The organism is Caulobacter sp. D5, from assembly GCF_003185805.1.
Lineage (GTDB): Bacteria > Pseudomonadota > Alphaproteobacteria > Caulobacterales > Caulobacteraceae > Caulobacter.
In genome coordinates this window covers 1-55594 of record NZ_QHJY01000026.1, presented here as the reverse complement: position 1 = coordinate 55594, position 55594 = coordinate 1, and the positions used below count along the sequence as shown (strand labels likewise).

The following is a 55594-nucleotide window of genomic DNA, read 5'->3' as shown; positions in this document are numbered from 1 at the left end:
GGTGAAGCTGTCGGCGCCGTAGTAGTCGCTGGTCGGCGTATAGGTCGCCGTCGTGCCGCTTATCGACACCGTTCCGTGAGCCGGGGCCGAGGCCGAAAGGCTGGCATAGACCCCGCTCGGGGCCAGGGTGATGGCCTTGGGCGTGTTGTAGGCCGTCGAGGCCGACATCGCCGCGACAGTCGGCGCGGCAGGCGCGGGCACCGTCAGGCTGACCGTCGCCGCCGCGCTCGTCCCGCCGGGACCCGTGGCCGTGTAGGTGAAGGCGTCAGCCCCGTAGTAGCCGTTGGTCGGAGTGTAGTTCGCGGTCGTCCCGGCCAGCGTGACCGAGCCGTGCGAGGGCTGGGCTCCGATCGCCAGGGTCGTGTAGAGACCCGACGGCGAAAGCGTTATGGCTTTCAACGTGTTGTAGCTGGTCGTCGCAGAAACGGCGGCGACCGTCGGCGGCGTCGGCGCTGCGATGGTAATGTCAACGCGACGGTTGGCCGACGTGCCGCCCACATTGGTGAGATTGTAGGCGAAGGCGTCCGCGCCGCTCACGCCTGTGTTGGCGGTGTAGAGACTGTTCCAGCCGCCGTTCGCCCAGGTCCAGGCCGCCAGCTTGCCCAGCGACGGCTGGCTTACGTAGAGCGACGTCCCGGCGTCGGCGGGAATGAAGATGTTGACCGTGCTGTTGTAGGCTAGCGCAAAGTTCAGGTCCGACGGCGTGGGCGCGGGGGGCGTGCTGATCGTCACGCTGACGACGGCCGGCCGGCTCTCCCCGCCCGGCCCGACGGCCTTGTAAGTGAAGCTGTCCGCGCCATAGCTGCCCGACGAGGGCGAATAGGTCGCCGTCACGCCGCTGATCGAGGCGGCGCCCTTCGTGGGGGCGGCGACCACCTGGAGCTGGCTGTAGGCGCCCGTGGGATAGAGCGTGATCTGCTTGGGCGTGTTGTAGGCGACTGACGCGGTTACGGCGCGGGCGCCGGGCGCCGACGGTGTAGCCACGGTGACGCTGACGACCGCGGGCGCGCTCTGACCGCCAGGGCCGATGGCCCGGTAGCTGAAGCTGTCGACGCCGATGTAGCCGGCGTTGGGGGTATAGGTGGCGACCTCGCCGCCAAGGGAAACCACGCCCTTGGTGGGCGCGGAGACGATGGCGAGGCTGGTGTAGTTTCCCGCCGGAGCCAAAGCAATCGGCGTCGGCGTGTTGAAGACCGCGCTCGCCGAAATCGGCAACGCGTTGGGCGCAGTCGAGGCGGGCGAGGCGCTAAGCTGGGTACGATTGCCAGCCTTGTCATAAGCATAGGCGACAGCTGCACCGTTCGGATAGAGCACGGCGACCACACGGCCGGCGGCGTCGTAGCGATAGAGGACGCCCGTAGAGGTCTGCGCGACTGCGCCGGCAGCAAAGCTCGACACCATCAAACCGGCCAAGCCCAGGCCGCCAACGCCACGCATCGTAGACGCCAAAGCGGCCGCGCCGAACGCGCGCCCCAAACTGCAATACATAGCCGCCCCCAGCGCGTACGAGCGCCACACACAACTGGGGATAATCAATTAGTCCAGAAAGCGTCAATATGGCAAAGCTTGTCGGCGATCGATATGTTTTGAAATGCACCGCCACTTGGTCATCTCGGTGATCGGCGAGCCACCTGAATCTCGCCCACAGCCTGCGCAATTGCCGCGCAAAGCCTACCGGGAGCGCAGACGCTTTACGAACCGTGCTGTAACGCAAGGCCGCGTCAGCAAGTCGGTCACACCCGACAACAGACCTGCCATCACGAGCCTGATCGTCCCGCCCAGCAGGGCGATCAGCACGGCCCGCGCCATACGGCCGATCGCTTCGATACGGCGCATGGCCGCCTCCTCTTCAAGGCGCCCGCTGCGCAGCCAAACGAGAATCCTTTAGAGACGCGGGCCTCGCCGACACCGGACGCGACCACGCCTAGCGGTCGCCGCGGCCGGACGTCTCGTCCTCGCGACTGTGGCGGTGTCGGCGAGATGGCGCAGCAGTGCCTGGGCGGCGGCCAAGAGCAGGGTCACGCACATGAAAAGCATTACCCGCGCCACCAGCGCGTCGACTGAGGCGAACCGCTCGACGGTGCGCGAGGGTCGCGACGAAAAACGCCGATGATGATCTTACGGACCAGCGCGCGTTGCTCCCACACACAAGAACTTCCGAACAGGTCCTCAATCATATAAGCCCGGCGCGCAACCAGTGGTTACTCGCCTTGAGCTTCACTCCAAACGCTCGCGCCCCTCGAAAACTTAATAGGCGCGACGCCCTGGCGTTAATGACGTCCGTCGCATTGCACGCGGTTCTGCTGCTGGCGATATTCGGCCGGCCGGGAGGCGAACTGGCCGCCGCCGGCGGCGGCGAGGCCGAAGGGCCGGTCGAACCCTACGTGGCGGTGGAACTTTCCGGCCGCGCGGGCGCCGAGCAGCCTGATCCGGCCCAGACCCACGCGGCCCAGGTGGCGCAGTTGCTGGCCAGGCTCCGCCAGGCCGATCCCGCAATCGCTATCCCTCTCTCTCAAGACCAGTCGCGCGTCAGCGCGCGCAGCTTGCTCGATGCAGTGGAAGCGGCCCGCGCCGAACGCAGCCACGGCGACGCCGAAGGTGTCGGCGAGGGAAAGGTAGAGCGCGACGACGGAGGGCAAGGCGCGGGACGGAACCGCGACGGCCAAGTCGCCCAGCCCTCAGCCGGCCCGCGGTCATCAGCGCCGACCAGCGGCAAGGGCGCCGGTGCGGGCGGCCTATTCGGCTTCGTTGAGCCGTGCTGGAAGAAGCTGCCCGGACGCTCGGGTGTCGCGGTGAGGCTGGAGGTCATTTTGGACGCAGGAGGCCAGATCGCCAGCCCACCAAAAATCTTGCGGCCCGACAACGCCCGCCCCAGCGACGCGCGGCTGATCGCTGAAGCTCGCGCCATCGCGGCGCTTACCAACTGCCTGCCCTACACCGGCGCAGGCCGTCTCTCCGGACGGCCGCAGATCGTCGATTTTCCCACGCTGTGATTGCAAAGCCGACATTGCCAGCAGACCGCCTAGTCTCATAGCGCTAGTCTGGTTACGCAAGACCGTTTGGACTTGGATGCTGCAGCGCGCTTAGCGCATACGGCAAGTGCCTGACGGTTCTGGGCAACGATCCGCCCACCTATTCGACTGTCGCGCCATCTCCCAGCGTCGGCGGTCTGTAGCAACCGCTCGCCCGCCGACCACAGATCCCGCCGCAGGACATGCGCCGCCCTCTTCTCCGGCCACGCCCACCGCTCGGGCGCCGCCCGCGCCACGACATTAGGCAGCAAGACGCCGAGAACGGCCCCGACCAGCAACCCAGCCACCGCTGCCTGCACCAACCGCCAGTTCTGAACGCTCGCCAGCCGCGCCCGATCGACCCACGCGTCGAGATCACCCGTCGCCCGCCGCAGACCCTCCTGCGCTTGGTTGAGCGTCGCCCGGTCCTGCCGCCGCGCCTCCTCGCCCGCCGCCGCGATCTGTCGCGCCACCTCCGCAGGGCTGAGCGCCAAGGCCGGACTGGCCATCACTTTCCCCAGCCGCGCCCCCACCACCGACAAGCCTTTATAAATCTCACCCAACGTCTCGCTGTAATCGGGCGCCGCCGCCCGCTCGGCCGCCAGCCCCGCCACCGCGACGTTCAGCAACGCCACCTCCCGCCGCAGCGCCTCGAACGCCGCCGCGGCCGGATCGCCCTGCGCCTCTGATCCGATCTCGTGCTCCATCATCGCCTCCTAGATGCCAAGCCCGCGCCCTCGGCCGATGCCGAGGCATTCGATCAGCCCTTGCCTGACGCTGCGCCCCATCTCCGGCGGCAGGCCAAGCTCGGCCCGCCGGCCGCGAAGCAGCGACTCCACCTGCGGATCGCGCTGCAGGCTCTTGGCCATGTCGCCCAGGCGCGCCTTGACCTGGCCCGCGCCGCTCATGTCGCCAACGCGATGTAGCGCCGTGCGCTGCCGCTCCAGGCCCTGCCAACGCTCCACGAACCGATCGGCCCGCAAACGCGGATCGGCCCGCACCTCGGCCTCCAGCTGCAGAACCCGGATGGCCCGCTGCGTGCGCCCTGCGGCGGTCTCGCCGGCCATGGCCGGATCGCGGACATAGGCCCGCTCCAGATCCTTGGCGGCGTGCGGACTGATCTTCCCCAGCGCCTGTCGCGCCTCCTCCAGCGCCCTCCGCTGGTGGGCCAGGACCGGCAGACCGCGCTCGTCCATCCGCATGACGTCGACCGCGGCGCGCGCATGGCGCTCGATCGCGCGATGCTGGTCGAACTGGCCAACGCCCCGCGCCGCCGCCGCCGGCTCCCGCACCGGGCTAGCCGGCTTGAAGCCGGCGAACATCCCGCGCTCGCGCTGCGGCGGCGCCTTCGGTCGCACCGACGCCGGCACGTGGATGTCGCGGCGCTCCGCGAAATCGCTGGCCATGTCCTTGGCCCGCTCGCGCGAGAGGACTCGGGTCAGCTTGCCCAGATCCTCGAACTCGTCGCGGCCGTAGTGGATCTGCACGCTGTCGCGGTGACGCGAGAGAGCGACATAGGCGCCGTGGCGATCCAAACCGGGCGTCGCCAGCACATGGGCGCGGTCAACCGTGACGCCCTGGCTCTTATGGATGGTGGCCGCATAGCCGTGATCGACTTGGGCGTAGTCCTTCAGGTCAAAGACGACCGATCGCCCGACGTCGAGCCGCACGCTCATCTGCGTCGGCGAGACCTGTTCGATCTCCCCAAGCATGCCGTTCTTCACGCCCAGCCCGCGATCGTTCTTCAGGAACATCAGCCGGTCGCCGGTGGCGAACGCCCGCTCGCCCCGCTCGGCCTTGACCGTCACGTCCTCGCCTAAGGCGCCGGCCTGACGCAGGCGCTCGCGGGCCGTCAGATTGAGATCGCGCACCTCATCGTTGGTGTGGGTGAGGATAATCCGGCTCTTGTCCGGCTCGGCGACCCGATGGCGATCCCAGCGCTCGACCAGGTCCTCGCGCGCCTGGTCGCGGGTCTGCGCGGCGTGGACCATGCCCCGCGCCTCGTAGGCCGCGAGCGCCTCGCCCGTCCGACCGGTGGCCAGATGCCGCGTGGCGTCGCGCTGCCAGTCCTCATGCTGGCGACGGACCTGAGTAATCTCGACGTGGCTATGACGCTCGGCAATCGAGCGGAACGCCGCGCCGGCCTCGATGGCCTGGAGCTGCTCGGGATCGCCGACCAGCACCACTTTGGCCCCGGCCTTCTCGGCGGTCGACAGCAAGCGCTCCATCTGCCGCGAGCCGATCATGCCGGCCTCGTCGATCACCAGCACGTCGCGCGCGTCGAGCAACTCGCGATCCTGCTTCCATTGATGCTCAAGGCTGGCGATGGTGCGCGAGACGATGCCCGATCCCCCTTCCAGGTTCTCGGCGGCGATGCCCGACAGCGCCAGGCCCTGGACGCGGTAGCCGGCGTCCTCCCAGGCCTCCCGCGCCACGCCCAAGAGCGCCGACTTGCCCGTGCCGGCATAGCCGACGATGACCCCCAGATCCCGACCTTCGGTGACGTGCTCGAACGCCGCCCTCTGCTCGCCGGAAAGGACAAGCCCCCGCTCGCCTGCCTGCGCCAAGGCGCGCCGCTGTTGCAGCTGACTGACTTCGTGCGCCCCGCGCTGGGCCATCAACTCACTGGCGCGATGCAGCCGATCCTCGACGGCGAGCATCTCGCGGCTGGTGAAGCGATCCTGGCCGTGGCCGTCCTGGCCCAGCGCCACCATCTCGGGCGAGGCCTGCACCGCGCTCATGGCGCGATCGAACTGCTCCTTGCCGTCCGAGTGGCGGTGAATGAACTTGGCCAGATCCTGGCGGGTGAACGTCGCTTGCTGGTGGGTGATTGCGTCCAGCGCGATGCGCGGATCGGCGATGATCTTGTCGCCATTCTCCCGCGCGATCCGCCGATGATCTTCGAGCCGTTCGGCCTCCAGGCCCTCGCCGGCCATACGCCCGGCCGCGGGGCCGATCTTGTTCTGCGGCTCAAGCTCGATGCCCTGGTCTTCCAGGCTGCGGTGATCGATCCGCGCGTCGATGTCGAGCGAGGCGAGCCGCTCATTGACGTGGTCGGCCCAGGCTTCTCGCCAGTGCTCGACCAGTTCGGTGCGGTTCCAGTCGCGGACCTTGGCGCCGAAGCCCTCCTCGCCAACTTCGCGCATCGACAACATGACGTGGGCGTGCGGTTTCGCCAGGCCATCAGGGCCGATGTCCCAATGCACATTGAGATCGGCGACCATGCCGCGATCGACCATCTCGCGCTGGACGAAGTCGCGGGCCAAGGCGATGCCTTGGACCTGGTCCATCTCGCGGGGGATGGCAAACTCGACCTCGCGCGAGAGCTGGGCGTCCTTGCGCTTTTCGCCGGCCTCGACGGTGTTCCACAGCGTGGCTTGGTCGGAAAGCTGCTCGGGCGCTCCGTCCGGCAGCATCACTTCGGAATGGACGACGCCGCTCTTGCCGGTGAAGTCATGGTCGCGATCGAGCCGCTCGTCGTGCAGCCGGCTGGCGGAGCGATAGGCGGCCGAGGCCACGGCGCTGGCCCCGCTGGCGCGGCTGATGACTTTGACGCTGAAGTGGTAGATCGCCATGGCGACAGACCACTTACCCCCTCAAGCGCACGTCGGCACGACGTATAAGCGCGCCCTCCAAGATTAAAATCTCGGGAGGGACCGGGCCGTCCCAGTCTGCTCCGGCGACCTTACAGCATTCCAGGGCCCGCTGTTTTATCCTGAGCGCATTCCGCAATCGAAGGAGACTGCGATGCGCAAACCCCGTGACTTCGATGCAGAGCTCAAGAGCCTCGAAGACAAGGCCAAGACGCTGAAGGATCGCAAGGTCAGGCAGCTTGGCGAGCTGGTGATCGCCACCGGCGCCGACGCCTTCGACGTCGAGACCCTGGCCGGCGGGCTGCTGGGTCTCACCGACGCTGGAGACGACGCGCGCAAGCAAGCCTGGAGGAAGCGCGGCGCGGAGTTCTTTCGCGGCGGCAAGGGCGAGCCCGCACGTTCGGACGCTGCGCCAGGCGCTGGCGGCGACCAATGAGGCAGAGCGGCGCACAACAGCCGCGCGCCATCGCCTGGAAGCCCGGCGCGCCCGGCTCGACACGCGGGCCTGGGTGGTGAAGCGGCGTGAGCGGATCCGTCACCTGATCGAACTGGGCGGCCTCGTGCAAAAGGCCGGCCTCGTTGATCTCACCCGCGACGATCGCGCCGCGCTCTACGGCGCCTTCCTGACCTTAGCGGCGATGCTCAAGGGCGCTGATGCCGAGCACACCCTGGCGCTCTGGCGGCGCGGCGGGAAGCGGGCGTTTGAGGCGGAGGCCGAGGCCAAGAACGGCCAGGGCTGAGGCCGATCCCCATCACGGGCGCCGACCGCCCTCCCCTCGGAGACCATACGCCCTGGATCGCATGGTGGAACAAGGGCCGGACGGGCTGGCGCGCGTCAAGGGTGCGCGCCCTTGGGCGCGCATCGCGGAGCGACGGCGAAGCCGCCCTTGACCCGCACCATCCCGCCCGGCAGACGCTCTCCAAGCGCTCCAGGGCGAGCACCGACCGTTCCGGTCCTGGCTCCCGCCACGGGAGAGGAAGCCGGCGGCGCGGAGGGTAGTCGACACACCGGGGGGGAAGACCTAGCCGCCGCAGGTCGGCGTCCCACAGTTGGGACAACGGGTGATGCGCAGGTCTACCATCGCCGACTTGAAGAGGTCATAGCCGTCGCCCTGCTGGTGGATCATCACCTGCAGCGCCACCTCCAGCTTGGCGACCGCGCCCTTCAATTCGGAGGACCGCAACACGGCCAGCCCGTCGAGCCAGTCGCGCTGACGATCGAACAACGGCTTTAGCTCCTCGTCGATGGCGTCCATCTCCTCGGTGGGAGACAGCGCCACCCGCTCCTCGGGCGTCATGCGCTCCCAGCGCTTCTGCTCGACGAGAATGGTTTCCAGATCCGACCATCGAGAAAGCAGACGGCCGATCTCGGCGTCGAGCGCCAGCCATTCGGCGCAGCGCGTAACGACCGGGCTCACCGCAGCCGCACCGACATTGGCGCCGGCCATCACGGGCGCGGCGCTGGCGGCGCCGATGACGACGCGGCGAGAGATCGGCAAAGGCCCCTTGTCCTTAGGCATCGAAAAGCTCCGAACTGGGCGGTGAGCGTGGGGCGGGCCGGCTGCGCTCGATCAGGTCGACCGTGCGAGAAACCTCGACCAACGCGCGCGCCAAATGCGCCTGGACCTCGCCGACCGACAGGCCCATGTGGCGGGCGATGAAGCCGTAATCGAGCGCCTTGACGGCATTGAGCAGGAAGACGTCGCGCGTCCGCGTCGGCAGCCGCATCACCGCATAGGACATCACCTGTCCGGCATTGTGCGGGTCGAAGGTTCGGCCGCGCCACAGACTTGGATGCCGCCAGCGCCACCACTGGCTCGAGCTCAGGGGCCACAAAAATCGAAGGGGAGTCATCGGCGATCTCCCCCGCCATCGGCCTCACCCCAGGTCGCGGCAGCTTCGACGGCGTCGATCAGCGTCCGCACGATCTGGCAGGCCTGCGCCCAGTTCGCCGCCGCGATGCTCTCCGCCGGCATGCGCGCGATGGTGTGGGTTTGGTAGAATGGACTTAACAGCGCGGCGAGATCCGCAAGCCCGGCGGGCTCAATCCGGAAGCCCGCCCGCCTGGCCGACCTCAGCGCTTTCACGAGGTCGTGGCGGATTTGGATCCGGTTCCAGTCGTCGGTGATGCCACGGTCGAGCAGATAGGCCTTGAGCGCCAGTTCGATAGCGATGGCAAGGTGATAGCGCGTTCCTTCGGGATGGCGCTCCAGCGCGTGCTCGGCTGACAGATGGAAGCTCGCGGCGTTGCGCCGGAATGTCGCCGCGAGCGGGCGGTCAGCGCCGTCGCGCCTACGGGGCCCGCTGCAAGTCATTTGCCACAGAAGGCGGCCAGATCGCGCGCGGCCCGCGTGATCAGCCCGTGCGCTTCTGGCTCGTCTTCCTCAAAAATTAGGCGGGACGCCACCATCAGGTTGGCGATCACTGCCTCGATGCTGGCGGCCGGCGTCGGACGCATGGCCTTCAGCAACGCGAGCCTCTCGACCTGAAGCACGTCGAGGCGAGCGTCGATCTCGCTAAGTCTCACGCCCTTGGGGATCGCCGCCTGCTCTTCCGGCGAAAGTCGATACCAATTCATCTTCCGCATCAGCCAGCCTTCGAGCCGGCTCCACTCACTGAGGAGGCGCCGCTGCTCGGTGTCGGCTGCAAGCCAGCGCTGACAGAGCGCCACGGCTGGATCGGCCTGTGCCGCAGGAACCGGCAAGCCTGCCGTCAGTGGCGTAATCGCGCCACCTGCCATCACGGCCCGCCTGGAGAGTTGATCCAGACGCGCGGGCGTAGGCCCCGCCTTTCGACGTGACTCCATGACCTCTGCTCGCTAATCATAAGTGAGAATTTTATCATCACTCACAGCGCCATTCAGGTCAATTATAAAATGCGCATCCATGATAATAAAATTATCGCCCCATGATAGCGGCTGCACAGATCAAAGCTGCTCGCGCCCTCGTTGGTTGGAGCCAGCCGCAGTTAGTCGCAGCCTCTGGAGTGTCGCTGCCGACGATTGTGCGCATGGAGAGCGCATCTGGACCGGGTCGGAGTTCCGCGGCCAATGTGGACGCGGTTAAGCGCGCCTTGGAGCAAGCGGGGGTCTCTTTCCTAGACGCCGATGAAACCGGCGGGCCTGGCGTCCGCCTTCGGAAGTAGGCGCAGCCAGCTGCAACGAACCGCACCCAGGTGCGAAGAGATACGCTCAGGCTGCAGCCAGTACTCCCGACATACTTTTTTACCGCCGGGAGGTTCTTTTTGCTTCCCACAGTACGATCTGGCTGTTCGGGGGTCTTGCGGCTTCCAAAACTCGATCCAATTCTGGCTCGTCGAATGCCTTCAGATCTCATTCTGTGGAGTCTAAGCTATGGCCGAGTCAGACCGTATCCTGCGTATTCGTACCGTGCTGGCCCGAACGGGCCTTAGCCGATCGACCCTTTATCGGAAGATCAATGAGGGCTCTTTCCCCAAGCAGGTGGCCATCAGCGTCCATGGCGCCGGCTGGCGGGAGTCGGCGATCAATAGCTGGATCGCCGATCCGGCCGGCTATCATCAGGCAGCCCCGAAGGCGCATACGTGACTCATCTCTGACCTTGGGAGGGTCCGCTTTCTGACAGGGGCCAAGGCACCGGCCACGCGGCCCCACCACCGTCGCGCTCCGGCGGCTCCTTCGGTTTTTCCAACGTCCTTAGAACAGCATCGCGAAGCACCTCGCCCCGCCGAAGCCCTATGGCGGCGTCGCCCACTTTCCCGGCGGTATGGCAGAGTAGACGCCGAAGGAATCGCATGCCCGAAACATCGCAAACCGATCTGACGCCCGAAGCGCTAGACGCCATGGCGCGCCAACTCGAAGCCACCGGCCGCTACCGGCTGCTGCGCCAGTTCGAGACCTGCACCCTGCACGCCGACTATGACCCCGCCACCCTCAAAAGGGGGGTCTATCTAGATACCGAGACCACGGGCACCGATCCCCGCCGCGACGAGATTATCGAGCTGGCGATGATCCCGTTCGACTACGACCCCGAGGGTCGCCTATGCGCGGTGGGCGCGCCCTTCGTCGCCCTGCGCGAACCCTCCAAGCCGATCCCGGCGGAGATCACCCGGATCACCGGCATCACCGACGCCATGGTCGCGGGCCAGATTCTCGACCCCGATCAGGTGGCGGCCTTCATCGCCCCGGCGGTGATCGTCCTGGCCCACAACGCCGCCTTCGACCGCCCGTTCGCCGAACGCTTGACGGAGGCCTTCAAGCTCAAGGGTTGGGCCTGCTCGATGAGCCAGGTGGACTGGAAAGGGGAGGGGTACGAGGGGACCAAGCTCTCCTACCTGGCCAGCCAGTGCGGGTTCTTCTTCGACGGCCACCGCGCCGAGAACGACTGCCTGGCCGGGCTGGAGATCCTGACCCGACCGTTCTCCAGCGGCCGCACCGCCCTGGCCCACCTGCTGGAGGCGGCCCGCGCCCCGACCTGGCGCATCGTTGCCGACCGCTCGCCGTTCGAGATGAAGGATCGGCTCAAGGAGCGCGGCTACCGCTGGAACGGCGACGAGGCCACCGGCCCCAAGGCCTGGTATCGCGACGTCGCCGAGGCCGACCGCGACGCCGAACTGGCCTACCTGGCCCAGGACATCTACGGCTACGACCCCGGCCTCTCCCGCCGCCGCATCACCGCCTTCGAGCGGTTCTCCGACCGGGCCTGAACCCGCACCCAGCGCTCAGCGCCGACGCGGCCCAAAGCTCATCGGCGTGTCATAGCCGCCAGCGTCCTGCGCGTCGGCGGCCAGAACATCTAGGGCCTCGCGGCGCGCCTGGTCGCGGCGGTGACGATAGGCAGCAAGGTCCTCGGCGCGCACCCGGCGGTGAGCGCCGACCTTGTGGGAGGGCAGGTCGCCACGATCGATCAGGCGCACGAGGTACTGCCGTGAGACGTTGAGCGTGTCGGCCGCCTCTTGGGTCGTCAGCTCGGTGTGGCTGGGCAGCACGGTGACACTGGCGCCGCCCGTGACCATTTCCGCGACCGTCTCAAGAACCTTCACCAGGGCCGGAGACAGAGCGATCGCATAGCCATCGCCTCGCGCCAGGCACAGCCGGCCAGGACCGCCAGCCCCGCCCAACAACAGGTCCGACAGCTGGGCGGCCATCTGGCGATCGTCGAACGACAGCAACGCCGGCACGGCGGGGCGAGCCGTCTTGTCGATCTTTCTGGAGGCGGTCGTGCGGGTCATCATCATCAGGTGCGGTATAAACGCTACAAACGCAACCAGCGCTCCCCCCTTGGCCGATCCCCCAGCCAGCACCGGGAGCACATGGTCAGCACAGCCCAGCACCCGATCACCGCCAGCACATAGGGTTTGTCGAATCCTCGAGCCAGATCAGCAGGTTACATGACCCGAACGGCATAAACAAGCCAAGCCACTATTCGAGTCGCCTCTTGCGTGACAAACTCATATTCTCCGATGCCATAAAATCGCCGAGCTAACTAGTCTGGGTGCACACCTATGACACTGACTTCATTGACGTTTTGTTTTATAAGCCTACCCCACAGCGGAATTTCCACCGCCTTATAGGAGCCCTCCCATGCCGAGCGTGAAAGGCAAGGCCATCCGCGATCGCGACGTCGAGCTGCGCGACAGCCTGTTCCCTGACGCCGAGGCGCGGATGTGGGATCGCAACCGTTTCCATGGCTTCACCACCATGCCCAAGACCATGCCCTATATCTGCCGGATCCTAGACGAGCTGTCCAAGGGCCAGCCGTTGTCGGACACCTATGTCGCCCTGTGGTGCGCGACGTGGGACAACGCCTTCGTGCGCCTGGGCCGCATGCCAGACCTGGCCTTCGCGGCCGGGTTCGCCGGACAGCGCGGGCCCAGAACCTTCCAGGATCGCCTGCGCCGCCTGGTCGATCTCGGCTTCGTTGAGGTCGCGCCCAGCGGGGCCCAGGCCATGGGCCTGGCGTTCCTGCCCAATCCGCACGCGGTGATCGTCTCGCTCTACCAGGCCAAGATCGATCCAAGCGGCGACCCGGCCCTGAAGCTGAAGGCCGCGGGTCTGCAGGCGGCGACCTACAACGCCTTCGTGGAACGCGCACAGGAGCTTGGCGCCACCGACGTGGCCGCCACCCTGCGGGCCTTGCGCGAGCCCAAGGCGGCCAAACCCGCGCCTAAGTCCACGCTCGCCCAGATGCTCGCTAACCAACAGAAGGCCAAGACCAAGCCCAAGCCCGCCGCGACCGTCGAAGACCTCCTGGCCAAGCCGGCCGACGCGGCCCCGAAGCCTGGCCGTCGGCTGCGGATCCGAAAGGCCAAGCCCCAGTGATCGTCGCTGTCCTCGACGCCGATGTCCTCTATCCGCTGCCTCTGCGCGACACCCTGCTGTCGGCGGCGGCGGCCGGCTGCTTTCAGCCACGCTGGAGCGCGTTCATCGTCGAGGAAGCCACCCGTAACCTGGTGGCGGACGGCCGCCTGACCGCACCTAAGGCCGAACGCCTTCGCGCGACCCTTGATCTTCAGTTCGAGGACGCCTTGGTCGAAGGATACGAGCCCCTGATCCCCGCCATGCCCAACCACGTCAAGGACCGTCACGTGGCCGCGTGCGCGGTCCAGGCCGAGGCCGGCTTGATTGTCACCAGCAACCTGAAGGACTTCGCCAAGCTGCCGCCTGGCGTGGCTGCCATCAGTCCCGACGACTTTCTCTGCCTGCTGCTGGAAAAGACGCCTCAGGCCCTGACCGCCGCGCTCACCGTCCAGGTCGCCCGGTTGAAGAACCCGCCGATGACCCTGGACGATCTTCTGGACCGCCTGGCCGCGGGGACGCCCAAATTCGTGGCCGCCTGCAAGGCGTTGCTCGCGACCTAGACGTTCAACGTCCTTGGGGCGAATATCCGACGCTCACGCGAACCCCGGCGCGATGACCGATTTCGGCGACAGGATCGTTAACCGGTGGGTCGCCCGCGTCAGGGCGACGTACCAGTCCTTGTTGTTCATATTGGCCGAGTGGATGACCACGACATTGGCGAACTCCAGACCCTTCACCAAGAGGGTGCTGCCGACGCTGTAGTAGGGGATCTGCCGACCCGCGTGACGGATCTTGGTCTGCACCTGCCATAGGGCGTCCGACAGATCGGCGGCGTCGCCCGCCACCTTCATCCTCAAGGCCGAGCGCATGGAAAACAGCATTTCACGGCGGAAAACGAACGTCTTCGCTTGGGCGGCGAAGCCCTCGATCAAGGCCAAGCAGACCTCGTCGCCCGCACCTTGATCGATCGTCAATCCAAGCTCGACAAGATCCCCGAACTTGGCGCGACCCAGCTTGCCGCCCGCCTTGCGCGACGCCACGGCCTTGAGGAACTCGCCCTGCGCGACGCCGGACATGCATTGCTCGAGGAAGGTCAAAAGCGCGACCAGGCGCTTTGACCCCGAGGTCGCCGCCAGCTTCTTGGCCGCGGCGTACACGGTCTTGCACTCGATGGGCTCGATGTTGGAGAAGCCCTGCCGGCCGAGCTTTTTGGCGATCAGCGCTCGCCCGTTGAGGTTGGCCGGGTCGGCGATCACCGCCAGGTTTCCGTCGCCCTTCATCGCCTTGAGACAGGTGGAGATGATCTTGGATTGGCGAGGACCGTCCTGGTCCGGCAGCCATTCCCAGGTCACACAGGCTGGCCGGCCGGCGAGATCCAGCGCTTGGCCGGCCTCTAGGACGGGGCGCACCGTCTCCAGCCAGTTGGCCATATCGGCGTTTCCGTGCCGATGCCATCGCCAGGGTTTGGTCAGGGTCGAAAGTTTCGGAAACTGAGAAAACACTTCGCTGCGCCAATCGACGGGCGTCTGCCCAAAATCGAAGATCGCCTGCAAGGGATCACCGAACACGCAGACGGGCAGCACCTCCGACAAGGCCGCGATGACTTGGTGCTGAGCGCCCCCACAGTCCTGGTATTCGTCGACGAACACACCGCAGTAGGAAGCCTCCAGAACCTGGGTGACGGCGCCGCTCTCCAGCAACGCGATCGCCCCGGCGTAGACCGCCGTCCAGTCTTGATCCCCCTTGGGCGTGGCCACCTTCAGGCCGGATCGGAGCGGATAGGCGGCCGCGTAACGCAGGCACCAGCCGGCGATGGTGTCGATGGCGTACTGGCTGGTCGACACCCCTTTCTCGCGCATGCGCTTGCGCAGGGCGTCGACCCCGGCGTGGGTATGGGTGAGGATGAGCCGACGACCCTGACTCTGGACGGTGGCGTTGACGATCTGCTCGGTCTTGCCGCAACCCGCCGCCGCCACGATCGACCCGGCCTGTACCGCGCAGATCCTGGCGGCCAGGTCGTCAACGGGCGGATCAGCCATCGACCCACGCGCGGAGACGGGACAGATGCTTGGCCAGGGGCGTGGCCGAGATATCCTCCAGGCACGGGTACACCAGCACCGCGAGCCGTTCGCCTCGCGGAATGGTCTTGAACCATGACTTTTCGCGCGCGGTGAACCCCAAGGCGGCGCGATGCTGGGGGGTGTCGAAGCTGGCCGGAAGGGGCAGATCGGCCGGCTCGGCGATCTTCCTGGCCTTGCAGGTCGCCCGCAGGGTCGTTCGAACGCTGTCTTCGGTGTTGCACTGGATCGCCAGGCCCACCAGGGCGTCCACCGTCGCCCAAGGGACGTCACGGAAGATCCTCTCCTCGGTCGAGCAATCATCTCCCCACTCCAAGACGACCCCGCCAATGGCCTCGACCTTGGCCACGGAGTCTCGTGACGGCGGCTTGTCGGAGTCGAGCAGCGCCAGGCACTCATAGCCAAGATCGAGAAGAGACTGGGTCAGGGTCACGGCGTTGGGAACGCCGCCGCCATCGATCGCCGCCACGCCGCGGAGTGCGAACGAGTCCTTGCCCTCGGCGATCCAGCAAGCGTCCAGGCCGCGCAGGAGCCCACATTCCGTCCGGCCTTCACCGATCACGATGCGCTGCGCCAGGAAGGCCTCGGGCGACGCGCGCAGCTGGCGCTGGGCGACCTCGGGCGTCTCGGCCGTCTGCTCCACCGACCGCACTTGGGTTCGGCCCTCATGGGAGCGGACGGCGTGGATGTCCCGTGCGTCGAGTTCGCGGATCACAACGTTGGAATGGGTGGTCAGGAAGGTCTGCGGCGCGGCGGCACCGGGCGTAGCGGCGTCACCCTCCAGCGCCGGCGGGTTGCGGAGATATTTCAGCAGCCGGGCGATCCGGTGCGGCTCCAGGCCATGCTCGATCTCATCGACCAGGGCGATATGAGAGCCCCCGGCATTGTGCTGCAGGGCCGAGACGATCAACCGTGAAGAGCCGGTGCCGAGCGTGCGCAAAGGCAGGTCGCCGTCATGGAGAACGACGCCGCCGGACGTGATCGCCGAGCCCTGGACGTCGAGTTCGGCGGTGAAAGCCTCGCGAACCCGGACCGAGAAGTGCTTGCCCAGCTTCTCGGCGCGGGCCGTGGGGATGGCGAACACGTCCTTGTTGCTGGTCTTGAACGCCGCGCGGGCGGCGCGGCTGGCGCTGGCCAATTGCTCGCTCATCCGCCCGCCTTCGCCGATGCGATTGAGGATCGACTGACGTCCCCAGCCCAGATGCCGTTCGGCGTAAGGGCCCAGCCGCGTCGTCGCCAGCTGCAGCGCATCCTTGTAGCGCAGCGACGGCGGATCGACGTCCCCGGCCAGGCGATCGTTATAGATCGCCCACCGGCCTTCAAGGGTCGATGGATCGATCTCGACCCGCACCGACAGGGCCTCCAGCAGCCCATCGCCCGGCTCGTCCACGAGCCTCGCGGCCGTCTCGTCCCAGCCGCGAAGATACAACCCGTAGCGTGTGTCGACGCAGAACTCGGCCGGAATACCGACCAGCGTCACCGTCACCCTGACGGGCAGATCGAAGTTGAGATTATGGAAGTCGGTGTCGTCCCCCAGATAGTTTGACCTGGGATTGAGGGCCAGCTCGATCGCGTCGAGGATCGTGGTTTTGGTGGAATCGCCGGGCCCGATCAGGCAGTTCATGCCTGGAGAGGGATGCCAGTCGAGCGTCCCAATGCCCCGGAAGTTCTGGATTTCGACCCTGACGATCCGCACGGCGATCCTTCTGATGGCGAGGTCGGCGGCCGGCGCGATCCAGCCGCGTCCCCGAGCGGGCCCACACGGCCGCGTAGCATCCCGCACAACGCTAAAGCTGAGCGGGAAGCGGTGCAAGGCGGCTATCGAAACCTGGTCTAGGCGCCGGTGATCGGGACGCCAGGGCCGACAGACCGACACGCCGACGGATCGCCATAGACGTGGAGGGCACAACGCGCGCTGACCAGCCCCGGATCGCTTCGTTGGCCCGAGGCCAGTCCCGTCAGGTTATCCCTCGCGGTCAAACTAGAGCTCGGACATTGACGTCCTGGTCATCGTTGCGGCGCGCTCGTCCTCGGATAGGATCTTGGCGACCACCTCGCGCCCAACCGTGATCTGGGGCTCGCCGTCGACAAGGTCGATCCCAAAGCCATCGGGCCAAGGATTGCGGGCCCAGAAGAACTTCATCATGCCGCCATTGTTGACGACGTGGATTTGGAACATCGCCTGCTCGAACCCGGCCAGGGCCGCGGCGGCGTCGATCGACGGCATGTTCCAGGCCGGCACGATCATCAGCTTGTGGCGCTCACCCAGGCCATGGCCGCCGGTGGCCCCGAGGATGCAGAGATGTTGGTCGAGGTACCAACTGGTGAAGACCGGACCGCTGATGATCTTGCCGTCGTCGATCGTCCAGAACTTGACCAGATAGGACGCCTTGCCGAACCCGCCCCACGGCAAGGGCAGGATCACCTCGTGCCAGCCCCCATAGGCGTGCTCCAGCGGGTCCTTGAAGAAGAACTCCTCTGCCAGCACCAGGGCCACACGCGCGTACCAGCGGTCGGTCGCCTTGCCGTCCGCGATTCCCCGGGCCGTCAGCTCGGTCTCGATGTCGTCGAGGAAGTTGAACGCGCCGGTGCCGGCGAAGACGGTCTCCATGCCGTCGGCGGTTCGGACATTGACCGCTCCGCGCAGGATCTGCCCATCCGGAAGGTGGACGTGAACGACCACGGCGTTGTCGGTCGCGCTCACCAGGCCAAATTCGGGGTCGTGCAGGATGGCGTCCAAATTGACGCCATGTCCGGATTCCAGGGCCTTCAGGATCGCCCGAGCCACCGCCTCGCCGACCACTTGGCTTCCGGCCCACTGGATGAGGACCAGATCGCCTAGGATGATCGACTTCTGGGCGGTCCCGACGACGGTGTGGTTGTCGGTGGCGAGCACGATAGCCTGGCCGTGCAGAGGCAGGTTGGCCGAACGGTCGGGCTGCGCGCCGAGGACCGACACCAGGATGTCGGACATCGCCCAGAATTTATCGCCGGCGATCGAGGCCAGAATTAGGGTCATGGCGCCAACCTCGGTTCCAGATCCATCCAGCCTCACATGTTTCGGGCGTCCACGACGATCGAAGGCCTCAGCGACCCTTAGGGCACGGCGCGCAAGATCGGAGACTGCCCGCAGCGAACGTATCCGCCCATCGCGCCCGCCACCACAACCGCCTCGCCGAAGAGCTCGGCCAAGGCCGGCTCCTTGGTCAACAACCCATCGAAGAAGGTGGCCACGGCGGCGATCTTGAAATCCAGAAGCTGGTTGGTCAGGCGTGATGGGTTGGTGATGTCGGTCTTACCCGTCTTGACCCACCGGGCGAAGTAGAGCGCGACGAGCAGGCTGTAACGGAACAGAACGGTGTTGATCACCTCGCCTGTCACGGTGGGAAAGGCCGAGGCCGGCTCCGCTCCGCCGCGGATCAGCACGGCCCGCACCGCGAATGCGAAGTCGACGAGCTTCAGCTGTAGGTCTCCGGGGAAACTGTCGCGCTTGCGCAGGTGGCGAAGATCGCTCTCGGTGAACGCCTGCTCGGCCAGGCGGTAGAGGTTGAAGAGATTGGCCGCGCGCCGAGACGTGTCGGCGATGTAGCCCTGTGATTGCGCCTGCAGGGCTTGGAATTGCGCTTGGATCTCCGCGTCGACCGGGGCCTGGATGACGGTCTCGCAATAGGCCCCGAATTGGGCGGTCTGGACGGGATCGATCAAGCGTCGCGCCAGCCGCCGTGTGCCGCCGGACATGCAGGTGAGGTCGGATTCATCTTGGAGGATCTCGATCTGGCGCGGGTAGCGACACGCGATCGCCATCAGCTTGCGGGTGATATCGATCGCCGCGTCCTTGTGAATCTCGATCATCGTCACCTGCGAGATCAGACCCTTGTTGTCCCTGGCCTCGCCCAAATAGTTTTCCAGGTCGCCGTGGCCCAGGCAGTTGGTGTCGATCACCGTTCGACGCATAGCCACCTCGGCAAGTTGAACAATAACGACAATCCCGCGCGGCAGCTTGAGCACCCGCGAGCCGAAGCGCAGTTACCGGACGGTGTGGTTACGCCGGGGCCCAGCGCTCTCATCGCATCGGCCCCCCTCGCTTCATTCGGCGGGTTATCGCCTGCATCTCGCGAATGTCGGCGACCGTAAGCGTCTGGACCTTCCCGCCGATATGGTCCCGACCATTGATGACGCCGGTCTGGTGCTGGACCTTCGGGAAGGGCCGCTTGTCGAGCTTTACGACGAACGCCAGTCCATAAAGAACGATGTTCCAGACTACACGGTCGTCGAACCTGCCGCGCGAAGGGCTGACCGCGAACCGATCAGCCGGGACAGGCGGCGCGTCGACGACGAGGGTCAGCACCTCCGGCGCCCTGCGCATGTCGCCGTCAAACGTGACCGCGCGCAGGGCTGGCTCCCAACCGCCGACATCCACGCCCCGGGCCTCGATCCGGCGAGACTGGTGGTATCGCCAGAGCACAGAGCAAGCGAAGCGCACCAGCATATTGGCCTCGACGCCGTGCCGGATGAAGACGCCCCGGCTTCGTTCCGCCGCCGTGATCGCCAGGGTTCGACAAAATGCGATCGCCGCCTCCTCGTAATCGTGGAGCGCTCGCTCGTGGGGATCGCAGAGAATGCGATCGAAGATCCCAGATTGGGTGATCGTCTTGCCGTCGTGGCGCCTGGATCCGACCAAGAAGGATCGCTGATCGCCCTTGATGTCCCGGCCGACCGCGGCGGGGAGGAGGTGTGATTTGACGGTCGGTTGCTTCCCGCACACCACGCAAGCCGGTTCAAAGCGACTTTCGGACGCCGATGCTGCAACCCTTTCGTCCAGGCCCGCGTCTCGGCTCGCTCTACAAGCCTCGCTGGTGGGCCGGCCCCCTTCAACGGGATCAGACAGGGGAGGGGGCATGAGCGCTCACGAGGTTCATGATCATGCCAAGGCCAGCTGTCGGTAGGCGATCGGAAGGGGAAAGGCGGCGTTGAGCTGGGCGAGGTAGGCCGCTCCGTCCGCGGTCAAGGGCGGCTCGGCGACCACGAAGAGGCGCTCGGGCCGTGTCGCGCCGGGCCAGAGCGCATATTCTAGAAGCTGGCCGATCGCCTCGCGCAGGCAGGCCCGGTCCGATCCGCCAGTCTTGACCTCGTAGAACCAGAGCGCCTGACCGTGCCGCGCGACGACATCGATGGCCCGTGACCCAATCCGGGGCTCGAAGATCACATCGGTGCATCCCTCGTTCAGCAGGGCGATCTTCAGCTGCTTCTGGATTTCGGCATGGCGCAGGCACACATCGAAGGTGCGCTCGCGAGTGGTCGCCGTCGTCCAGGCCCTGCCGTCAAGTTCGCGGCCGGACTCCAGACGCAAGACTTCCAAACGTGATTTCGGCTCGCGTTCGGGGGGCACCGCGTCACTGATCGTCAGTCCGCGCCGGCTTTCGACCCAGTCCCATAGCGGCAAAAAGCGGTCCATCGTCCGCAGGGCTTGATGAGGATCCGCCTTCGAAAAAGCCTGTCGGCCGCCCACGAAGATGAACGTCCCGGTTTCGATCAGATGTTCGGGGATAGGCCCGGCCGGCCGATCGTCGCTGCGCACGCTGCGGCGATACGACCACATCGCCAGATCCGAAAACGCCTCGGGATGGTCTCGCATCCAGGCATTGAACCAGGCGATCTTGGGTTCCAGCCGGGAGATGTCGGGCAGGGAGCGGCTGGTTTCCAACGAGAAGGCGACACCCGCTCTGAAGGCGCTGCGCCCATCCGGCAGCTGGTCGATCCCGACGTTGAACTGAAGCTCGCTCCGTCCGCCCAGGTGGTAGGCCCAGGACTCGCTGCGGTCCCGCAGCCCGAAAAGAGATCTATTCTCCCGCTTCAGGTCGCCGATTTCGGTGCGGCGTCGCTGAAGCCCGGCCATGGCATAGGACCCCGCAGCCGCCTCGATCTGGTCGATGAGCGCGTGGAACCGCAAGATGTCCGGCGCCGAAATCTCGCTCGGCGGCGCCAATCCCGCTGATCCCCGATCATCGTAGGCCATGACCCTCTCCGTTTTGGGCGCCGCCAATTGCAACGCTAGGCGGCGCACGCCACAAGTCTCGCCTTAAGCTTGGCCGTCAACGGCCTTGTCTGCAATCAGGAGCGGGCGGTGTCAGGTCCCGAGAAAGTCCATCACCTGGAGACGGCGGCCTGCAACGGGCGGGTCTCGCGGCGCAAGGCCGGTTCAACATGAACCGCCGTGACGTCACGACCGTGCTGCACGCGGCCATGGCCGAAGCGGTCCGCGATTTTCATGCGTGGACCGGCGGGGAGTCGATCGAGGAGTGGGGTGTCGAAAGCCTGCTGACCTCGACCTGCGCGCGCCATCTGGCTACGGCGATCAAGGACAACGGCGACACCGCCTTGATCACCATGGAGCAGACATTTGCGGGGGTCCTGGCCTACAGTCAGAGGTGGATCCAACCCGGCCGCCGGCCCCACTGTCTGCGAGACGTCGAGGACAAGCCTGGCGGCAAGGTTGACTTGGTTCTGTGGACGAGAACCAGCGGACCCGACGCGCCGGACAAGCCACGCGCCATGATCGAGATCAAGCGCAGTGAGCGCACTGAAGGCCTATGCGAAGACGCCGTTCGGGTCATCAACTTCGTCCGTGCCGCCGGAGCGTCCTACGGCGGCACGGTTCGGTACGGGGCCGTGGCGACCTTGCTCAGGGCGCCGGCGGCTCGGGCCAAGGCCTCAATGAAGGCGAAGGTGGCCCATCGCGAGGCGGCTGTGGCCAAGCTGGCCAAGAAGAGCGGGATGACACTGAAAGTTTCTGGTCCGCGTTGGGTCGCCGACCCGAATGACGAACGCGGTCACCGAACCGCCACGGTGGTGTTCGTCCTGAGCCCGCGCCAAACATGATCGGCCTTGAGGCGGATATCGGGCCCACCGACTCTTGCGCTTTGGGAAGCCATCGTTCTTGACTCGACCCGCGCCGCTGAAAGCGCGGCGTCGAGGCGTGAGAACCTCGCTTGAACCAACCGCTTCGCGTCCGGCTCCGCCCTGGCGCGACCGGTGTCCTGCGTCGGCGGCGCCGTCAATGACAACCGTTCCACACTCAAGCTCGGTCTCAAGATTCCCGGCCCCCGCCGGACCGCGCCTCCCTGTAGGCGGACGTGGCTAGGCGAGCAGAGGCCGATTTTCGAACGACACCCCGGGGACCGGGGAGCGCGTGGCTATGAGCTACTGCTTGTCCTAAAACTCAACCTTACGGCACATCGGCGGTCGCGTCTGCGCCAAGTCTGGCTCACCGGCACACCTCGGACGCGGTCGCGATTGCCGTGAGCACGTCCAAAAAGCCGGGCTCGGCCTGATGAGGCGGTTGAAATCGGGGATCGGACAGGAACTCGACCTCGGCCGTGCCGACGAGCAGAGCCGACAGCGCCTTGGCTTGGTCGGGCTCGAGGGTCACTTGCACGGGCACGATGCGCTTGACCTCTTCGGTATCGGGCAAGGTCACGAAGCACTTGTATGGGGTCAGCGGCGCAATCACGCGAAGGGCCTCGCCAACATGACCATAGGCGCAGAACGTGTCGGGTAGCACGAAGATCGGCTCCGCAGTTGCGACGATGGCCCAGCGGCTGGACATCAGCGGGCTGGCGAAGGTCGAATAGACTTCCTTGTCGGTAAACACTTCGTCGAACACATGCTGGACCATGTCTTCCATGCTGAGGCCCACAGAAGCGGGGTCCTCCAGGTCTCCGGCCGTTTCACGCCACAGGGCGCGGATGAGCCTGGGATTGCGCAGGAAGTGGATCACCAGATAGGCCACCAAGGCCTGGGTCTGGGGCGGATTGAGCGGGATGGTGCGCATCAGCATCTGCACCGGCCGCTTGGCCTTTCCCTCGATGAGCGCGAAATAGGCCTCGAGACGATCGCTCCACAGGTGCTGGCGGTAGCCCCAGCGTCCAAACGGGATCGTCACCCGGGACCACCCGTCGCCGCCCCTGCGCCACCGCGTCGCCGTCTGGCCCTGGGCCCAGTGATCGCGGATGAACCACTTGCTGATGAAGTGCTTGTCGGCCACTGGCTTGACGGCGATCGGCTTGGGCGGGGGCGGGGAGGCGTCCCTATCAAGAGCCTTGCGAGACTTGGGAACCCAGCGCTCGTCCAGGCGCCGGCGCCATACCACATGGGCGTTGACCGCCGTGCCCTTGATGTCGGCTAGGCCGGCCGCGTCGAAACAGGCGGCCCGCTCGGCCTGCGGGTCAATGTCTTGGGGACGACGCTCACCCAGCCGCTGGTCGACGACCCGTTCGGTCAGGAACAGGGACATGTGCGCCAGAAGGTTGGTCATCTCGGCCGCCACATTGACATGTAGGTCGGGTTTGTCGTCGTCGTCGCGCGCCAGCATCGCCCAGATGATGCGCTTGACCACCTCATCCCAGATCGCGCCCAGGGCCCGGACGCGATCCTCGGCCAGGTCTGGCGCGTGGTGTCGCAAGCGGTGTTCGGCGAGAGAGATCTTCCTGCGGCCCCGCACCATGGCGTCTGCTAACCGTACACCGGCTCGACATGAGCGCGATGGCGGATAACGACGCCCCGGCTGTAGCCCGACTGCTTGGCCTTGCCCCAGGCGTGATGCTCCAGGCTCACCTCGGCCAGTTCGAACCGGAAGGTCCGGGCCGCGCCGCTTATAAGGTGCGGTGAGACCGCCTGCACGGCCGCCTCGCCCAACGCCCATCCCAAAAGGCACTCGGCCAGTCGCGCATAAGCCTGATCGCCCTCGCCGCCAGGAGCCAGCAGATCGGCCTGCAGGTGCAAGCGAAGGCGGGTGGCCGCGTCCTCGACGCCGGCGACGTAGTAGGAGACGCGGGGCTCGAAGAGGCCCTCGGCCACCTTCACCGACGGGGCCTGGGCCCACCACTCCCCGGGCGTACGGTGATAGTCGCCGGCCTTGACGCCAAGACCCGCCAAGGCCGCGCAGGCGGCGACTGGCGACCAGCCGTCCTGGGCCGCCACGACCGGCGGATGACGCTCGCGTTGCTTCTGCCGCTTGATCTCGGCGATGGCGGCGCGCACGCCGGCCCGGTCGGCGATGTCACGGCCGCGAATGTCGCGGGCCAAGCGTCGCGCGCCGTCGAAGTCGACGCCAAAGGCCAGCAGCGCGCGGCGCTCGGCGTAGCGTGCCAGAGCCGGATCGCCGCCCAGGATCCGCAGCGAGGTGAAGTTGGACTCAGTCTCCATCAGCATCGCCAGCACGAACAGGAACGGGATCAGGGCCAGGGAGAGCAGGATCGGATCGAGGAATTCGCGCAGCGTGTTCCAGGTCAGGAAGTCCTCGGGCTCCTTGAAGACCCCCACGAGGCTGAACAGGATGATGGCCAGGCCGACATAGACCTGTAGGCCGCTCAACGGCTTGACGATGATGGCGGTGTTGGGGGCGCGGGGCGCCACCGCCAGCATCATCGCCACCAGGGTCATGGCCGGCAGCAGCAGCAGCTCGCCCCAAAGCGGCAGGGTGTGGACCTCCGACAGGAAGACGACGATTTCCGTCCAGGCGATCGCCTCGGCGATCAGCCGACGCGCCGTGCCCGGCTGCGCCGCCAATTTCATCGCCGAGAACCCGCTGCCCAGCGCGACCGTCGCCCACCACACCAGGGTGGTCTTCAGGTTGGACGGCCGCCAGGCCCCCACCATTGAAAGCCCGACCACGACCGCGGCGACGTAGACGCTGACCGCCAGATAGGCGCCACGAGCTTGGGCTGCAAAGCAGCCTTCACGACGCCCCACAGGCTTCTGCGGCCCGTCGGCCAGATCAGCAAGGCCGCCAGAATGACGGCGATATAGATCAGCGCCGCCCATTCGCGGCCGTTCAGGTCAAAACCGTAGGCGGCCGGATCGAACGGGACGGGTTTGGCGACGGAAGCGGTCGGATCCGACATCGGCTCCAGGGGTCTGCGGGCGGGGCCCGAACGTGAGGTTGCGAGTCGGACGACGGCTCTGCTGGACATTGTGCTCAAGCTTGGACGAAATCCAGCCGACGCCGCCGCGATCCGTCCGGATCGTCAAGGCCTGGGCCGGAAGGGCCCCGGGGAGTAGAGACCATGACGCGGCGACGCAAGCGGCCAGAGCAGGTCTACAAGTACCGCGCCTTCAGCCAACGGACGCTGGAGATGCTGGTGGAGGACACGCTGTTCTTCGCCGATCCGAGCACTTTCAACGATCCGCTCGACGCCAAGCCGCGCCTGGACGCGGACCTGGACGCCGCGGCGCTGGAAGAGGTCTTGGAGCAGTTGGTGATCCAGAGGGTGACCGCCGAGTTGTCCGCCGCCGCCAAGACCATCCGCTACAAGGGTCCCAAGACGGTTGACCACATCGCCGGCCAAAGCCAGCTGACCTTCACTCGTCTGCTGGAAAACATCCGGTACAACGCCACCGATCCGGAGCACGAAATCGAAGACCCGCTGCAGCACCTCCTGGGCCGCAGCGTTGAGAGTGAGCTCATGCGGCGCTACGACAAGGGCCTGGTATCACTGGGCATTCGCCCTAACTGCCCGCTGATGTGGAGCCACTACGGCGACCAGCACCACGGCCTGTGCATCGGCTACACCGTGCCGGAGGACGCTAGCCTCCACCAAGTCCGATACGGCGGCGCGCCGGTCGTCAAGGCCAGCCTGGTCCAAGCCATGCTGCGCGGCGTGGCCAGCGCGCGCGAACGGGTCGATCAGGCGGTCCTTCTGCGCAAGGCCCTCGACTGGATGTACGAAGACGAGTGGCGACTGATCGGCGATCGCGGCGCGCAAGACAGCCCCTAGAGCTCAGCGAGGTCGTCTTCGGCCTGCGCTGTCCCACCGCCGTTCAATATGCGGTGTTCCGGGCGCTGGAGACGCGCCAGCAGGGGATGACATTTTTCGACATCCATCGCCGGCCGGGCACCTTCGACTTAGTCAAGGAAGCCCTGGACACCGACGAGCTGTGCCGCGCTCTGCCACGACGCGCCCGCGACCGTCTGGAGTGGTTCGACGAGGTGGACGACCAGCCGACCGAGGCGGCAACGACCTGAGCCGAACACCAAGCATCGCCCTCTTTCTGCGATCCAAGAGAAAGCTCTCCCATGCCGCCAGCGCCGGACAAGCGTCGTCACCATTATGTGCCCGTCACCTATCTGAACGGATTTGCCGACGGGGCCGGGAAGGTCGCGGCCTATCCCAAGGACGAGCCGACGCGGGTCTTCAAGTCCAAGCCCGACCGCATCGCCTTCGAGAACTACTACTACTCCCAGGTCACGCCCGACGGGCACGCCGACAACAACACCTTGGAGGACCTGTTCAGCGGCGTGGAAACCGCCTGGCCGGGCCTGGTCGCGGACCTGGCGGCCGGCCGTCCTCTCGGCGCGAAGGCCGGCGTCCTCTTCGAATTCATCACCCTGTTGCGCGTGCGGGTGCCGGCCGCCCGCGACGCGGTCGAGCGCTTCGACGCCGAGGCCGTGCGCATGACCCTGCGCCAGTTGGACGCCCGAGGCGATCTTCCGCCATGGCCGGCGGGATTGGACGCGGAGAAGGTGGTGATCTCGATCGATCCCAACCGCAGCCTGCAGGCCATGCCGCACCTGCTCAGGGGCCTGGCGAGCCTGATCGAGCGCCTGGGCTTCGAGGTCGTCCACAACGCCACGCCGATCGACTTCATCACCAGCGACAACCCGGTGATCCACTACGACCCGGAGCAGCCGGCCGATCGACTGCGCCCTTACGACACCCCGCCGGGGCGACCCGCCGTGTTACTCGTGCCGCTGACGCGCCGGTTGCTGCTGCGCGGGCGCACCGGCCCGCCGATCCTCAAGACCGGCGGCGAGATCGGCCGGGCGGAGATCCGCGACGAGGCGGAGATCGAGCAGCTGAACGGCCTGATCGCTCGGTTCGGCTACCGCTTCGTGTTCGCCGCTGATGCGGAACTGGGGCCCAAGCTCGCCGCCTTCGCCGAGCACTCGCCGATCGCGCACTTCCAGCATCTTCCCTTGGCCAAGGGCAGCATGCTGGCGACGCGGTTCACCTTTGGAGCGCGCCCGGACAAGCCCCGCTGGACACCGACCAACGCGGCCTGACGGGTCGCGTCGGCCCAGGGTCGATCGTCAGGGGTTGAGCAGGTCCATCTGCGGCGGGCTGGCGCCGCCCTGGGCCTGGGACACCAGGCTGAGCGTGGTCAGTGGTCTGGCAAACTTGCGCTAGCAGCCCGCCTTCGTCCGTGCGGCCCAGATCGATCACCTGGAAACCGAAGCCTTCCAGCAGCGCGGTGACCTCGAGCTTCTCGTTGCCCGACATGAACAACAGGTGCTTGCTGCCCTTGCCGTCGGCCGGATCACGCGCCAGGATCTTGGCCCAGTTGTGGTTCATCGCCTTGACGAGCCGGCGCCGATCGCGACCTTGGCGATCACATCGGTCGTGGGCCGCCCGCCCAGGTCCAGCGGGGTGAAGTCGTTCCAGTCCAGGCGTTGTTCGCATCCACGACGACCCGGCCTTGCAGGTCCGCGCCCTCGAAGATGGCGGGCGCCGCCTCGAACGGGGGCGGCCAGGAAGATGACATCGGCCTTCGCCCTGGCGCCGGACGGGGCGATGCATGAGGCCCCGGCCCGCGACTATGGGCTAATGACGGCGATGATCTTCGGCGAGGTTCCGCCCGAGACGGTGCTGGAGTCGGTGTTCGAGCTCGAACGAAGGCTCAACGCCGGCGCGGCGCCGCCGATTGCCTAGTCTCAGCGCTACCGCCCCGTCGCACCGCGCGCTTGGGACACACCAGCTCCAGGCACATCCGCAGGCCGGCGGGATCGATGCAAACCTCGCGGGGACGGCGACCGCCCAGCCGCGGATCGGGGTTGCTGATGAACGCCTTGGCCCAGTCCCCGCCGTGTTCGGCGCACGCCGCATCCCAAAGGTCCGCAAGGGCCTCCTGCGCCATGATCCTTTGGGCCTCCTCGCGGCGCTGCTGGGTCACTCGCCGGTCCAGCGCGTCCAGCGCTGCCTGCAACTGGGCGGGACTGGACCGCACCAGCTCCAGCCGGCTCGACAGGTTCGCCGGCGGCACCAAGCCCGCCATCCAGGCTTCGGCGTCCGCGCCGTAAGCGACCATGGCCGCCGCCCGAAACCGCGCCTCCCTATCGTCTGCTGCCGCCAGGGCGGCGGCCTCGGCCGCCAGGCGGCGCCGTTCAGCCGCGTCCCTGCGCGCCTGCTCGGCGCGTTCCAGCGCCGGCCGCAGTGGAAGGCTCATCACGTCGACGGCCGCGTCGTAGCGCCAGAAGGCCTCGCCGATCAGGCCAAACGCCGCCTTGAGCTCTGTCCAGGCCGCGCCGCCGCTCGCCGCCACCGACCGGGGCGGGGGGCTAGCGCGCCCCGATCGGCCAAGCCAGGCCTCGCTGTCGAAGCCGTCGCCTTCAGGCCCTGCGCGCCTGAGGATTTCGTCCAGGCGTGCGTGCAGGTCGTCGATCCGATCCTGGCGCTCGCGCGCGTCGCGCGCCTGCTGGATGATCTGCTGGCGCACCTTGAGCGGCGCGCGCCAGAGGCCGTCGTCGGCCTCGACCAGCCCCGCCGTTTCCAAGCCCCGCAGATAGGCGCCGATCAGACCAGTGGGCGTATTGAAGTCCGGCGCCAGCACGCGCGCCGCGGCGATCAGTTCGGCGTCGCGCGAGACCCCGAAGAGCGGCGGCAAAAACCCCTGGCGCTCAAGGCGCTCACGCAAGGCCACCACCGACAGGCCGGCACGCCCGTACCAGGGCTGCTGGTCAATCACCACCGTCTTCAGAACGAGGGCTTGGCAGGCCTTGGGCGAGACGTTCAACGCCTTCGCACCGCGTGAGATCGGGGCGTCGATGTAAGCGGAGAGCTCCAAGGCCTCGATCTGGGCGAGCGCGCCGCGGACAGCAGGCAGGTCAGTCCCATCCTTGGGGCAGGGGAGGGCGGCCCAATGGCCCACCAGGGTCTTGGCCTGGCGCAAGACCTTCTGGCGGGCGGCCTCGGCCCGGTCGGCTAGGACCTGAGCCACCTGCGCCTCGACCGCGTCCTGGGCCGGATTGAACAGCCACTTGCGCGGAGCGCTGACCAGAACCGCCTCCCGCACCATCTCGAGACCGGCGCGGCGCGGCAGTTTCGACAGATCTATTTCGATGGCTGAGGTCTTCTGCGCGCGGATCCTTTCGACCTTCTCGGCGTCGGAGGCATGGGCGACCAGGATCTCAATGATCAGGTCGCTAGCGCGCCGTCTCAGGACTACATCGGCCACCACACCCGGCAAGACCACCTCCACCTGTCCAGACTCGAAAACCTGGTGCTTGGCCGCATGCGTCTGCCGGCGCACACCCTCGCGCTCAGCGGCGATGGCCGGCAGGGTAAGCCCCAGCTCGTCCATGACGATCTGCTTTCCCAATTTGTGCAGGGCCGTCTCCAGAGCTCCAACACAGGCGCCGTCACGCGCATGGGCAAAGTGGTCCGCCCGCGGACTCGGCCGCGCGCCGGATTTGCGGGCGATCAGCGGCTCCTCGCAGGCTGGACAGACACAGCCGCAGGCGCGTCCGCTGACCACCTCGCGGATCGAGACGATGCGGCCCTCGGCCGTCTGGCCGAACGCCAGGCGAACCGTTCCCCGCCGCCATGGGCTGTGATTGTGATCGAGACGTGCCACGACCAAATCCTGCGCTGCGTCGCGTCCGGGCGCCAGGGGCGCGATCTGCCCCTACGACCGGGCCTGTCGCAGAGTCCAGGTCAGGGTTTGGCCGGCGTGGCAGGCTGAGGATCGAAATAGAAATAGTGTTCGAGGATCAGGCCTTCCTTGATCCGCACCACCACGCCGCTGACGATGACCTTGACGGTTGCCGCTGGCCTTAGTCCACCTGATCCTGGGAAGATATCCGGAGCCCTGCAGGCCTAGCGAAGGGCCTAGTCAGAGGGCCTCATCAGGATCGTCCCGACCGTCCGCGCCGGCGCCGGTCGATCCAACGGCCGCCGCAGGGTAGAGATGGGCGCGCAGCACGGCCTTGACCGCCTCATGGACCGGCGTCCCTTGCGGCGTCTGCACGACCAGATCGCCGATATGGGCCAAGGCCATGCGCACGAAAGACAGGCAGATGATCGCGCGGCGATCGGGGACGGTCAGGGCGCGCAGCGGTGCCATCATCGCCTCGATGATCGCATCGGTGCGCTCATCGAGCTCGGCCAGTCCGTCGGCCGAACGGATGTCTGGCCTCCAGGCCTGCCGGGCGTCGAGCCGCCCCTTATAGCCCCACTCAAGCCCCGCCAGGCCGTCCTCCTCGACCTGATCGGCCAGGGTGCGAAGAAGCTGGGCGGCCTCGAACCGCCGGTCACGGTTGGCGGACTTGTAGGTCACCCCACTGACGGCCGCCGCGACGAGGGCCTCGGCGATGTCCCAACCGACTTCGGCGGGCTCCAGGCCCAGCGTCTTGGCGTCAAAGCCCCGAAGCTTGAAGAAGGCGTTCAGCGCGGCGTCGTAGACCTGGGCCTTGTACTTTACGCGCTCGGACGGGTTGATCATGGGCTTGGCGGGTCCTGTGGTCGGGGTGGCGAAAGCGGTTAGGGTGGAGCCGACTCGCCAAGCTTGGCCCACCGCCGTGCGTGGCCGCGCCAGGAGACTCCTCGACAATGCTGTACGCCTGGATCGATGGCGTGAAGCGCCCCCCGCTAGCCAAGGGCGAACGCACCGCCTGCCGCGATTGCGGCGGGCTCCTCAGCGCGGTCCTTCCCGTCGAGAACGTCCGCCACTGGCGTCACAAGGCGGGCGACTGCGACCCTTGGAGCGAGCCAGAGGGACCCTGGCACCTGGGCTGGAAGGAGTGTTTCGACCTGGGATGCCGCGAGGTTGGACTGCCCGACGAGGAGACGGGCGAGCTCCATCGCGCCGACGTCCTATGCGGATCAGGAACGCCGGCGGCGACCGTCCTGGAGCTGCAGCACTCCTCGATCTCGGAGGAGGAGCGCGCGGCGCGCGAGGCCTTCTACATGCGCCGCCACCGCATGTTCTGGCTGGTGCATGTCTACAGCACCGACACGTCATTCACGGGCGACAGCTTTAAATTCTCGCTCGATTTCGAGAGGCCAAGACAGGTCGACCACAACACGTTCTACCTTCTGCGTTGGGTGGGACGCAGCAAGCAGTTCATCGAAAAATGGAAGCGAGCGAAGGCGGCTGTCGCATTCGATTACCGGGGCCACATCTTCTTCCTCGCGGGCGAGGCGCTGGGTCGAAGGATCAACGGCGGCCTGCCGTTGGCCAAGGGCCAATTCGCGCTCTGCCGATTGACCCAGGATCAGTTCATTCGGTGGGTTCAGGCGAGCGCCTGATCTTCGCTGCCTCCGTCACGACGGGCCCCCGCGCCTCGCGCGCGAAATTTTTTCGGAGGCGTCCCCCGGGGACATCGACTGTCGCTCAGCCGACGAATTTTTGGGCCGACCACGATTTTAAGGGCTGATGCGGCCAGCTCGCGGCCTGGAAGCGCTGCTGGAGTCCCGTAGTGACTCTAACTGTAACCTCTATCGAACCTGATCTGCTGATTGAGAGGCTGGGTTGTGGTGGACAGAGGACGGGTGCCCAAACCCACGCGATCCGGAGATCCCGTCGGTCTGGTCCGTCCCCTGCGCTGCCTGCTGCTCGAGCCGACTTGGGCGCTTAAGGACAACCCACCTCCCGACGCGGGGATGGGCCTGCGGTCTACTTCCGAGGCTACGCCGCCCCGCCTACCATATCCCTCACCGCCTAGGACCGGGACGCTGACTGGGTAGGTGCCCACAGTTGTCAGCAACGCCAGTCTTCAAGCTGCCGTGGTTGTCCCGACCTCGAAGACCGCTCGCGCATTACTCGCGGCGCGAGACACTGAATTCAGAGAATGGGGTGGTTCGCTGCGAACCGCAACTGAAAGTACGCGCTTTGTTCCAAAACTTTCTTCGTATAGTCGCGCTTCAGGTCCTGGCGATGCCCTGATCATCGCACGCCTTTTCCTGCGCGCCTTACGGCCGATCGTGCAGCGCAGCGACGTGCGAGGTTCCAGGAGAGCGGCAAAGTTGGCGGAGGATCTAATGTGGACTTGATGCTTCAAGTTCGATTGCTTCTGCAGGCGTCATCGAAAGGACGCCCCACCGCAGAAGGCTTCGGCCGTAGCGGCAGTTTCGCCGCGCGGCTCTAAAGCGCGATGTATCATTCATCGAAGGTCGTCTTTCGGGAGGTGACCCAATGTCTGTTACTGGCGCCGCCTCGCCGTCGAAGCGGATCTGGCCGTCGTCTGGGGTGAGTTTGGTGGTCATCTCCTACGAGGTTGGTGATGGGGCGTCTTGGCCGCAGTGGCTGCCTGCCGACCTAGTCGGTCGGGCGATCGTTTTTCGCGACGGACCTAAACGACTACAGACGAGACGGCGAGGCCACCGCCGTTAAGAGGCGACGTACCGCTCGTGCGGTGCCGACGCACATGCTCCAACCCGATCCGCCATGTCCGTAGTTGTGCACGACCAAGGGAAGGGGAGGCTTTGACGATATCTCGGTTTCCAAGCGCACGCCGTCGAGGCGCACGGGGCGATCGCATACGATATGGTGGACCTCGTCATCAGCCGGCTTGAACCAAGCCAAAGCGGGATAGAGGCGCTGCGCTCGAACGAGAGCCCGCTCCCACGTAAAGCCCTCAACGGGGCGGTCGGCGGGGACCGCCGTGCCGCCCACGACGACGGACGACCCTCGAGGCACCACGTAGGTCATCCCGTCCGGGTTCTCGTCGTCGCCGAGATAATCCGTCAGCTCCAGTCCTCCGGAGGGAGCTGAGAAGTAGTGCCCGCGAAAAGCGCACATGTCCCGGTCGTCGGCGAACGCGGCCGCGGCCACGCCGGTGCAGTTGATGATCACGTCGAAACCGAGCCGTTGAAGACCGTTTGCCGCGTCGCTCAGATCTGCGAACCGGCGCTCGATAAATCGGGCTCCGAGCAGACGGGCCTGCTCCAGCAGCCATGGCAGATGTATCGCCATGTCGGCGACCGGGGTGGTCAGGCGATAACCGTATAGAATTTCGCTCTCGCCCGGCGGCGGTGGCGAAATGGCGGCGCGCTCGAGCGCGTTGAGCGAGGCGACCTCGTCGGGTGTCAGCATCCTGAAGTGCGTGGGCGATCCGGCCGCACGCTTTGTCCACGCCGGCATTTTCTCCGGCTCCGCCGAGCGAAAGATCTCGGTCCCGGGCACCATTCGAACGCCCGAGCCGGGCGACTCGGCCCAAGCGCATAGAGTTTCCAGCGTCTCGAACGCCCACTCCAAGTGGACGTCGCCGTCGAGGACCGGCTTTTCGGCCAGAGTTTCGCGATGGAGTTTGACCAAAAACAAATGCCACATCGCCGTAGCCTTCACGGAATTGGTATCCGCCGCGAAGAGATCGGCGAAGACCGTGACGTCGTGATCGGGAGCGAGTTCCAGGGCTTGGACCAGGCCGACGACCCCGGCTCCGATAACGGCGATTTTCAAGTTTCCGACTCCTTTGAGACATTATTCGAGCAGGTGTGTGATCGCTTCCTCGAAGGCGATCGGCGCGCGGGCCAGGGCGATACGACGCCATCCCCGGCCCCAACCGGACGACTCCTCGAAGCATGTGAGAGGCACGGTTGCGCCGATGACGACCGGACGGTCCGTTTTGACTAGCTCGAATGCGCCGGCGTGAGCGCCGAGCTGTGGCAGGCCTAGCCGGGCGGTAGCCTCCTGCAGAAGCTTCTGATTGGTTCGCGTGGCTTTGCGAAGGTCGTCGACGATCTCCCTGAAACGCGGGTCCCCCAGGACGCCGCCGATCCATCCGCCGAGGTGCAGGGGCAGGTCGTATTGGATGACCGAAACCGCATTTTCCAGGTGGGCGCGCAGCTCGGGATTTCGGCTGATAAGGAAGCCGAGTTTGCTTCCGCCGAGATGGACGGTCTTACCCGTGTCCCAGATCGCGATGACCGGAGCCTGTTCGTTAACGAGACGCCAGACCGGCGTAACGATATCCGGACCGTGCACTCCGGCCAGCAGGAAGCAATGATCGACGATCAAGACCGACCCGGTATCCAGACAGGTCTGCGAAAAACGGCGCAAGTGCGCTGGCGACCAAACCGCGCCGGTCGGATTTTCGGGCGAGGTTATCGCCGCGATCACGCCCTGAGCGTCGCCAGCGTTTTCGACGATCTTCGCGCAAAAGCGATCGCAGTCGTCGTCGGAAAAAGATTGCAGCAAGCCGCATGCGACGCGAACGGGCCCGGCGGAGACGACCTCACGCGCGATGGCGGGAATGATGTCTATGCAAGGTTCCGTCGTGACGACAACGGATCGGCGACCCGATCGCTCGATGTGTGCGCGCGCGGCCAAGAAACCGCGTTGCAGCGCCACCGAGCCGGAGAAGGTGGCTATGACGCCGACGCCTTCATCTTCGAGATCGAGCGCCGATCGAGCGCCCCGTTCGGGCGGATGGGGGTGAAGGCGCCTAACATGCTGCATCTCGGCCCAACTCGGCGCCAGCCCGATCGGATAGCCCGCGCCCAGATCGAACCGGGATCCGGTTGCGATGCTGCGCTCGGCGTAGGTCAGGGCGGAGCTCGTCATCCCGGCGAGATGTTCTGATTTGAGCGAAAGCGGTTGTCGGGGTCGTACCGCCTCTTGGTCGCGCGCAGCCGACTCATGTTGTCTCCGAAGGCGGCGCTGACGCGCGCATCGCCCTCTTCACTGAGGTAGTTGACGTAAGTGGTCTCGAGTCCGAGCGTTTGGAGTTCTGCGAACAGCGCGTTGCACCAATCCAAATTGGCCTCGTCGTCTTGGGCATCGTCCCAGTTCGTATTGATCAGGAACAGATAGCTGTGCGTCCTGTCGCCGTAGGCCGAACTCTCGTTCCCGACACGGTGCGCCGCACCGTGCACATGATCGAACGTGAGCATCGAATGCTCGCTCGGAGCCGAGACGAGGTAGCGCTCGAAAATCGAGAGGAAGCGCGGAGAGACGGGGTCCTGGACATAGATCGCTCGCCAATAGCTGCGCCTGCCACGGCGTAGATCGTCGTCGAACTGACGTTGCCAGTTCACGTAAGAATAGCGCTGCCGGGTATCGCGCAGGAGGCTGGACGCGGCCCTGGGGAGCAGCGGGTCGGTCAACGACAGTCCCGTCTCCGGCGCGCCCGCATAGCAGACGTCCAGCGAAACCCGGGCCGATCTCGCGCCGCACGGCGCGACGAGGGAAATCGTCAATTCGTCGGGGGCGGCTTCACAGCATGCGACGTAGCGCTCCAAAGCCTCGCGGAGCTCGGTGTGTCGGTAGACGATGGAGCCCGCCAAAAGTTGGGGCAGGGGATTGAGGCGAAGTTGGAAGCGGGTGACGAGGCCGAAATTTCCGCCGCCACCGCGCAGGGCCCACAGCAGATCGAAGTTCTGGTTTTCCGACGCCCTGACCAACTCACCGGAAGGAAGCAATATATCCGCCGCGACGAGGTTGTCGCAAGTCAGCCCGTAAAGTCCGTTCAACCAGCCGATCCCGCCCCCTAGGGTGAGACCGGCGACGCCCGTATCGGAAATGATCCCGCCTGGAGTGCACAGTCGGAATTTGGCGGCGACGCTGTCGAAATCCCGCCATAGCGCACCGGGCTGGACGTCGGCCAGGCGCGCATCGCGGTCGACATAGACACCGGCCAATCTCGAGGTGTCGATAACGTAGCCGTCTTCCACGAGCGAGCTTCCGGCCACGTTGTGTCCGCCGGCCCTGATCGAGAACGGGCGATCTTGGTCGAGTGCGAAGCGCCCCACGGCGACGAGCGCCTGTTCGGTTTCGGGGAACAAGATCGCTCGAGGTTTGCGGTCGATATAGCCGTTGAAGATCCGGCGATCGCATTCGTAGTGCGGGTGGTCGTTTGCGACCACCTCGCATGCTTCGAGACCGAACCGTAGGTCTGCCGTCGTCTTCACCGCAGCAAATTCGCGACGGCGAGGTCTTCGATGCCAAGACCGGTCGAACGGAAAAAGACAAGGCCGCGCTGGGGGCGTTGAACCTTGCCGGTGACCAGTCCGGCGAGGTCGCCCTTGATGCTAGACGGCGACCAAGCCCCCGATTGCTGAGCGATGATCATCTCGCCCGCGGTTACCGGCGCCGTCTGAGCATAATCGCAAAATACGCTGTAGGCACCTAACTCGGCGGGATCGATCTCGTGGGCCCGCGGTGCGTTCGTGCTGATCGAAGTGACGACGCAATCTTGGGGAAGGTCGGCGGTTCGAACGACCGGCGAGCCGGAAGAGGTGCACAGCATCACGACGTTGGCGTCGGCGATCGTCGCTTTCAGAGACTTGGCGACCGTCGCCTTCGGAGAAATCGCTTCGACCAGATCGGACACGGCCTTGGCCCGGGCGCCGTCAGTGCTCATGGACGGAGACCAAATTTTGATCTCGTCCCAGTCGTGTTGGGAAGCGACGAAGCGGAGATGCTCGATCGCGACTTTCCCCGTGCCGATGATGGCCAGCTTGGAGGCCGTCGGGGGCGTCAGGTATTCCAGGGCGAGGGCGGTGGTGGCGGCGGTTCGAATGGTGGTGAGCGCATAGCTGTCGCAGAGCACGATCGGGCGTCCGGTGCTCGCCGACAAAAGCAGGGTGTAGGCGGTGACCGGATACTTTCCGTTGCGCTTGAGCGCATTGATGTAGGGCGAGACTTTCACGCCCACGATGTCGAGGCCATAGATCACGCCAGGATAGAAGATGCAGTCGCCTTCGTCGTCGGGAAACTGCGTGAGCGTCTGAGCCGGTTGCACCGTACGGTTGCCGTCGAGACCCCCGAAGGCTTCGCGCAAGGCCTTGCGGACGTCGTCACGGCTGATAGCGGCCAGAGCCTCTTGTTCGTCCAGTACTTTCAGATCTAGGGGCACCGCTTCGCTCCTCTTGGCGATGGTTGAAAATGAACGGCCGGAAGCCGACGTCGAAGTAGACGTTTTGGGGCAGGTCGATGCCGCGATAGCCGCAACGCACCGATTGAGGTTCGTCGGAGAAGAAGGAGCCGCCTCGAACGACGACGTCGACGATGCCGGCGACATCGTTGCGGTTGACGTCATGCTCCGGAGACGGAGGGACGGCCCTGCTGCAGGTCCACTCCCAGGCGTTGCCCGCGATGTCGAAGAGGTTGTAGTCGGTTTGTCCGTCGGGGAAGGCTCCCACCGGCGCCGCGTGGTCGAGAGCCAGATTGGCCGCCCGGGTATGGGCGCGCTTGGCGGTCAGCTGTTCGCTTCCCCATGGGAAGATGGCGTTACGTCCCGCGCCACGCGCCGCGCGTTCCCATTCCCACTCGGTCGGAAGCCGAATTTCGACCTGCTCGGCCGCCACGCCTTCGCGTTGCAGCCGACGTTGTAGCCATGCGCAGTAGGCCATGGCTTCCCACATATTGACGCCGACTACGGGTTGGGTCGGTTGATTGTAGCGTTGGTTGCGCCAGTAGAACGGCTCTAGACGGGCGCGGGACATTTCGCGGGCGTCGGACAGAATGTCGTCGAGCCGATACCGACCCAGCTCCAACTCCGGTCCGAAATCGCGAACGACCCACTCTTTTGTCTTCTGTTCGAGTTCGTCGCGGAAACTCGGATCTTCGGCCAGCCACCGCAAACCTTCTTCGCGCCATAGCGAGCGGTCTTCGTAGCCCTCGTCGTCGATGAAGCGTTCGTACTCGGCGTTCGTGACCATGTACTTGGGGACGTGCATCGCCCCGAAGGTCAGGCGGCGTTTCGGGACGGTTTCGACGAGGTCGCTTTTGGGTTTCGGGCGGGCGGGATCGTCGTCGCCGACGTCGAGCGCCGTGGGCGGCAGGTAAGCCATCCTGTCGAAGACGGGGACGAGATTTCCGTCGCGTTGAACGATCCTCGGATCTCCGAGGCGACCCAGCACGCGCAGCAACTCGATGCGTTCTCCCAGCTCCGCCCTGCCGCTGGCGTCCCGGATCAGATCGGCGACATGGTCCCAAGTAGAGGGGCCCGATTGATCGGGCCGGCCGTCCAAAACCCACCCCTGGCTTCGCGCGCGCAGCGTAGTCGCACCGATCTCGGCGAGCATCTCGCCGGTCAGGATCGCCACTCTCACGCCGTCGTGGGTGTCGGCCATGGCGTCGTTCACCAGCGCGTCGATTACGGTCGCGATGAAAAACGTTGCGCTACCTTCCCGACCTCCATATCCGGCCATGAGGATCAGGGGCTCGCGCCAGTGGGCACGACCGGCGAACCCGCGGATCAAGTCGACGTCGGCGAGGTCCAGAATATGAAGGCCGGTCAAAAACTCCTGAAGCGAGCGATGGCTGAAACCGAAACGGCCGCGTGAGACCATCACCATCAGCCCGTTGCTATCGACCAGACGCTGGACAACGCTTCCGATCCGTTCTCGCGACCTCTTGTAGGCGGTGGTGTTGCCCGCTTGCTGGACGCCCATCTTGGCGGCGACGATTTCCTCGATTTCTTCGAAGGAGAGGCCATGGCGGCGGGCCGGGTTGTCGACCTCCTTGAGATGAATCTGATACGCGACATGCGCAGCCAGGGGCTGCAGTTCGGACTGCGATATGGTCACGCTGCCATAGGCGCGCCGCCAATGTGGTTTGTCGGACAGCAGATGCGAAACTGTCCGATGGTAGAGAATGGCGCGTGATCGGGCGAGTTCGCCGTCCGACATGTGAACCAGCGCCATGAGGTTTAGGATCAGGGGCGTGGAAGCGAGCTGTGAAAGCTCGACCGAGTTGCGCAGCGCGTCCTGCAGATTACGCTTGCGGGCTTGTGCGTCGCTGACATGTTGAAGCTTCTGAAGTTGGTTATACCACTTATCGACATAGTCGATCATGTCCGACACGGAGAATGGCATCAGCCTGAGGCGCGTGTACTTCAGGTGAAGCGAAATGTTTCTCTGCTCGAAGTCGGCCGAACGGCACGTAATAATAATCTGTGATTTGGGAAACTCGACGCTGAGGCGCTCGACGAGCGCGATGACTTGGGAGGTTTGCTCCTCGGAGACCTCGTCGAGGCCATCCAGATAGAGCGCGGCGTCGCCGTCGACCAATTTTCGATGAAGCGAGGCGATCAGCTCGCCACGGTCCAAGTCCGTGTTCGTGGCCAAGGTCTCGATCTCGCTTACGGCGTGCCACCAGTCGGTCGACCGCGCGACGTCCAAATCGCCGAGCCTTACATGCACCGGACAACGCCGGTCCACGGATAGGGCGTAAGCCAGGACGTCGATCAGGGTGCTCTTGCCGGCACCCGGAGCGCCGAGAACGATAACTCGATGCGCCTCGGGCTGCTTGACGGCGTCCGTCGCGAGGGTGTGTTGGCGTGCTGGCTGATTGGTCACAGGCTCGGTGTTTCCACCTTGACCGACAAATTCAGTGCCGACCGACAACGGCGTATAGACGTCGGAGAGCTTCAGCCGATCAGGCGCGTTCGTTTGTTGCAGGCTCGAGGTCGGATCGCCGAACCTCAGCATGGTGTGGGTTCTGGCGACCTCTGCGAGATACCTCTTGATCGAGACGTCCGAACCGGCCGGCGACGGGATGGCGCGGCTCTTTCGATTTGTGAGACTCCCTAGGACTTGGGGGACGGTCTTAGAGCCGAACACCGGCGCCCAGAGCGTCGCGACGAACGTCACGCCCGCCACAACCGTCGCCCCAACCGTCAGAAGGATCGTCAGCATCGACCGTCACCTTGCCCTTTCGCCGCGAAGGCGCCGGCCAGTGAGGTCGAATGCGTCATGGTCGACGCCGCGCAGCCCGCTTACCGGTTCAAAGGCATAGCGGTTTTCGTTCGATCGGGCGTCGCGCGGCGTTGACGCGCACGTTCGACAGCTTAATAGGCCTAGTTGCGTCATGCCCCCCCCGGGGAGGCGGTCGGTTCTCGCCGCCCGCCTATACACAACCTAAGCAAAGCTCCGTCGTCGGCAAGTCCGCAATGCAACTTCGGGGGGCGAAATTTTTGTGAAACAACCACTTCTTGAGCCTTGCAAGCCGCCGGTTCTTGCGCTTGGCGGACTTCAGTTGGTTTTGTGCTGCGTCGAGGCGTGCCGGCGCAGTCTCGTTCAGAAGGAAGGAAACTAGGAAGCCGACGCACATCGCGCCCAGCGCCAGATGGAGGATCGCGTGAAAGCCCGCGGCTTCGGCGACCGCGCCGGCAATGATCGGGGCCACGCCCCCGCCGAACAGTTCGCCGACACAGATGGCCACGCCGGTGGCGGTCGACATCAAGCTCGCCGGAACCGACTCCGCGCTGAGCGGTCCGACCGTCAGGTTCAGGCAGCCGAAGGTCAAGAAGAGGGCCGTGAACAGGCCCGCGAACAGCAACGGCACAGTCGGATCAGTCTGCATGAACGCCACGAGCGAGACCGCGCCGCCAAGGCTCAAGATCGTCATCATCGGCTTTCGTCCGAGACGGTCGGACAAGGCCGGGATCAAGGTCGTGCCGAGCGCCGCCAAAGCCGATGGCCGACATCACCACGCCCATGGAGTTCAGATCTAGGTGAAGGTGGTCGAGCAGATAGTTGGGCATCATGGCGCTGGTGACGATCATGCAGGTCGGCTAGCACAGCATGCCGATCATCCATCCCAGAGAGCGTCGCTGCGAGGACTCATCAGGTATACTATTGAGCTGCCGATCGAAGGTCGGCTTCCTGGAAGCGCGTCAGAGTCAGCAACTGGCGCACCCCGGGCCGTGATGGCGCCAACAAATCAGAGACGCCCAATCAATTCTTTATTTGTCTTGATGTAGGTAAGCCGCCCACGCCCCCATGAGCTTGCGCCTCTTGTCGAAAAAGTCGGTTCGACGATAAGCTGCCTCCACACGATCGGGCACTTTGTGTGCGAGGGCTTTATCAGCGACTTCTTTTGGAAAGTCGGTCATTTCCGACGACCAATCGGTGAAAGCGCTCCGAAAGCCATGGACGGTTACGTCCGAAATCTTCAGATCTCGCAATACCTTCGACATCGTCATGTCGCTTATCGGCTTGGTGCCGTTCGTGGAAAACAGCAGTTTATCGTCTTCACTGCGGTTCTCATACATGCGGCGCAGAAGCTGAAGAGCCGGGTCTGAAAGTGGGATGAGATGAGCGACTCTCATTTTCATCCGCTCAGCGGGGATCGACCATACGCCCTTGTTCAGGTCGAACTCGCTCCAGACGGCCATCCGCGTCTCATTCGAGCGCGTCGCAGTGTAAATTGTAAGCCGGAGCGCGTCCCTTCCGAGAGACGGCGGCATTGCAGAGATTTCCTGAACAAACCCCGGTACGTCTGCGTAGGCCATCGCGGCATAGTGGCCGCCGACATTAGTCTGCCGGGGTAGTCCTTTTCGCACCGAGCGAAGAGATACCTCTTTGCCAATCCATCCCTTTATATGGGCGAAGTCCAACACGGCGTTGATACGCTGAAGCACCTTAGTCGCTGTGTCGGGGACGGCCAACCAGATCGGCTCCAACACATCTCGAACCACCAGGGCGTCGACCTTGTCGACGGCGAGCGAGCCAATCATTGGGAAGACGTGTCGTTCGAAGCTGGAGATCCAAATCTTCGTCCGACTGTCCTTCCAGCCAGCTTTGAGCGTCTCGTAGCAAGCTCGAGCAGCAGTCTCGAACGAGGGAGTGGATTTACGCGCAGCGCGACGCTCTGCCGACGGGTCTACGCCGTTACGGACCTTCCGTCTCATCTCCGCCGCCGCGATGCGCGCCTCAACGAGCGACACATCCCGCACCGAGCCAAGTCCCAGATCCCTTCGGGTTCCTTGGAACTGCATACGGAGAATCCAGGAGCGAGACCCGCTTGGCTGTACCTCCAGGTAAAGGCCTCGCCCATCGCCATGACGGCCAGGTCCGGCATGCTTCACCTTCAATGCCGTGAGCGCCAAGTTAGAACTCCCTAAAATCAGAGCCCGGGATTTCCCCACATCCTTCCCCCATTTTTAAACAGGATTTTGGGGGGCATGCTGAGAGTGCCTGACACGCACCTACTCAACAACCCACTGAAATATTTGTTGAATTAGACAGCCTGACACAAGCTGGTTCGATGTCCGCGAGATCCTCGGCTCCACCAAGGACCTCTCCAGACATCGTCATACTACTCACGCCAGCGCCTCCTCGCGTCTCGCGGCTGTGCGTCGGCAGGCGCTCCACCTTGGGCGCCGCGACGTTGCGTCGCGGCGTAAACGTCTGGGAATAAAGGGTTTCTGAGCCTTGGGCCGCGATGCTGGCCGCCACTTCATCAAGCGGCGGCAGAATGCGGACCCTGATCATCGGAACGGCCCTTACGGCCGGCCTGGCCTGTTTTGGCCAGGCGCAGGCGCGGGAGGCGGAAGCCTCCGGGGCGCTGGACCTCTCCTTCAGCTACAAGGCCGACCTGGCGGCGACGGTCGACGGCGGCGCGGCCCGGCGCGGGCGGGTGCTCGACAACCTGACGATCGGGGCGGACCTGGACCTGGAAAAGGCGGTCGGCTGGACGGGGGCGCGGGCCCACGCCCTGGTGCTGAACAACACCGGCGGCGCGCCGAGCGAGGATTCCGGCTCGATCCAGGGCGTCGACAACATCGAGGTCTCGCGCCACCGGCTGCGGCTGTACGAGGCCTGGGTCGAGCAGGACCTGGCCGGCGGCAAGGGCTCGGTGAAGGCCGGCCTCTATGACCTGAACAGCGAATTCTACGCCAACGACAGCGCCGGCCTGCTGATCGCGCCGGCCTTCGGCATCGGTTCGGAGCTGGCGGCGACGGGGCCGAACGGGCCGTCGATCTTTCCCTCGACGAGTCTCGCGGTGCGCCTGGCCTGGACGCCGTCGGAGCATGTCTATGCCCAGGCGGCGGTGCTGAACGCCCATGCCGGGGTGCTGGGCGATCCGGGCGGGATCGACTTCCACATGGACGACGGCGCCCTGCTGATCGCCGAGGGCGGCTGGACGGGGGCCGGAAAGGTGGCTTTCGGCGCCTGGCGCTACACCCGCAAGCAGGAGGACATCCGCGAGCTTGGTCCCACCGACGATCCGGCCAGGCGCAAGGCCCAGGGGGCCTATGTGCTGCTCGAGCGGGCGCTGACGGGGGCGGAGGCCGAAGACGTGCGCCGCACGACGGCCTTCGCGCGCCTGGGCGTCTCGGACGGCGACACCACCCCGTTCCAGGGCGGCTGGCAGGCCGGGATCAAGGTCGACCGGGTGTTTGCGAGCCGGCCAGACAGCGCCTTCTCGATCGGCGTCAACCAGGCCTATCTGACCCAGAAGCACCGGGCCAACGCCGCCGACGCCGGCCAGGACCTGGGCGATACGGAGTCGGCGATCGAGGTCACCTATGCCGACACCGTCGGCTCGCTGACCCTGCAGCCGGACCTGCAATATGTGATCCGCCCCGGCGGCGACCGGGCGATGAAGAACGCCGTGGTGGCGATCCTGCGGGTGGGGGTGGAGTTCTGATCTTGATCCCTCTTCCATGGGGAGAGGGAGGGGCCCGCCGCGCAGCGGTGGGAGGGTGAGGGGTAAAAAGCCTTCCGAACAAGGCGCGAGCCTAGCCAACCCCGCCTCCCTAGGCCTCGCGCCTAGGGTCCAGGGTTCCGCCGATCAGATCACAGAGGCCGCGCGGCCACGCTGGCGGCGCCCCGTCCGAAGAGGGCGAGCCCGGCTCGGCCATGGGTCCTCACCACAAGGGCGAGGAAGGCGAGAAATGGATGAGCCGTCGGGAAGACCGCCCTTTTTTGGCGATCCAGCCGCGGCGATTGAGGCCCTTCCGGCCGACGGTGAAACCTCTCACCCTCCCACGCCTTGCGGCGCGGGCCCCTCCCTCTCTCTCAGAGAGAGGGTTCAATTTCGCCCCGCCGCCCTGACCTGCTAAGGCTGGCGGCATGGCCAAGCTCGACGATGCATATGATCCGTTGACCCCCGTGCCGGCCGAGCGCCGGGTGTTCGGGACGCGGGACGCCTTTTCGCTGTGGTTCAGCCTGGGGATCGGCCTGCTGGTGCTGCAGGCCGGGGCGTTCCTCGTGCCGGGGCTCAGCCTGCCGATGGCGCTGGCGGCGATCGTGGTCGGCTCGGTGCTGGGGGCGCTGCTGCTGGCGGCGGCCGGGGTGGTCGGGGCCGACACCGGGCTGTCGTCGATGGGGGCGCTGCGGCTGACCCTGGGCAAGCGCGGGGCGGCGGTTCCGGCGGTGCTGAACGCGGTGCAGCTGGCCGGCTGGGGCGCGTTCGAGATCATCGCCATGCGCGACGCCGCCGACGCCCTGGCCAAGCAGAACTTCGGCGTCTCCAGTCCGCTCGCCTGGACCCTGCTGTTCGGGGGGCTGGCCACGGCCCTGGCGGTGCTGGGGCCGGTGTCGTTCGTGCGGCGGTTCCTGCGGGCCTGGGGGCTGTGGCTGCTGCTGGGCGGGGCCGGCTGGCTGACCTGGCGGCTGCTGGCCCAGCACGACCTGGCCGCGCTGATGGCGAGGGCCGGGACGGGCGAGACCAGCTTCGGCGCCGGGGTCGACCTGGTGGCGGCCATGCCGCTGTCGTGGCTGCCGCTGATCGCCGACTACACCCGCTTTGGCCGCACCCCGGGCGGCATGTTCCGGGGCAGCGTCGCCGGCTATGTGCTGGCCAACATCTGGTTCATGGGGCTGGGCGCGGCCTACGCCCTGGCGGCGGGCGGCGAGGGCCTGCTGCTGAGCGCCCTGGCGGCGGCCGGCGGCGGGATCGCCCTGCTGCTGATCATCATCGACGAGACCGACAACGCCTTCGCCGACCTGCACTCGGCCGCGGTCTCGACCGCCACCCTGGTTCCGGTGCGGCCCGCGCGGCTGGCGCTGGCGTTCGGCACGGTCTGCACCCTGGCCGCCCTGCTGGCGCCGATGGGCCGGTACGAGGGCTTCCTGCTGCTGATCGGCTCGGTGTTCGCGCCGCTGTTCGGAGTGCTGCTGGCCGACCATTTCATCGTGCGTCGCCGCAAGGCTCCCACGGGGGCCGAAGGGGCGGCGAGCGTTTCGGGTCTTGCGGCCTGGGCGATCGGCATTGCGGCCTATCAGGCGGTCAGCCGCCTGGCGCCGGAGGTCGGGGCGACCCTGCCGGCCGTGGTGGTCGCGGGCGCGGCCTATGTGGGGCTGCGGCGGGTGGTGAAGCGATAATCTCCCTTCCCCCTTGATGGGGGAAGGGTCGGGGATGGGGGCTGCTGAGCTTGCAACGGTGTGCGGCCTCCACCGCCGTGGTCACCCCCACCCCTGCCCCTCCCCCATCAAGGGGGAGGGGGGCGCTACTTTTTCTTCTTCGCCGTGTTGAGCTCGACCGCCGCGCGGATCAGGGCCTTGAAGGCCGCCGCATCGACGGTTTCACCCTCGCGGATGTCGATGGCGCGGCGGGTGTTGCCGTCGAGGCTGGAATTGAACAGGCCGGCGGGGTCGGGCAGCGAGGCTCCCTTGGCGAAGGTCAGCTTGATGTAGGCCTTGTAGGTCTCACCGGTGCAGAGGATGCCGGCGTGCGACCAGACAGGCGTGCCGCGCCACTTCACCTCTTCGAGCACCTGCGGATCGGCCTCGTGGATCAGGCCGCGCATGCGGGCCAGAGCCTCGCCGCGCCAGTCGGCGAGGCCGGCGATGCGGTCATCGATATATTTGGCGGCGTCCTCGACGGTGTCGGTCATGGCGTTTCCTCGTGCGTTTCTTAGAGCCGCTCGCCGGGCAGGGCGGCGGCCTGTTGGATCCACGCGGTGAGCAGGGCCTCGTCGAGGGGCTCGCCTTCGTGGATGTGGAAATAGCGGACATCGCCGCTCTTGGACGGTTCGGGCGGGACGGGGTCGAGGGCCTGGCCGCGGAAGAAGGCGACCTTCACGTAGCGGGCGTAGACGTGGAAGCTGAGGAACCAGCTCTTGTCCTCATCCGGCGCGCCGTAGAACGGCGAGTTCCACTTCACGGCCTTGCGCACGCCGGGGACGGCGGCGGTGATCAGGGCGTCCAGGCGCGCGCCGACCGCGCGCTTCCAGCCGGGCATGGCGGCGACATAGGCCTGGATCGGGGCCTCGCCGTCGCCCTTGGCGATCTGGGGATTGCCGCCGGAGAGCAGCTTGGGGGTTTGCGCCATCGTTTTCTCCCTGCCCCATTCTTCGTCATCCCGGGCGAAGGCGCAAAGCGCCGCAGACCCGGGACCCAGGGGCAACCGCACTGCGTCCGCCCCTGGGTCCCGGCTCTCCGCTACGCTACGGCCGGGATGACGCGTGAGGGTATCGCCCTCAATCCCGACCCAACACCCCTTCCAGCTTCTCCAGGAACTGCTTCCAGCCGGCGTGGGCGCCGCCGTAGGCCTGTTTCTGGTCGGGGCGGAAGCCGGACTGTTCCATGCGCAGGTGGGTGCCGGCGGCCGTCGGCGTCAGGGTGAAGGTGACGACGCTGGTCAGGGCGTAGGCCGGGTCGGGGTGGGCGTGGTTCCAGGTGTAGGAGAGCGAGTTCGGCGGATCGACCTCCAGCACCTCGCAGTCCAGCACCCCGCCCCACTCGCCGCGCAGGTTGAAGCGGTGGCCGACCACGGGGGCGAAGTCGGACTTCATCAGCCACTCCTCGATCAGGTGCGGCTGGGTCAGGGCGCGCCACAGCTTGTCGGCCGGGAACGGCAGGTCGCGCTCGACGACGACGGAGCGCAGGTCGGCGGTCTGGTCGATCATTGGTCCATCCTGTTCAAAAGGTCCTCCAGCCGGTCGAAGCGGCTCTCCCAGAAGCCGGCCATGCGGCGGGTCCAGTCGACCAGGGGCGACAGGGCCTCGAGGCGGGCGCTGTAGTGGGTCTGGCGGCCGGCGTGGCGGTCGGTGACGAGGCCCGCCTGCTTGAGCACGGCCAGGTGCTTGGACACCGCCGGCTGCGAGACCCCGGCCTCGCGCGTCAGCGCCCCCACCGTCTGCTCGCCCTCGCGGCACAGCCGCTCGAACAGCGCCCGGCGGGTGGGATCGGCGAGGGTGCGGAAGAGGTCGTCGGGGGCGGGGGTCATGCGCTTATCGATAACCGGTTGGCTATGGGTTATTGATAACTACGGAGTTATGGATGAGTCAAGCGTCCCTCTCCCCTTGCGGGAGAGGGTGGCCTCCGAAGGAGGTCGGGTGAGGGGTCGCGCGAACGCAAAACGCCGCGACGGCTGATCAGCTGTCGCGGCGTCTGACTTTTGAGAGTCCCCTCATCCGTCGGCATTCGCCGACACCTTCTCCCGCAAGGGGAGAAGGACTTAGGAGGCGGGCCGAGGCCCGGCCAGGCTGGTGTAGAACTCCGGACGGCGGTCGCGGAAGAAGCCCCAGGCGGCGCGGTGGGTGGTGAGGAAGTCGAGGTCGAAGCTGGCCTGGACCAGGCCCTCGTCGGCGCGGCCCAGTTCCGACACCAGGTCGCCGCGATGGTCGGCGATGAACGACGAGCCGTAGAAGGTCTGGCCGCCGTTGGGGTAGCCGTCCCAGGGCTCGAAGCCGATGCGGTTGGCGCCGATGACCGGGATCACGTTGCTGACCGCGTGGCCCTGCATGGCCCGCCGCCAGGGCAGAGCCGTGTCGAGGGAGGCGTCATGCGGCTCGCTGCCGATGGCGGTGGGGTAGAACAGGGCCTCGGCGCCCATCAGGGCCATGGCGCGGGCGGCCTCGGGGTACCACTGGTCCCAGCAGATGCCGACGCCCAGGCGGCCAAAGCGCGTGTCCCAGACCTTGAAGCCCGTGTCGCCCGGCCGGAAGTAGTACTTCTCCATGTAGCCGGGGCCGTCGGGGATGTGGCTCTTGCGGTAAACGCCCAGCAGGGAGCCGTCGGCGTCGGCCATCACCAGGCTGTTGAAGTAGTGCGGGCCCTCGCGCTCGAAGATCGAGATCGGGATGACCACGCCCAGCTCGCCGGCCAGGGGGGCGATGGCCTTGACCACCGGATGCTCGCGCCACGGATGGGCCTCGGCGAACCAGCGCTCTTCCTGGGCGACGCAGAAGTACGGGCCCTGGAACAGCTCCGACGGCAGGATGACCTGCGCGCCCTTGGACGCGGCCTCGCGGATGAAGGCTTCCGTCTTCTTGATGTTGGCGTCCAGGTCCATGCCGTAGGAGGTCTGGATGGCGGCGACGCTGAGCGTGCGGGGCATGCGGACTTACTCCTCGGGTTCTTGCTGGCTGATGCAGTGGAACGAGCCGCCGCCCGTCAGGATCGCGGTCGAGGCCAGGCCGATGACCTGGCGCTCGGGGAACAGGCCCTTGATCACCTCGACGGCGAAGGCGCCGGACTCCTCGGCGTAGATCGGCACGATCACCGCCTCGTTGGCGATCAGGAAGTTCATGTGCGAGGCCGGGATCGGCTCGCCGTCCTCGTCGAGGATGCGGCCCGGCGAGGGGATGCGCACGACCTGCAGCGGCGAGCCGCGGCTGTCGGTCATCGAGCCCAGCAGGCGGGCGGTCTCGGCATAGACCTCGGCGTTGGGATCGTCGGCGCCGAAGGCCATCGGGCAGGCGACCACGCCGGGCGCGACGAAGCGGGCCAGGTTGTCGACGTGGCCGTCGGTGTGGTCGTTGAGCAGGCCATCGCCCAGCCACAGCACCTTCTTGGCGCCGAGCGCGGCGGCCAGGGCCGAGGTGGCGGAAGCTTCGTCCCAGCCTTCGTTGCGGTTTTCGTTCAGCACGCACTGGCGGGTGGTCAGTACGGTGCCCAGGCCGTCATGGTCGACGGCGCCGCCTTCGAGGATGAAGTCGTTGCGGACCAGCGGCGCGCCCGAGGCGGCGGCGATCTGCTCGGCGACGATGTCGTCGCCCTCCAGGTCGTACTTGCCGCCCCAGCCGTTGAACTTGAAGCCGGCGGCCGAAGCGCCGTCACCGCCGGCGGTGAAGATCGGGCCGGTGTCGCGCAGCCAGATGTCGCCGAACTGGCCGCGGACGATCTCGACGGTGGTGTCGGAGAGCAGGGCTTTCGCCGCTTCCTCGGCCTCGTCGCCGACGACCATCAGGCGCACGCGCTCGCCGCCCGGGCCGGCCAGGGCGCGGGCGAGGTCGGCGACCTCAGCTTGCGCCTGCTCGAGGTCTTCCTGCCAGAGCTCGCCATGGCTGGGGAAACCCAGCCACATGGCGCGGTGCGGAGCCCACTCGGCGGGAACGGTGAGGGTCATTTTCGAAAGCCTGGTCAACAAGAGGGGGCGCAGATGGCCCCTGGGGGTCGAAGGGTCAAGCGCGCCTTCTAGCAAATTGGTGCGACAAAAGAAAAAGGGCGGCTCCGAAGAGCCGCCCTTCCCCGTCTTGCGAAGCTTGCGGAGGCTTAGAAGCCGGCGCGGAGCGTCAGGGTCACCGTGCGCGGGGCGCCGATGCTGGCGAACGAACGGCTGTAGCCGGGCGAGCCCGGGGTCGCGCTCGTGTTGGTGCCGAGGTTGCCGTAGTAGTTCTTGTCGAACAGGTTGATCACGTTCAGCTGGATGTTCGAGTTCTTGTAACCGAAGCGCTCCAGCTCGAAGCGCACGTCCACGTCCGTCGTGATGTAGGACGGGACCTTCAGGTCGTTGACGTCGGTGACCCAACGCTCGCCGACGTACTTGGTCTGGGCGCCCAGGGTCAGGCCCTCGACGACTTCCCATTCCATGCGGTTCGAGAAGGTGACGTGCGGGGTCTCGACCAGTTCCTTGCCCTTGGTGGCGGCGAAGGTGGTCGAGGAGATGGCGATGTTATCCTGCACTTCGCTGTCGTTGTACGAGAACGAGAAGTAGGCCGCCAGGTAGTCCACCGGCTTGAAGCCGATCGAGGCGTCGAAGCCGTACTGCTTCACCTTGCCGACGTTGCGGTCGATGCTGATGCCCAGATCCTGATCGTACGAGCTGACGATCCGGTTTTCGAACTGGGTCGCCCAGGCGCTGGCCGAAGCGATGATCGCGCCGCTCTGGTAGCGATAGCCGCCTTCGAAGGTGGTGCTGGTTTCGGGCTGGACGCCGGTGGTGACGATGGCGTTGTTGGCCGCGCGGAGCACCGTGTAGAGGTTGTCCGTACGCGGCAGCGAGGTCGATTCAGCGTAGCTGCCGTAGATCGAGCTGGCGTCGCCGAAGCGATAGCTGACACCGACGTTGGGCAGCACGTCATCGTACTTCAGGGTGCGCGAGTAGGGCGCGATGAACTGGGTCGTACCAGTCGACGCGAAGGTCACGTTGCCGTTGGCCAGCGGGGTGCTGGGGGTTTCGGTGGTGCAGCGCACGGTGCTCGAAGCGTTCTGCGAGTAGCAGAACTGGTTCAGCTCGCGCTTGAAGAACGGCGCGCGCAGGCCGACGCTGAGGTTCAGGTTGTCTTCCAGGAACTTGCCCCGGTACTCGACGCTGACCTGGTTCAGGGTGGCGATCGAGAAGCGGTCGCGAGCGCGCATGAAGCTCTTGCCGTCGGCGGTCACGATCTTGTCGCCGTGGCCGTCCTTGCCGCCGAACCAGCTCTGGTAGGTCGGGGTGCCGTCGAAGTCGATGTAGCCGTATTCGCCGGTCTGGCGGTGGCGGCCGTAGTCGAGGGTGTAGCCGACGCGGAAGGCGTTGTTGTCGTTCAGCTTCCAGATCAGCGAGGTGAGCAGGCCGTAACGACGGGTGTTGGTGTTGCTCGGGTTCATGACCCGCACCGTGTCGTTGGTGTCGCCGTCGCCGTTCAGGTCGACGCCGTTGGCGCTGGTGCCCTTAAGCTGGGCGTTGGTTTCCGACAGCAGGGTGTTCTGCGTGCCGCCGTTGGCCAGGGTGTACTGGAACGACGGGTCGACCGTCAGGGTCAGGCCGTTGGCGATGGTGAACTTCGACTGGCCGCGGATGTTGCCGGTGTTCGACGGGTTGATCCGCAGACCCCAGTAGTTGGAGTTGGCGGCGTTATCGACGCCGGCCGAGGTGATCGGCACGTAGTCGTTGTTGAAGTCGACTTCCCAGCCCTGGACCGAGGTCTGGTTCGGGGCGTCGGTGCCGTCCGGCAGCTTGCCCGTGGCGGTGCGCAGGTTCGGACCGTTGTAGGCGTTGTTGCGGTTGACGTTGTAGTGCACCGCCAGGCTGATGAAGTCGGTGCCGTCGCCGATCGGCTGGTAGATCTTGGCGTTGACCTGGCGCTTGTAGATCTCGCCGCGGCCCTTGAACTTGTCGTAGCGCTGATACGAGGCTTCAGCCCACATGCGGGTGCCCCACGGACCCACTTCGCCGCTTTCGACGAAGGCCGCGTAGCGCTTGTAGTCGAAGCTGCCGATGCTGGCCTGGACCCAGGCGCCGGCTTCCTTCGACGGCGTCAGGGTGGAGATGCCGATGGTGCCGCCGGTGCTGGCCGCGGTCGGGCTGTCGACGTCGGTCGAGCCGGTGTTGACCGAGGCGCTGCCGATGATTTCGGAGTCGGGCAGCTGGTTGGTGTAGGTCGCGTAGTTGCCGGTGTCGTTCAGCGGCATGCCGTCGAAGGTCAGGGCGACGCGGTTGCCGTCGAAGCCGTGCAGACGGATGTTGCCGCCCGACGAGCCGTACGGGTCGGTGTTGGTGAAGTTCAGGCCCGGCACCAGGATGTTCAGCGACTGGATGACGGTCTGGCCGGGAACCTGGGTCTGCAGGAATTCCTGCGACACCGTGGTGCGGGTCTTGGCGACCGTCTCGGCGGTGATCATGCCATCGACCGTCTTCGGACGGGTGCTGGCGGTGACGACGATCGCGTCCAGTTCGGTCGAGGCGGTCGACTGGGCCATAGCGGCCGTCGCCGCCAGCAGGCTGCCGACCAGCGCGGTCGACGCCAGGCAGGCGATTTTTTTCGTGTTCATTCCAATGATCCCCTCATTCTTTGACACAAGTTCGGAAAAACGAGCATCGAACCGCATCGTTTGGGCGGTGTAGCGAAACATTTAGAAGGTTTGGTGACGGAAAGGCCACGATGGCCCAGAATCTGCCACATCGATCAGTCGCTTGCGGAACAATTGGTCAGATTTCCCTTACTTCGCTAAGAAGCGCGTCATGACCGCGCCCCCCTACGCCGCCGAAGATTCCGCAGCCCGCGCGTGGCGCCTGACCCTCATCGGCGTCGCCCTGCTGACGATCGTCCGGGTACTGGCGATTTTTTCCACGCCGCTGGAGCTGTACCCCGACGAGGCGCAGTACTGGCTTTGGTCGCGGACCCTGGATTTCGGCTACTATTCCAAGCCGCCGATGATCGCCTGGGTGATCTGGCTGACCACCCAGATCGGCGGCGACACGGAGGGTTGGCTGCGGCTGGGCGCGCCGCTGCTGCACGGCGCCACGGCCCTGATCGTCCACCGCATCGCCCGGCGCCTGTACGGCGGCTGGACCGGCCTGGCGGCCGCCGGCGTCTATGCCCTGATGCCGGGCGTGCAGCTGTCGTCGGGCGTGATCGGCACCGACGCGCCGCTGCTGTTCTTCCTGGCCCTGACCATCTGGGCCTATGTCTCGCTGCCGGCGGCCAGGACCCCGCGCGAGCGCCTGCTGACCGCCGCCGGCCTGGGCGCGGCCCTGGGCCTGGCCTTCCTGTCGAAGTACGCGGCGATCTACGTGCTGTTCAGCATCGGCGCGCACCTGGCCCTGTCACGGGAGGCCCGCAAGGCCTGGACCTGGCCGATGGGCCTGGCCTTCTTCGGCGTGCTGATCGCCATCTTCGCGCCCAACCTGATCTGGAACGCCGCCCACAAGTTCGCCACGGTCGAGCACACGGCCGCCAACGCCAACTGGGGCGCCAAGTCGCTGTTCAATCCGCGCGAGCTGGTCGAGTTCGTCGGCTCGCAGTTCGGGGTGTTCGGCCCCCTGCCCTTCGGCGTGCTGCTGGGCGGCGGGATCGTGCTGGCGGCGCGCAAGCGCCTTCAGCCGGCCGACGTGCTGCTGCTGTGCTTTGCTCTGCCGCCGCTGCTGACCGTGGCCGGCCAGGCCTTCGTCAGCCGCGCCAACGCCAACTGGGCCGCGGCGGCCTATGTCGCCGGCTCGGTGCTGGTCGCCGGCTGGATGGTGCGCTGGAGCGCCCGGCGCTGGCTGGCCGGGGGCCTGGCCCTGCAAGCGGCGTTCGCCGCCCTGTTCCTGGCCTGCCTGATCAGCCCGCGCCTGGCCGACGGCATCGGCCTGGCCAACAGCTTCAAGCGGGTGCGCGGCTGGGACCAGACGGTGCAGGCGATCATCAACCGGGCCCGCGAGGAGCAGGCCGGCGCACGCCTGACCTCGGTGGCCGTCGACGACCGCTTCCTGTTCAACGTGGCGGCCTATTACGGACGCGACTACTGGGGCACGGTCGGCGCCCCGCCGCTGCGCATCTGGGTGCACGAGGCCCATCCGCAGAACCAGGCCGAGACCGAGGCCCCGATGACCAAGGCCTATGGCGAGCGCACGCTGATCGCCAGCCTGGAGGGCGTCTACAAGGCCAAGATCGAGCAGGACTTCAAGGCGACCTCGGGCGACGAGATCGTCCGTGTGCGGCTTGATCGCAAGCGCGTGCGGCGCACCGACCTGTTCATCGCCGAGGGCTTCGCGCCGGTGGCCCGCGACCCGAAGACGGGACTGCCGCCGAATCCGGAGAAGGGTGGCAGCACGGCGCGGTGACGAGATCCTCCCCCTGAAGGGGGAGCATCTTGAGATCTAGTCCTTCATCCGCCAGGTGGCCCCGGTCGGGCTGTCCATGACCACGACGCCGAGGGCGTCGAGGTCGCCGCGGATGGCGTCGGCGGCGGTCCAGTCCTTGGCGGCGCGGGCGGCGACGCGGCGGGCCAGCAGGTCTTCGACCTTAGCCTTCAGGTCGTCGGAGGCGTCGCCCTCGAACCAGGCGTCGGGATCGGCCTGCAGGAAGCCCAGCAGGGCGCCGGCCTCGAGCAGGCGCGACTTGTGGATGGCCACCTCGGTCAGGTCGCCGGCGGTGACGGCCTTCTCGATGGCGCTCGACACCTCGAACAGCTTGGCGACGGCGGCGGGGGTGTTGAGGTCGTCGCAGAGGGCGTCCATCACCTCCTGCGGGGCCTCGACGGCCTGGTCGGGCACGACGTCTTTGGCGCGGCGCAGGGCGCCGTAGAGACGGTCCAGCGACTTCTTCGACTGCTCGACCAGCTCGGGCGTCCAGTCCAGCGGCTGGCGGTAATGAGCCGACAGCAGGGCCCAGCGCACCACCTCGCCCGGCGTGGTCTTCACCAGCTCGTGCGGGATGATGACGTTGCCCAGGCTCTTGGACATCTTCTCGCCGGCCATGTCGAGGAAGCCGTTGTGCATCCAGTAGCGGGCGTAGGTCGGCAGGCCGTGGGCGCAGCGGCCCTGGGCCACCTCGTTCTCATGGTGGGGGAACTGCAGGTCGATGCCGCCGGCGTGGATGTCGATCGGCAGGCCCAGCTGCTTTTCGATCATCGCCGAGCACTCGATGTGCCAGCCCGGACGGCCCGCGCCCCAGGGGCTGGCCCATTCCGGCTCGTTTTCCTTGGAGGGCTTCCACAGCACGAAGTCGGCCGGGTGGCGCTTGTAGGGGGCGACCTCGACGCGGGCGCCGGCGATCATGTCGTCCAGCGGCCTGCCGGAGAGCTGGCCGTAGTCGGCGAAGCTCTGGGTGTCGAACAGCACATGGCCTTCGGCGGCGTAGGCGCTGCCATTGTCGACCAGCTTGCCGATCATTTCGACGATGGCGTCGATGTGGTCGGTGGCCTTGGGCTCCAGGGTCGGGCGCAGGGCGCCCAGGGCGTCGGCGTCCTCGTGATAGGCGGCGAGATAGCGGTCGGTGATGACCTTGATCTCGACGCCCTCGTCGGCGGCCTTCTTGTTGATCTTGTCATCGACGTCGGTGACGTTGCGGGCATAGACCACCGCCTCGTCGCCGAATTCGTGGCGCAGCAGGCGGAACAGCACGTCGAAGGCCACCACCGGACGGAAGTTGCCGATGTGGGCGTAGCCGTAGACCGTCGGTCCGCAGACATACATCGTCACCCGGTCGCGATCGGCGGGAACGAAGTCGCGCTTCTCGCGCGCCATGGTGTCGTAGAGCCTGATGGTCATGAAAACTCGGTCGCCTTGACGCAGCGGAAGGGTGTTGTCGGAACGAAAAACCGGACCCATATAGCGGGGAGCGAGCCTTCGAACCACGTCTTTGCGACGTGAGAGGCGCGCCCTTTAACGGGTGGCACGCGTAATTCCGGAGCGAACGGCGCTCCGGCGCAACTCAGCCCGTGGAAAGCCCCCTTCGAAAACATGGACGCACTGACCCGCGAGCGAACCCTGATCGGCTCTGACGATAATGCCGGTCTTGATCTTGAACCCGCCCAGCGCCCCTCCCGAGACGAGGCCATGGCCGCGGTGCGGACCCTGTTGGCCTGGGCCGGCGACAATCCCGACCGCGAGGGCCTGCTCGACACGCCCCAGCGTGTGGTCGACGCCTATGGCGAGTGGTTCGCCGGCTATACGGGCGATCCGGCCAAGGAGCTGTCGCGCACCTTCGAGGACGTGCAGGGCTATGACGACATGGTCATGCTGCGCGGCATCGACGTGCAGAGCCACTGCGAGCACCACATGGCGCCGTTCCTGGGCAAGGCCTGGGTGGCTTACATGCCCACCGGCAAGGTCGTCGGCCTGTCGAAGCTGGCGCGCCTGGTCGAGATCTTCGCCAAGCGCCTGCAGACGCAAGAGACCATGACCATGCAGGTCGCCGACGCCATCGAAGACCACCTCTCGGCGGCCGGCGTGGCCGTGCTGATCGACGCCGAGCATCAGTGCATGAGCACCCGCGGCGTGCACCACCACGACGTCTCGACCATCACCACCCAGTTCCGCGGCGTGTTCAAG

At 66.3% G+C, this 55594-nt stretch carries 51 protein-coding genes and 1 pseudogene; 17 read left to right on the top strand and 35 right to left on the bottom strand.

The genetic code is table 11. The features are described from left to right. Positions 1 to 1437 (bottom strand): Ig-like domain-containing protein (locus DMC18_RS02275; RefSeq protein ID WP_158285839.1); only part of this gene is annotated, 1437 nt, incomplete at its 3' end. A gap of 234 nt (positions 1438 to 1671) precedes the next feature. After that, a complete protein-coding gene (locus DMC18_RS25830; protein ID WP_158285838.1) occupies positions 1672 to 1836 on the bottom strand; it encodes a hypothetical protein in 165 nt (54 codons plus the stop codon). 437 nt (positions 1837 to 2273) lie between these two features. Between DMC18_RS25830 and DMC18_RS02265 the strand changes: the two genes are divergently transcribed. Then, positions 2274 to 2993: a hypothetical protein gene (locus DMC18_RS02265; RefSeq protein WP_110121554.1), complete on the top strand. Its 720-nt coding sequence runs from the start codon at positions 2274 to 2276 to the stop codon at positions 2991 to 2993. A gap of 35 nt (positions 2994 to 3028) precedes the next feature. Here DMC18_RS02265 and DMC18_RS02260 read toward each other — a convergent pair whose 3' ends face one another. Together DMC18_RS02260 and traA are read right to left on the bottom strand one after the other, a co-directional pair. Further along, positions 3029 to 3718, bottom strand: a complete 690-nt coding sequence (locus DMC18_RS02260; RefSeq protein WP_110121598.1) for a DUF6118 family protein — start codon at positions 3716 to 3718, stop codon at positions 3029 to 3031. Positions 3719 to 3727: 9 nt separating this feature from the next. Beyond that, entirely contained in the window at positions 3728 to 6586 is a 2859-nt protein-coding gene (gene traA / locus DMC18_RS02255) for a Ti-type conjugative transfer relaxase TraA (protein ID WP_110121555.1), read from the bottom strand. Positions 6587 to 6758: 172 nt separating this feature from the next. Here traA and DMC18_RS02250 point away from each other — a divergent pair, with 172 nt between their 5' ends. Next, entirely contained in the window at positions 6759 to 7040 is a 282-nt protein-coding gene (locus DMC18_RS02250) for a conjugal transfer protein TraD (protein WP_110121556.1), read from the top strand. A 73-nt stretch (positions 7041 to 7113) separates the two neighbouring features. Next, complete coding sequence (locus DMC18_RS02245) at positions 7114 to 7344, top strand: conjugal transfer protein TraD (RefSeq protein ID WP_233248041.1); 231 nt, start codon at positions 7114 to 7116, stop codon at positions 7342 to 7344. 282 nt (positions 7345 to 7626) lie between these two features. Here DMC18_RS02245 and DMC18_RS02240 read toward each other — a convergent pair whose 3' ends face one another. Genes DMC18_RS02240 through DMC18_RS02225 form a run of 4 tightly spaced genes read right to left on the bottom strand, consistent with a single transcriptional unit; the run spans position 7627 to position 9344 of the window. Continuing rightward, a complete protein-coding gene (locus DMC18_RS02240) occupies positions 7627 to 8124 on the bottom strand; it encodes a hypothetical protein (RefSeq protein ID WP_110121558.1) in 498 nt (165 codons plus the stop codon). Then, positions 8117 to 8458, bottom strand: coding sequence for a sigma factor-like helix-turn-helix DNA-binding protein (locus tag DMC18_RS02235; protein ID WP_110121559.1), 342 nt, complete (start codon positions 8456 to 8458; stop codon positions 8117 to 8119). Before DMC18_RS02235 ends, DMC18_RS02240 begins: the two co-directional genes overlap by 8 nt. Further along, the gene (locus DMC18_RS02230) at positions 8455 to 8919 is read right to left on the bottom strand and encodes a hypothetical protein (RefSeq protein ID WP_110121560.1); all 465 of its coding nucleotides are present in this window, start codon (positions 8917 to 8919) and stop codon (positions 8455 to 8457) included. The genes DMC18_RS02235 and DMC18_RS02230 overlap by 4 nt, the downstream gene beginning before the upstream one ends. Next, complete coding sequence (locus DMC18_RS02225; protein ID WP_233245347.1) at positions 8916 to 9344, bottom strand: hypothetical protein; 429 nt, start codon at positions 9342 to 9344, stop codon at positions 8916 to 8918. The genes DMC18_RS02230 and DMC18_RS02225 overlap by 4 nt, the downstream gene beginning before the upstream one ends. 612 nt (positions 9345 to 9956) lie before the next feature. Between DMC18_RS02225 and DMC18_RS02215 the strand changes: the two genes are divergently transcribed. Next, complete coding sequence (locus DMC18_RS02215; protein WP_110121563.1) at positions 9957 to 10169, top strand: AlpA family transcriptional regulator; 213 nt, start codon at positions 9957 to 9959, stop codon at positions 10167 to 10169. Positions 10170 to 10375: 206 nt separating this feature from the next. Next, entirely contained in the window at positions 10376 to 11287 is a 912-nt protein-coding gene (locus DMC18_RS02210; protein WP_110121564.1) for a 3'-5' exonuclease, read from the top strand. Positions 11288 to 11302: 15 nt separating this feature from the next. Here DMC18_RS02210 and DMC18_RS02205 read toward each other — a convergent pair whose 3' ends face one another. Beyond that, complete coding sequence (locus tag DMC18_RS02205; RefSeq protein WP_199228586.1) at positions 11303 to 11812, bottom strand: helix-turn-helix domain-containing protein; 510 nt, start codon at positions 11810 to 11812, stop codon at positions 11303 to 11305. A 352-nt stretch (positions 11813 to 12164) separates the two neighbouring features. Here DMC18_RS02205 and DMC18_RS02200 point away from each other — a divergent pair, with 352 nt between their 5' ends. After that, positions 12165 to 12902, top strand: coding sequence for a hypothetical protein (locus tag DMC18_RS02200; RefSeq protein ID WP_110121565.1), 738 nt, complete (start codon positions 12165 to 12167; stop codon positions 12900 to 12902). After that, positions 12899 to 13441 (top strand): PIN domain-containing protein, encoded by a 543-nt coding sequence (locus DMC18_RS02195; protein ID WP_110121566.1) that lies wholly within the window; start codon positions 12899 to 12901, stop codon positions 13439 to 13441. The genes DMC18_RS02200 and DMC18_RS02195 overlap by 4 nt, the downstream gene beginning before the upstream one ends. A gap of 33 nt (positions 13442 to 13474) precedes the next feature. Here DMC18_RS02195 and DMC18_RS02190 read toward each other — a convergent pair whose 3' ends face one another. From DMC18_RS02190 to DMC18_RS02165, 6 genes are all read right to left on the bottom strand, one after another. Then, a complete protein-coding gene (locus tag DMC18_RS02190; protein WP_110121567.1) occupies positions 13475 to 14920 on the bottom strand; it encodes a UvrD-helicase domain-containing protein in 1446 nt (481 codons plus the stop codon). After that, positions 14913 to 16655: an ATP-dependent endonuclease gene (locus DMC18_RS02185; RefSeq protein ID WP_110121568.1), complete on the bottom strand. Its 1743-nt coding sequence runs from the start codon at positions 16653 to 16655 to the stop codon at positions 14913 to 14915. Before DMC18_RS02185 ends, DMC18_RS02190 begins: the two co-directional genes overlap by 8 nt. A gap of 285 nt (positions 16656 to 16940) precedes the next feature. Further along, positions 16941 to 17978 (bottom strand): hypothetical protein, encoded by a 1038-nt coding sequence (locus tag DMC18_RS02180; protein ID WP_110121569.1) that lies wholly within the window; start codon positions 17976 to 17978, stop codon positions 16941 to 16943. 77 nt (positions 17979 to 18055) lie between these two features. Beyond that, on the bottom strand, positions 18056 to 18967 hold the full coding sequence (locus DMC18_RS02175; RefSeq protein ID WP_146217948.1) for a hypothetical protein: 912 nt from the start codon (positions 18965 to 18967) through the stop codon (positions 18056 to 18058). A 55-nt stretch (positions 18968 to 19022) separates the two neighbouring features. After that, on the bottom strand, positions 19023 to 19727 hold the full coding sequence (locus tag DMC18_RS02170) for a hypothetical protein (protein ID WP_110121571.1): 705 nt from the start codon (positions 19725 to 19727) through the stop codon (positions 19023 to 19025). 153 nt (positions 19728 to 19880) lie between these two features. Continuing rightward, on the bottom strand, positions 19881 to 20975 hold the full coding sequence (locus tag DMC18_RS02165) for a hypothetical protein (protein WP_110121572.1): 1095 nt from the start codon (positions 20973 to 20975) through the stop codon (positions 19881 to 19883). A gap of 188 nt (positions 20976 to 21163) precedes the next feature. On the opposite strand from DMC18_RS02165, the gene DMC18_RS02160 reads away from it, so the two are divergent. Beyond that, a complete protein-coding gene (locus DMC18_RS02160; protein WP_110121573.1) occupies positions 21164 to 21838 on the top strand; it encodes a hypothetical protein in 675 nt (224 codons plus the stop codon). 385 nt (positions 21839 to 22223) lie between these two features. Here DMC18_RS02160 and DMC18_RS02155 read toward each other — a convergent pair whose 3' ends face one another. Together DMC18_RS02155 and DMC18_RS02150 are read right to left on the bottom strand one after the other, a co-directional pair. Next, positions 22224 to 23462, bottom strand: a complete 1239-nt coding sequence (locus tag DMC18_RS02155; protein ID WP_110132662.1) for a hypothetical protein — start codon at positions 23460 to 23462, stop codon at positions 22224 to 22226. Between the two features lie 8 nt (positions 23463 to 23470). Beyond that, on the bottom strand, positions 23471 to 24709 hold the full coding sequence (locus tag DMC18_RS02150; protein WP_146217947.1) for a hypothetical protein: 1239 nt from the start codon (positions 24707 to 24709) through the stop codon (positions 23471 to 23473). Between the two features lie 314 nt (positions 24710 to 25023). On the opposite strand from DMC18_RS02150, the gene DMC18_RS02140 reads away from it, so the two are divergent. From DMC18_RS02140 to DMC18_RS25825, 4 genes are all read left to right on the top strand, one after another. Further along, positions 25024 to 25734 carry a DUF2971 domain-containing protein gene (locus DMC18_RS02140; RefSeq protein WP_199228587.1) on the top strand — a complete coding sequence of 237 codons (711 nt, stop codon included), beginning with the start codon at positions 25024 to 25026 and terminating at the stop codon, positions 25732 to 25734. A gap of 86 nt (positions 25735 to 25820) precedes the next feature. Then, the gene (locus DMC18_RS26485) at positions 25821 to 25982 is read left to right on the top strand and encodes a hypothetical protein (RefSeq protein ID WP_199228588.1); all 162 of its coding nucleotides are present in this window, start codon (positions 25821 to 25823) and stop codon (positions 25980 to 25982) included. Positions 25983 to 26033: 51 nt separating this feature from the next. Further along, positions 26034 to 27020: a DUF4238 domain-containing protein gene (locus DMC18_RS02135; protein ID WP_110121576.1), complete on the top strand. Its 987-nt coding sequence runs from the start codon at positions 26034 to 26036 to the stop codon at positions 27018 to 27020. A 472-nt stretch (positions 27021 to 27492) separates the two neighbouring features. Beyond that, entirely contained in the window at positions 27493 to 27666 is a 174-nt protein-coding gene (locus tag DMC18_RS25825) for a hypothetical protein (RefSeq protein WP_158285837.1), read from the top strand. Here DMC18_RS25825 and DMC18_RS02130 read toward each other — a convergent pair. After that, positions 27635 to 29587, bottom strand: a complete 1953-nt coding sequence (locus DMC18_RS02130; protein ID WP_146217946.1) for a hypothetical protein — start codon at positions 29585 to 29587, stop codon at positions 27635 to 27637. The genes DMC18_RS25825 and DMC18_RS02130 overlap by 32 nt on opposite strands. A 258-nt stretch (positions 29588 to 29845) precedes the next feature. Next, positions 29846 to 30454: a hypothetical protein gene (locus DMC18_RS02125; RefSeq protein ID WP_110121578.1), complete on the bottom strand. Its 609-nt coding sequence runs from the start codon at positions 30452 to 30454 to the stop codon at positions 29846 to 29848. Between the two features lie 107 nt (positions 30455 to 30561). Here DMC18_RS02125 and DMC18_RS02120 point away from each other — a divergent pair, with 107 nt between their 5' ends. After that, positions 30562 to 31260 (top strand): hypothetical protein, encoded by a 699-nt coding sequence (locus DMC18_RS02120; RefSeq protein WP_110121579.1) that lies wholly within the window; start codon positions 30562 to 30564, stop codon positions 31258 to 31260. A gap of 1051 nt (positions 31261 to 32311) precedes the next feature. Here DMC18_RS02120 and DMC18_RS02115 read toward each other — a convergent pair. The 7 genes from DMC18_RS02115 to DMC18_RS02085 form a co-directional block, all read right to left on the bottom strand. Beyond that, positions 32312 to 33412 carry an FAD-dependent oxidoreductase gene (locus DMC18_RS02115; protein ID WP_110121580.1) on the bottom strand — a complete coding sequence of 367 codons (1101 nt, stop codon included), beginning with the start codon at positions 33410 to 33412 and terminating at the stop codon, positions 32312 to 32314. A gap of 21 nt (positions 33413 to 33433) precedes the next feature. Then, positions 33434 to 34516, bottom strand: coding sequence for an aminotransferase class I/II-fold pyridoxal phosphate-dependent enzyme (locus DMC18_RS02110; RefSeq protein WP_110121581.1), 1083 nt, complete (start codon positions 34514 to 34516; stop codon positions 33434 to 33436). After that, positions 34513 to 35817: an FAD-binding oxidoreductase gene (locus DMC18_RS02105; RefSeq protein ID WP_158285836.1), complete on the bottom strand. Its 1305-nt coding sequence runs from the start codon at positions 35815 to 35817 to the stop codon at positions 34513 to 34515. The genes DMC18_RS02110 and DMC18_RS02105 overlap by 4 nt, the downstream gene beginning before the upstream one ends. Positions 35818 to 35858: 41 nt before the next feature. Beyond that, the gene (locus DMC18_RS02100) at positions 35859 to 36809 is read right to left on the bottom strand and encodes an ornithine cyclodeaminase family protein (protein WP_110121583.1); all 951 of its coding nucleotides are present in this window, start codon (positions 36807 to 36809) and stop codon (positions 35859 to 35861) included. Continuing rightward, positions 36751 to 39594 carry an NACHT domain-containing NTPase gene (locus DMC18_RS02095; RefSeq protein ID WP_110121584.1) on the bottom strand — a complete coding sequence of 948 codons (2844 nt, stop codon included), beginning with the start codon at positions 39592 to 39594 and terminating at the stop codon, positions 36751 to 36753. The genes DMC18_RS02100 and DMC18_RS02095 overlap by 59 nt, the downstream gene beginning before the upstream one ends. Positions 39595 to 39805: 211 nt before the next feature. Then, a complete protein-coding gene (locus tag DMC18_RS02090) occupies positions 39806 to 40369 on the bottom strand; it encodes an MFS transporter (RefSeq protein ID WP_110121585.1) in 564 nt (187 codons plus the stop codon). A gap of 274 nt (positions 40370 to 40643) precedes the next feature. Continuing rightward, complete coding sequence (locus DMC18_RS02085) at positions 40644 to 41828, bottom strand: site-specific integrase (protein WP_255580249.1); 1185 nt, start codon at positions 41826 to 41828, stop codon at positions 40644 to 40646. Between the two features lie 329 nt (positions 41829 to 42157). Here DMC18_RS02085 and DMC18_RS02080 point away from each other — a divergent pair, with 329 nt between their 5' ends. Together DMC18_RS02080 and cytX are read left to right on the top strand one after the other, a co-directional pair. Next, positions 42158 to 43333 carry a carbohydrate porin gene (locus DMC18_RS02080; protein ID WP_110121587.1) on the top strand — a complete coding sequence of 392 codons (1176 nt, stop codon included), beginning with the start codon at positions 42158 to 42160 and terminating at the stop codon, positions 43331 to 43333. 425 nt (positions 43334 to 43758) lie between these two features. Beyond that, positions 43759 to 45012, top strand: a complete 1254-nt coding sequence (cytX, locus tag DMC18_RS02075; RefSeq protein WP_110121588.1) for a putative hydroxymethylpyrimidine transporter CytX — start codon at positions 43759 to 43761, stop codon at positions 45010 to 45012. 125 nt (positions 45013 to 45137) lie between these two features. On the opposite strand, the gene DMC18_RS02070 is transcribed toward cytX, so the two are convergent. The 8 genes and pseudogenes from DMC18_RS02070 to DMC18_RS02040 all read right to left on the bottom strand — a co-directional run bounded on the left by DMC18_RS02070 (position 45138) and on the right by DMC18_RS02040 (position 51609). Continuing rightward, positions 45138 to 45524 (bottom strand): DUF1801 domain-containing protein, encoded by a 387-nt coding sequence (locus DMC18_RS02070; RefSeq protein WP_110121589.1) that lies wholly within the window; start codon positions 45522 to 45524, stop codon positions 45138 to 45140. Between the two features lie 20 nt (positions 45525 to 45544). Then, entirely contained in the window at positions 45545 to 45961 is a 417-nt protein-coding gene (locus tag DMC18_RS02065) for a DUF1801 domain-containing protein (protein ID WP_110121590.1), read from the bottom strand. A gap of 24 nt (positions 45962 to 45985) precedes the next feature. Continuing rightward, positions 45986 to 46090 (bottom strand): annotated as a pseudogene (locus DMC18_RS26755) (hypothetical protein); the annotation flags it as partial. A gap of 19 nt (positions 46091 to 46109) precedes the next feature. Next, the gene (locus DMC18_RS02060) at positions 46110 to 46538 is read right to left on the bottom strand and encodes an SRPBCC domain-containing protein (protein ID WP_110121591.1); all 429 of its coding nucleotides are present in this window, start codon (positions 46536 to 46538) and stop codon (positions 46110 to 46112) included. Further along, entirely contained in the window at positions 46535 to 46858 is a 324-nt protein-coding gene (locus tag DMC18_RS02055) for a helix-turn-helix transcriptional regulator (RefSeq protein WP_110121592.1), read from the bottom strand. The genes DMC18_RS02060 and DMC18_RS02055 overlap by 4 nt, the downstream gene beginning before the upstream one ends. A 231-nt stretch (positions 46859 to 47089) precedes the next feature. Next, complete coding sequence (gene aguB / locus DMC18_RS02050) at positions 47090 to 47971, bottom strand: N-carbamoylputrescine amidase (protein ID WP_110121593.1); 882 nt, start codon at positions 47969 to 47971, stop codon at positions 47090 to 47092. Between the two features lie 6 nt (positions 47972 to 47977). Further along, positions 47978 to 48982, bottom strand: coding sequence for an agmatine deiminase family protein (locus tag DMC18_RS02045; RefSeq protein ID WP_110121594.1), 1005 nt, complete (start codon positions 48980 to 48982; stop codon positions 47978 to 47980). Positions 48983 to 49128: 146 nt separating this feature from the next. Beyond that, positions 49129 to 51609, bottom strand: coding sequence for a TonB-dependent receptor (locus tag DMC18_RS02040; RefSeq protein ID WP_110121595.1), 2481 nt, complete (start codon positions 51607 to 51609; stop codon positions 49129 to 49131). A 190-nt stretch (positions 51610 to 51799) separates the two neighbouring features. Here DMC18_RS02040 and DMC18_RS02035 point away from each other — a divergent pair, with 190 nt between their 5' ends. Next, positions 51800 to 53383 (top strand): glycosyltransferase family 39 protein, encoded by a 1584-nt coding sequence (locus DMC18_RS02035; protein ID WP_110121596.1) that lies wholly within the window; start codon positions 51800 to 51802, stop codon positions 53381 to 53383. Positions 53384 to 53419: 36 nt separating this feature from the next. Here DMC18_RS02035 and cysS read toward each other — a convergent pair whose 3' ends face one another. Continuing rightward, a complete protein-coding gene (gene cysS / locus DMC18_RS02030) occupies positions 53420 to 54811 on the bottom strand; it encodes a cysteine--tRNA ligase (protein ID WP_110121600.1) in 1392 nt (463 codons plus the stop codon). Positions 54812 to 55003: 192 nt separating this feature from the next. Here cysS and folE point away from each other — a divergent pair. Further along, positions 55004 to 55594: GTP cyclohydrolase I (gene folE / locus DMC18_RS02025; RefSeq protein ID WP_110132664.1), on the top strand; the 591-nt coding region annotated here is incomplete at its 3' end.

Excerpts from the sequence above, each read along its gene's own strand:
- DMC18_RS25830 (WP_158285838.1), bottom strand. The coding sequence starts at position 1,836 with ATGCGCCGTATCGAAGCGATCGGCCGTATGGCGCGGGCCGTGCTGATC.
- DMC18_RS02265 (WP_110121554.1), top strand. The coding sequence starts at position 2,274 with ATGACGTCCGTCGCATTGCACGCGGTTCTGCTGCTGGCGATATTCGGC.
- DMC18_RS02260 (WP_110121598.1), bottom strand. The coding sequence starts at position 3,718 with ATGGAGCACGAGATCGGATCAGAGGCGCAGGGCGATCCGGCCGCGGCG.
- traA (WP_110121555.1), bottom strand. The coding sequence starts at position 6,586 with ATGGCGATCTACCACTTCAGCGTCAAAGTCATCAGCCGCGCCAGCGGG.
- DMC18_RS02250 (WP_110121556.1), top strand. The coding sequence starts at position 6,759 with ATGCGCAAACCCCGTGACTTCGATGCAGAGCTCAAGAGCCTCGAAGAC.
- DMC18_RS02240 (WP_110121558.1), bottom strand. The coding sequence starts at position 8,124 with ATGCCTAAGGACAAGGGGCCTTTGCCGATCTCTCGCCGCGTCGTCATC.
- DMC18_RS02235 (WP_110121559.1), bottom strand. The coding sequence starts at position 8,458 with ATGACTCCCCTTCGATTTTTGTGGCCCCTGAGCTCGAGCCAGTGGTGG.
- DMC18_RS02230 (WP_110121560.1), bottom strand. The coding sequence starts at position 8,919 with ATGACTTGCAGCGGGCCCCGTAGGCGCGACGGCGCTGACCGCCCGCTC.
- DMC18_RS02225 (WP_233245347.1), bottom strand. The coding sequence starts at position 9,344 with ATGGCAGGTGGCGCGATTACGCCACTGACGGCAGGCTTGCCGGTTCCT.
- DMC18_RS02215 (WP_110121563.1), top strand. The coding sequence starts at position 9,957 with ATGGCCGAGTCAGACCGTATCCTGCGTATTCGTACCGTGCTGGCCCGA.
- DMC18_RS02210 (WP_110121564.1), top strand. The coding sequence starts at position 10,376 with ATGCCCGAAACATCGCAAACCGATCTGACGCCCGAAGCGCTAGACGCC.
- DMC18_RS02205 (WP_199228586.1), bottom strand. The coding sequence starts at position 11,812 with ATGACCCGCACGACCGCCTCCAGAAAGATCGACAAGACGGCTCGCCCC.
- DMC18_RS02200 (WP_110121565.1), top strand. The coding sequence starts at position 12,165 with ATGCCGAGCGTGAAAGGCAAGGCCATCCGCGATCGCGACGTCGAGCTG.
- DMC18_RS02190 (WP_110121567.1), bottom strand. The coding sequence starts at position 14,920 with ATGGCTGATCCGCCCGTTGACGACCTGGCCGCCAGGATCTGCGCGGTA.
- DMC18_RS02180 (WP_110121569.1), bottom strand. The coding sequence starts at position 17,978 with ATGACCCTAATTCTGGCCTCGATCGCCGGCGATAAATTCTGGGCGATG.
- DMC18_RS02165 (WP_110121572.1), bottom strand. The coding sequence starts at position 20,975 with ATGGCCTACGATGATCGGGGATCAGCGGGATTGGCGCCGCCGAGCGAG.
- DMC18_RS02160 (WP_110121573.1), top strand. The coding sequence starts at position 21,164 with ATGAACCGCCGTGACGTCACGACCGTGCTGCACGCGGCCATGGCCGAA.
- DMC18_RS02155 (WP_110132662.1), bottom strand. The coding sequence starts at position 23,462 with ATGGTGCGGGGCCGCAGGAAGATCTCTCTCGCCGAACACCGCTTGCGA.
- DMC18_RS02140 (WP_199228587.1), top strand. The coding sequence starts at position 25,024 with ATGACGCGGCGACGCAAGCGGCCAGAGCAGGTCTACAAGTACCGCGCC.
- DMC18_RS26485 (WP_199228588.1), top strand. The coding sequence starts at position 25,821 with ATGACATTTTTCGACATCCATCGCCGGCCGGGCACCTTCGACTTAGTC.
- DMC18_RS02135 (WP_110121576.1), top strand. The coding sequence starts at position 26,034 with ATGCCGCCAGCGCCGGACAAGCGTCGTCACCATTATGTGCCCGTCACC.
- DMC18_RS25825 (WP_158285837.1), top strand. The coding sequence starts at position 27,493 with ATGACATCGGCCTTCGCCCTGGCGCCGGACGGGGCGATGCATGAGGCC.
- DMC18_RS02125 (WP_110121578.1), bottom strand. The coding sequence starts at position 30,454 with ATGATCAACCCGTCCGAGCGCGTAAAGTACAAGGCCCAGGTCTACGAC.
- DMC18_RS02120 (WP_110121579.1), top strand. The coding sequence starts at position 30,562 with ATGCTGTACGCCTGGATCGATGGCGTGAAGCGCCCCCCGCTAGCCAAG.
- DMC18_RS02110 (WP_110121581.1), bottom strand. The coding sequence starts at position 34,516 with ATGACGAGCTCCGCCCTGACCTACGCCGAGCGCAGCATCGCAACCGGA.
- DMC18_RS02095 (WP_110121584.1), bottom strand. The coding sequence starts at position 39,594 with ATGCTGACGATCCTTCTGACGGTTGGGGCGACGGTTGTGGCGGGCGTG.
- DMC18_RS02080 (WP_110121587.1), top strand. The coding sequence starts at position 42,158 with ATGCGGACCCTGATCATCGGAACGGCCCTTACGGCCGGCCTGGCCTGT.
- cytX (WP_110121588.1), top strand. The coding sequence starts at position 43,759 with ATGGCCAAGCTCGACGATGCATATGATCCGTTGACCCCCGTGCCGGCC.
- DMC18_RS02070 (WP_110121589.1), bottom strand. The coding sequence starts at position 45,524 with ATGACCGACACCGTCGAGGACGCCGCCAAATATATCGATGACCGCATC.
- DMC18_RS02065 (WP_110121590.1), bottom strand. The coding sequence starts at position 45,961 with ATGGCGCAAACCCCCAAGCTGCTCTCCGGCGGCAATCCCCAGATCGCC.
- DMC18_RS02060 (WP_110121591.1), bottom strand. The coding sequence starts at position 46,538 with ATGATCGACCAGACCGCCGACCTGCGCTCCGTCGTCGTCGAGCGCGAC.
- DMC18_RS02055 (WP_110121592.1), bottom strand. The coding sequence starts at position 46,858 with ATGACCCCCGCCCCCGACGACCTCTTCCGCACCCTCGCCGATCCCACC.
- aguB (WP_110121593.1), bottom strand. The coding sequence starts at position 47,971 with ATGCCCCGCACGCTCAGCGTCGCCGCCATCCAGACCTCCTACGGCATG.
- DMC18_RS02045 (WP_110121594.1), bottom strand. The coding sequence starts at position 48,982 with ATGACCCTCACCGTTCCCGCCGAGTGGGCTCCGCACCGCGCCATGTGG.
- DMC18_RS02040 (WP_110121595.1), bottom strand. The coding sequence starts at position 51,609 with ATGAACACGAAAAAAATCGCCTGCCTGGCGTCGACCGCGCTGGTCGGC.
- DMC18_RS02035 (WP_110121596.1), top strand. The coding sequence starts at position 51,800 with ATGACCGCGCCCCCCTACGCCGCCGAAGATTCCGCAGCCCGCGCGTGG.
- cysS (WP_110121600.1), bottom strand. The coding sequence starts at position 54,811 with ATGACCATCAGGCTCTACGACACCATGGCGCGCGAGAAGCGCGACTTC.